The 57,671-nt window shown below is 28.8% G+C and carries 54 protein-coding genes and 1 riboswitch (2 of these 55 running past the window's edge); of the genes, 17 read left to right on the forward strand and 37 right to left on the reverse strand.

The annotated features are described in order from the left end of the window. On the reverse strand, window positions 1-1,240 hold the start of the coding sequence (locus HMPREF9709_RS05295) for a beta-N-acetylglucosaminidase domain-containing protein (protein WP_005398528.1). Its footprint begins 1,967 nt before the window's first position; only the first 1,240 of its 3,207 coding nucleotides appear in the window; the start codon lies at window positions 1,238-1,240; its stop codon lies beyond the left edge, outside the window. Further along, window positions 1,233-5,099 (reverse strand): glycoside hydrolase family 2 TIM barrel-domain containing protein, encoded by a 3,867-nt coding sequence (locus HMPREF9709_RS05300; RefSeq protein ID WP_005398530.1) that lies wholly within the window; start codon window positions 5,097-5,099, stop codon window positions 1,233-1,235. Before HMPREF9709_RS05300 ends, HMPREF9709_RS05295 begins: the two co-directional genes overlap by 8 nt. Before the next feature lie 255 nt (window positions 5,100-5,354). Here HMPREF9709_RS05300 and HMPREF9709_RS05305 point away from each other — a divergent pair, with 255 nt between their 5' ends. The 3 genes from HMPREF9709_RS05305 to HMPREF9709_RS05315 all read left to right on the forward strand — a co-directional run bounded on the left by HMPREF9709_RS05305 (window position 5,355) and on the right by HMPREF9709_RS05315 (window position 6,942). Then, window positions 5,355-5,753 (forward strand): DUF1622 domain-containing protein, encoded by a 399-nt coding sequence (locus HMPREF9709_RS05305; protein WP_005398531.1) that lies wholly within the window; start codon window positions 5,355-5,357, stop codon window positions 5,751-5,753. 82 nt (window positions 5,754-5,835) lie between these two features. Further along, the gene (locus HMPREF9709_RS05310) at window positions 5,836-6,186 is read left to right on the forward strand and encodes an FMN-binding protein (RefSeq protein ID WP_005398532.1); all 351 of its coding nucleotides are present in this window, start codon (window positions 5,836-5,838) and stop codon (window positions 6,184-6,186) included. Window positions 6,187-6,300: 114 nt separating this feature from the next. After that, complete coding sequence (locus tag HMPREF9709_RS05315; protein ID WP_005398534.1) at window positions 6,301-6,942, forward strand: deoxynucleoside kinase; 642 nt, start codon at window positions 6,301-6,303, stop codon at window positions 6,940-6,942. A gap of 105 nt (window positions 6,943-7,047) precedes the next feature. Here the strand turns inward: HMPREF9709_RS05315 and HMPREF9709_RS05320 are convergent, their stop codons facing one another. Continuing rightward, window positions 7,048-8,127: a S66 family peptidase gene (locus tag HMPREF9709_RS05320; protein ID WP_005398535.1), complete on the reverse strand. Its 1,080-nt coding sequence runs from the start codon at window positions 8,125-8,127 to the stop codon at window positions 7,048-7,050. A gap of 135 nt (window positions 8,128-8,262) precedes the next feature. Between HMPREF9709_RS05320 and HMPREF9709_RS05325 the strand changes: the two genes are divergently transcribed. Further along, window positions 8,263-9,117: a DegV family protein gene (locus tag HMPREF9709_RS05325; protein WP_005398536.1), complete on the forward strand. Its 855-nt coding sequence runs from the start codon at window positions 8,263-8,265 to the stop codon at window positions 9,115-9,117. 87 nt (window positions 9,118-9,204) lie between these two features. Here the strand turns inward: HMPREF9709_RS05325 and HMPREF9709_RS05330 are convergent, their stop codons facing one another. Then, complete coding sequence (locus HMPREF9709_RS05330) at window positions 9,205-9,999, reverse strand: formate/nitrite transporter family protein (RefSeq protein ID WP_005398537.1); 795 nt, start codon at window positions 9,997-9,999, stop codon at window positions 9,205-9,207. Window positions 10,000-10,149: 150 nt separating this feature from the next. Here HMPREF9709_RS05330 and HMPREF9709_RS05335 point away from each other — a divergent pair, with 150 nt between their 5' ends. The 5 genes from HMPREF9709_RS05335 (at window position 10,150) to HMPREF9709_RS10360 (ending at window position 13,534) form a co-directional block, all read left to right on the forward strand. Next, on the forward strand, window positions 10,150-11,094 hold the full coding sequence (locus HMPREF9709_RS05335; RefSeq protein ID WP_005398538.1) for an FAD:protein FMN transferase: 945 nt from the start codon (window positions 10,150-10,152) through the stop codon (window positions 11,092-11,094). Continuing rightward, a complete protein-coding gene (locus tag HMPREF9709_RS05340; protein ID WP_005398539.1) occupies window positions 11,091-11,711 on the forward strand; it encodes an NADPH-dependent FMN reductase in 621 nt (206 codons plus the stop codon). Before HMPREF9709_RS05335 ends, HMPREF9709_RS05340 begins: the two co-directional genes overlap by 4 nt. Then, window positions 11,708-12,361 carry an NADPH-dependent FMN reductase gene (locus HMPREF9709_RS05345; protein WP_005398540.1) on the forward strand — a complete coding sequence of 218 codons (654 nt, stop codon included), beginning with the start codon at window positions 11,708-11,710 and terminating at the stop codon, window positions 12,359-12,361. Before HMPREF9709_RS05340 ends, HMPREF9709_RS05345 begins: the two co-directional genes overlap by 4 nt. A gap of 174 nt (window positions 12,362-12,535) precedes the next feature. Further along, window positions 12,536-12,820, forward strand: coding sequence for a VOC family protein (locus tag HMPREF9709_RS10355; protein ID WP_005398541.1), 285 nt, complete (start codon window positions 12,536-12,538; stop codon window positions 12,818-12,820). A gap of 228 nt (window positions 12,821-13,048) precedes the next feature. Beyond that, complete coding sequence (locus HMPREF9709_RS10360; protein ID WP_005398542.1) at window positions 13,049-13,534, forward strand: VOC family protein; 486 nt, start codon at window positions 13,049-13,051, stop codon at window positions 13,532-13,534. Between the two features lie 1,396 nt (window positions 13,535-14,930). Here HMPREF9709_RS10360 and HMPREF9709_RS05355 read toward each other — a convergent pair. Both HMPREF9709_RS05355 and HMPREF9709_RS05360 read right to left on the reverse strand, forming a co-directional pair. Then, window positions 14,931-15,776: a VOC family protein gene (locus HMPREF9709_RS05355; protein WP_005398544.1), complete on the reverse strand. Its 846-nt coding sequence runs from the start codon at window positions 15,774-15,776 to the stop codon at window positions 14,931-14,933. 104 nt (window positions 15,777-15,880) lie between these two features. Continuing rightward, complete coding sequence (locus HMPREF9709_RS05360) at window positions 15,881-17,206, reverse strand: hemolysin family protein (protein ID WP_005398547.1); 1,326 nt, start codon at window positions 17,204-17,206, stop codon at window positions 15,881-15,883. Window positions 17,207-17,285: 79 nt separating this feature from the next. Between HMPREF9709_RS05360 and HMPREF9709_RS05365 the strand changes: the two genes are divergently transcribed. The 4 genes from HMPREF9709_RS05365 (at window position 17,286) to HMPREF9709_RS05380 (ending at window position 20,325) form a co-directional block, all read left to right on the forward strand. Continuing rightward, a complete protein-coding gene (locus HMPREF9709_RS05365) occupies window positions 17,286-18,119 on the forward strand; it encodes a thymidylate synthase (protein ID WP_005398548.1) in 834 nt (277 codons plus the stop codon). 9 nt (window positions 18,120-18,128) lie between these two features. Continuing rightward, window positions 18,129-18,638, forward strand: a complete 510-nt coding sequence (locus tag HMPREF9709_RS05370; RefSeq protein WP_005398549.1) for a dihydrofolate reductase — start codon at window positions 18,129-18,131, stop codon at window positions 18,636-18,638. 675 nt (window positions 18,639-19,313) lie between these two features. Further along, window positions 19,314-19,655 carry a PadR family transcriptional regulator gene (locus tag HMPREF9709_RS05375; RefSeq protein WP_005398550.1) on the forward strand — a complete coding sequence of 114 codons (342 nt, stop codon included), beginning with the start codon at window positions 19,314-19,316 and terminating at the stop codon, window positions 19,653-19,655. Continuing rightward, window positions 19,648-20,325, forward strand: a complete 678-nt coding sequence (locus HMPREF9709_RS05380) for a hypothetical protein (protein ID WP_005398551.1) — start codon at window positions 19,648-19,650, stop codon at window positions 20,323-20,325. Before HMPREF9709_RS05375 ends, HMPREF9709_RS05380 begins: the two co-directional genes overlap by 8 nt. A gap of 508 nt (window positions 20,326-20,833) precedes the next feature. On the opposite strand, the gene HMPREF9709_RS05385 is transcribed toward HMPREF9709_RS05380, so the two are convergent. From HMPREF9709_RS05385 to rlmD, 5 genes are all read right to left on the reverse strand, one after another. Further along, window positions 20,834-21,817, reverse strand: a complete 984-nt coding sequence (locus HMPREF9709_RS05385) for an alpha/beta hydrolase fold domain-containing protein (protein WP_005398552.1) — start codon at window positions 21,815-21,817, stop codon at window positions 20,834-20,836. A gap of 28 nt (window positions 21,818-21,845) precedes the next feature. Next, the gene (locus tag HMPREF9709_RS05390; RefSeq protein WP_040463853.1) at window positions 21,846-23,450 is read right to left on the reverse strand and encodes a Na/Pi cotransporter family protein; all 1,605 of its coding nucleotides are present in this window, start codon (window positions 23,448-23,450) and stop codon (window positions 21,846-21,848) included. Between the two features lie 63 nt (window positions 23,451-23,513). Beyond that, window positions 23,514-25,055, reverse strand: a complete 1,542-nt coding sequence (locus tag HMPREF9709_RS05395) for a glycosyltransferase family protein (RefSeq protein ID WP_005398554.1) — start codon at window positions 25,053-25,055, stop codon at window positions 23,514-23,516. Between the two features lie 36 nt (window positions 25,056-25,091). Beyond that, on the reverse strand, window positions 25,092-25,706 hold the full coding sequence (locus HMPREF9709_RS05400) for an SGNH/GDSL hydrolase family protein (protein ID WP_005398556.1): 615 nt from the start codon (window positions 25,704-25,706) through the stop codon (window positions 25,092-25,094). Between the two features lie 94 nt (window positions 25,707-25,800). Beyond that, on the reverse strand, window positions 25,801-27,111 hold the full coding sequence (gene rlmD, locus HMPREF9709_RS05405) for a 23S rRNA (uracil(1939)-C(5))-methyltransferase RlmD (RefSeq protein WP_005398558.1): 1,311 nt from the start codon (window positions 27,109-27,111) through the stop codon (window positions 25,801-25,803). A 225-nt stretch (window positions 27,112-27,336) separates the two neighbouring features. On the opposite strand from rlmD, the gene HMPREF9709_RS05410 reads away from it, so the two are divergent. The 3 genes from HMPREF9709_RS05410 (at window position 27,337) to HMPREF9709_RS05420 (ending at window position 30,205) form a co-directional block, all read left to right on the forward strand. Next, a complete protein-coding gene (locus HMPREF9709_RS05410; RefSeq protein WP_005398560.1) occupies window positions 27,337-27,693 on the forward strand; it encodes a DUF2089 domain-containing protein in 357 nt (118 codons plus the stop codon). A gap of 10 nt (window positions 27,694-27,703) precedes the next feature. Beyond that, window positions 27,704-28,843, forward strand: a complete 1,140-nt coding sequence (locus tag HMPREF9709_RS05415; RefSeq protein WP_005398561.1) for a DUF4097 family beta strand repeat-containing protein — start codon at window positions 27,704-27,706, stop codon at window positions 28,841-28,843. 192 nt (window positions 28,844-29,035) lie between these two features. After that, window positions 29,036-30,205 carry a G5 domain-containing protein gene (locus tag HMPREF9709_RS05420; RefSeq protein WP_005398562.1) on the forward strand — a complete coding sequence of 390 codons (1,170 nt, stop codon included), beginning with the start codon at window positions 29,036-29,038 and terminating at the stop codon, window positions 30,203-30,205. A 486-nt stretch (window positions 30,206-30,691) separates the two neighbouring features. On the opposite strand, the gene fni is transcribed toward HMPREF9709_RS05420, so the two are convergent. Genes fni through HMPREF9709_RS05450 form a run of 6 tightly spaced genes read right to left on the reverse strand, consistent with a single transcriptional unit; the run spans window position 30,692 to window position 36,312 of the window. After that, complete coding sequence (fni, locus tag HMPREF9709_RS05425) at window positions 30,692-31,759, reverse strand: type 2 isopentenyl-diphosphate Delta-isomerase (RefSeq protein ID WP_005398563.1); 1,068 nt, start codon at window positions 31,757-31,759, stop codon at window positions 30,692-30,694. Window positions 31,760-31,762: 3 nt separating this feature from the next. Then, the gene (locus tag HMPREF9709_RS05430; RefSeq protein WP_005398565.1) at window positions 31,763-32,824 is read right to left on the reverse strand and encodes a phosphomevalonate kinase; all 1,062 of its coding nucleotides are present in this window, start codon (window positions 32,822-32,824) and stop codon (window positions 31,763-31,765) included. Beyond that, on the reverse strand, window positions 32,821-33,801 hold the full coding sequence (gene mvaD, locus HMPREF9709_RS05435; protein WP_005398566.1) for a diphosphomevalonate decarboxylase: 981 nt from the start codon (window positions 33,799-33,801) through the stop codon (window positions 32,821-32,823). Before mvaD ends, HMPREF9709_RS05430 begins: the two co-directional genes overlap by 4 nt. An 18-nt stretch (window positions 33,802-33,819) precedes the next feature. Beyond that, window positions 33,820-34,740, reverse strand: coding sequence for a mevalonate kinase (gene mvk / locus HMPREF9709_RS05440; protein ID WP_005398568.1), 921 nt, complete (start codon window positions 34,738-34,740; stop codon window positions 33,820-33,822). Between the two features lies 1 nt (window position 34,741). Continuing rightward, on the reverse strand, window positions 34,742-36,091 hold the full coding sequence (locus HMPREF9709_RS05445; protein ID WP_005398570.1) for a tripartite tricarboxylate transporter permease: 1,350 nt from the start codon (window positions 36,089-36,091) through the stop codon (window positions 34,742-34,744). Further along, window positions 36,091-36,312 carry a hypothetical protein gene (locus HMPREF9709_RS05450; protein WP_005398571.1) on the reverse strand — a complete coding sequence of 74 codons (222 nt, stop codon included), beginning with the start codon at window positions 36,310-36,312 and terminating at the stop codon, window positions 36,091-36,093. Before HMPREF9709_RS05450 ends, HMPREF9709_RS05445 begins: the two co-directional genes overlap by 1 nt. 182 nt (window positions 36,313-36,494) lie before the next feature. On the opposite strand from HMPREF9709_RS05450, the gene asnA reads away from it, so the two are divergent. Further along, on the forward strand, window positions 36,495-37,508 hold the full coding sequence (gene asnA, locus HMPREF9709_RS05455; protein WP_005398572.1) for an aspartate--ammonia ligase: 1,014 nt from the start codon (window positions 36,495-36,497) through the stop codon (window positions 37,506-37,508). A gap of 84 nt (window positions 37,509-37,592) precedes the next feature. Here the strand turns inward: asnA and HMPREF9709_RS05460 are convergent, their stop codons facing one another. The 20 genes from HMPREF9709_RS05460 to HMPREF9709_RS05550 form a co-directional block, all read right to left on the reverse strand. Further along, window positions 37,593-38,492, reverse strand: coding sequence for a diacylglycerol/lipid kinase family protein (locus tag HMPREF9709_RS05460; protein WP_005398573.1), 900 nt, complete (start codon window positions 38,490-38,492; stop codon window positions 37,593-37,595). A 1,360-nt stretch (window positions 38,493-39,852) separates the two neighbouring features. Continuing rightward, a complete protein-coding gene (gene deoD, locus HMPREF9709_RS05465; RefSeq protein ID WP_005398574.1) occupies window positions 39,853-40,563 on the reverse strand; it encodes a purine-nucleoside phosphorylase in 711 nt (236 codons plus the stop codon). An 11-nt stretch (window positions 40,564-40,574) separates the two neighbouring features. Next, a complete protein-coding gene (locus tag HMPREF9709_RS05470) occupies window positions 40,575-41,849 on the reverse strand; it encodes a M18 family aminopeptidase (RefSeq protein ID WP_005398575.1) in 1,275 nt (424 codons plus the stop codon). An 8-nt stretch (window positions 41,850-41,857) separates the two neighbouring features. Then, complete coding sequence (locus HMPREF9709_RS05475; protein ID WP_005398576.1) at window positions 41,858-43,186, reverse strand: CoA-disulfide reductase; 1,329 nt, start codon at window positions 43,184-43,186, stop codon at window positions 41,858-41,860. 57 nt (window positions 43,187-43,243) lie between these two features. Further along, entirely contained in the window at window positions 43,244-45,037 is a 1,794-nt protein-coding gene (locus HMPREF9709_RS09925) for a hypothetical protein (RefSeq protein ID WP_005398578.1), read from the reverse strand. 186 nt (window positions 45,038-45,223) lie between these two features. Then, entirely contained in the window at window positions 45,224-46,315 is a 1,092-nt protein-coding gene (locus HMPREF9709_RS09610) for a hypothetical protein (protein WP_005398579.1), read from the reverse strand. Between the two features lie 121 nt (window positions 46,316-46,436). Next, complete coding sequence (locus HMPREF9709_RS05490; RefSeq protein WP_005398580.1) at window positions 46,437-48,272, reverse strand: heavy metal translocating P-type ATPase; 1,836 nt, start codon at window positions 48,270-48,272, stop codon at window positions 46,437-46,439. A 146-nt stretch (window positions 48,273-48,418) separates the two neighbouring features. Beyond that, window positions 48,419-48,516: riboswitch (NiCo riboswitch) on the reverse strand. Between the two features lie 289 nt (window positions 48,517-48,805). Continuing rightward, entirely contained in the window at window positions 48,806-49,114 is a 309-nt protein-coding gene (locus HMPREF9709_RS05495) for an HlyD family secretion protein (RefSeq protein ID WP_005398581.1), read from the reverse strand. Window positions 49,115-49,305: 191 nt separating this feature from the next. Continuing rightward, window positions 49,306-49,881 (reverse strand): hypothetical protein, encoded by a 576-nt coding sequence (locus tag HMPREF9709_RS05500; RefSeq protein ID WP_005398582.1) that lies wholly within the window; start codon window positions 49,879-49,881, stop codon window positions 49,306-49,308. Beyond that, window positions 49,882-50,136: a hypothetical protein gene (locus HMPREF9709_RS05505; protein ID WP_005398584.1), complete on the reverse strand. Its 255-nt coding sequence runs from the start codon at window positions 50,134-50,136 to the stop codon at window positions 49,882-49,884. It lies immediately after the preceding gene. 686 nt (window positions 50,137-50,822) lie between these two features. Further along, the gene (locus HMPREF9709_RS09930) at window positions 50,823-50,960 is read right to left on the reverse strand and encodes a hypothetical protein (protein WP_005398585.1); all 138 of its coding nucleotides are present in this window, start codon (window positions 50,958-50,960) and stop codon (window positions 50,823-50,825) included. A 327-nt stretch (window positions 50,961-51,287) separates the two neighbouring features. Then, window positions 51,288-51,533, reverse strand: a complete 246-nt coding sequence (locus tag HMPREF9709_RS05510; RefSeq protein WP_005398587.1) for a hypothetical protein — start codon at window positions 51,531-51,533, stop codon at window positions 51,288-51,290. Continuing rightward, window positions 51,511-51,717, reverse strand: a complete 207-nt coding sequence (locus tag HMPREF9709_RS05515) for a hypothetical protein (RefSeq protein WP_005398588.1) — start codon at window positions 51,715-51,717, stop codon at window positions 51,511-51,513. The genes HMPREF9709_RS05510 and HMPREF9709_RS05515 overlap by 23 nt, the downstream gene beginning before the upstream one ends. Before the next feature lie 441 nt (window positions 51,718-52,158). Then, window positions 52,159-52,506, reverse strand: a complete 348-nt coding sequence (locus HMPREF9709_RS10065) for a hypothetical protein (RefSeq protein ID WP_005398589.1) — start codon at window positions 52,504-52,506, stop codon at window positions 52,159-52,161. A 945-nt stretch (window positions 52,507-53,451) separates the two neighbouring features. Continuing rightward, a complete protein-coding gene (gene rpsI / locus HMPREF9709_RS05525) occupies window positions 53,452-53,841 on the reverse strand; it encodes a 30S ribosomal protein S9 (RefSeq protein WP_005398590.1) in 390 nt (129 codons plus the stop codon). A 10-nt stretch (window positions 53,842-53,851) separates the two neighbouring features. Continuing rightward, complete coding sequence (gene rplM / locus HMPREF9709_RS05530; RefSeq protein ID WP_005398591.1) at window positions 53,852-54,280, reverse strand: 50S ribosomal protein L13; 429 nt, start codon at window positions 54,278-54,280, stop codon at window positions 53,852-53,854. A 231-nt stretch (window positions 54,281-54,511) separates the two neighbouring features. Continuing rightward, window positions 54,512-55,240, reverse strand: a complete 729-nt coding sequence (gene truA, locus HMPREF9709_RS05535) for a tRNA pseudouridine(38-40) synthase TruA (protein WP_005398593.1) — start codon at window positions 55,238-55,240, stop codon at window positions 54,512-54,514. Further along, window positions 55,237-56,034: an energy-coupling factor transporter transmembrane component T family protein gene (locus tag HMPREF9709_RS05540; protein WP_005398594.1), complete on the reverse strand. Its 798-nt coding sequence runs from the start codon at window positions 56,032-56,034 to the stop codon at window positions 55,237-55,239. The genes truA and HMPREF9709_RS05540 overlap by 4 nt, the downstream gene beginning before the upstream one ends. After that, window positions 56,027-56,893 (reverse strand): energy-coupling factor transporter ATPase, encoded by an 867-nt coding sequence (locus HMPREF9709_RS05545; RefSeq protein ID WP_005398595.1) that lies wholly within the window; start codon window positions 56,891-56,893, stop codon window positions 56,027-56,029. Before HMPREF9709_RS05545 ends, HMPREF9709_RS05540 begins: the two co-directional genes overlap by 8 nt. Then, window positions 56,890-57,671 carry the 3' portion of an energy-coupling factor transporter ATPase gene (locus HMPREF9709_RS05550; RefSeq protein ID WP_005398596.1) on the reverse strand. It continues 25 nt past the right edge of the window, so the window shows 782 of its 807 coding nt (coding positions 26-807); the start codon falls outside the window, past its right edge; its stop codon occupies window positions 56,890-56,892. Before HMPREF9709_RS05550 ends, HMPREF9709_RS05545 begins: the two co-directional genes overlap by 4 nt.

Genomic DNA, 57,671 nt, shown 5'->3' on the forward strand with positions numbered 1-57,671 from the left:
CAGCCCAAGATTTATCGCAATCAAAAGCTTCCATATTCCATGAATAATCAGACACAGCAAAAATAGCAACTTTAGATGCATTTGCTTGCTGCATTGGATTAGTAACAAGGCCAACAATATTGTCTACACCTTTTTCTAGCATTTCGCCTTTTCCCATATATAATTTTTTATAATCATGATCAATATCATTCACAGGCCAGTTTAACCAGAAAAATGGATCTCTTCTTACCTTATTGTGTCCTGAAAATTCCTCAAATATTTCCTTTGTTTTATATTCATCAACATCTTCTTTTCTCACTGGTGTACAAGTTTCTCTTCCAGTGAAGAATATATGCACATCGTCTGGAAATCCATCAGTATATGCATTAAGTTCTTCTGCATCCCATGCCCATGTCAGCACATAAGATCCTGGGCAGAATAAAAAGTCGTATAAATCGCCTTTTTCTTGCTTCCAATTAGATAATTCTCTCATTACATTAACAACTACTCTATGAGGAAGTTTCCCTACATCATCCGCTAACACACCAAATTGTCTTATACCAATTTCATATAATTGATTTAATTTTTTTATTAAGACTTCTATTGCCTCATTAAAGTTTTCCTCTGTTATTGGTTCAGATTGCACTTTAAAAGGCGCAATAGTGTATACAAAACGATTCTTATATTTTCTACCATATTCCGCCATTATCTTAAGATTTTCTAAATCTTTTTCTGGATATTGCTCTCTCCATTTATCTCTATGATAAGGATCATCTTTTGGTGCATATATAAATAAATTATTTTTAAATTTAGAACCAAATTTTAACAGTTCAATTTTATTTTTCCAAGACCATGGTACTCCATAAAAGCCTTCAATTATCCCTCTATACTTCACATCTGCATAATCATCTATTTCTAAAGACTCTATATTATTATCAGATTGAGTTAAAATAATTTCTAATGTTTCTAAAGCATAAAATAAAGCATCATTATTCTTATATTCAATGGTGATATTGTCACTAGAAATTATCAAAGAGTATTGATCAAACTTATGAAAATCTTCATTTCTACCAATTTTTAACTCTAAATCTGAATCATCTGATATTTCAATAGATTTAGAAGAAAATATTTCTTTGATTTTTGACTTATTTACTTCATCTACATCTTTATCTAATATAACCTTAATATTTTCTTTTAGCTCTAATTTTTCTCCTAAATACCTTATATTATGTGGTATTGGATAAATTTCATAACTAGACATCTTCTCTCCTAACGATAATTTTTATTTCTTTTGATTTATCTTCTGACTTCACAATAAAGTTTATATCATCTTCTTCTGAAATACCATCTATCCTTGTGATGGCAGCATTATTTGTGGCTTTTAGTTCAACGTTTTTTACATCTCTACCAATATAATATACTGATTTTTCTTCTGAGTACTTTTGTACATTATCATCAGCAATTATATCAACTTCGAAATTGTCATGTTCCTTTACAACTTTCCCAAAAGCCTTTATTTCACTGATACCAAGACTTCTATTTTCTTGAGCTATCATATTTACTCTTATTGCGAAAGTTTGAATGTCTCCAAATTCAAAAACTCTTACAAATTCATGCTCTCCAATTTTTTCATTTATTGATGTAATTCTTGTCCAATTTTCATCTTTTGCCATCTCATGCTCTAATTCAGCAATATTTTCATAATTTTTTGGTAATGTTATTTGATCTTTATTGTAAAATTCTAAGAAATATTCTGAAGGCATTGATATATCATCATCTTCAAACGCAAAGAAAACTTCAATTTTATTTAGGTTAAATTTAGTTAACTCTCCTGCACGTCCAAACAATATACCAGCCCAATCTTTTTCTCTAAAATCATCTGAAATATTTGTCCATCTATCTAAAAATGTTTTATCAAATGATGCAATTTCGTTATTTAATAATTTTGTAGAATCTGTGGAATTATGTTTCTTGTTTGTATATGAAGCTATACCTGCTGGTATTTCAGAACCATTCCAAGCTCTGGCATAATTTTCACTATATACAATACTATTATCATCTTCTCCTACAAATCTAATATTCATTATTGGTTCAAATTTAGAATCTGTAATCTTACCAATTAATTTCACATTATCTACATCTATTTTTTCAGCATCAAAAATTTCACCATTTTCGGAATTATACCAATTTTGTATTGGTTTAACTCTAGCTTCTCCAGAGCTATGATAAATATTAGCATTTTGAGGTAAGTATATATTTTTAGAACCTTTAATAAATGCTCCACTGAAATTTTCCACAGCGATAAAATCATTAACTCTAATTTGACCTTCTACTGACAAACCTTCTATTTCACCATGAATATCATATTTACCTATCTCTTTAATATTTTTAATCTTATCAATATCCCAGTTCACTTTTTCAAATTTCTTAAATCTGTTTTCAGTGGTTACTCTAACTTTTTCGGGAAGTACAATATCCTGACCTTTAGAAATTGAGATATTTACATCATCTATTTCAATTATTTCCTTTTCTGATAAGGTCTTTATTTTACTACCTAGTTTATTTTCAAATTCTTCTTCGAATTTTTCTACTCTATTTTCTACACTAAAATTAATCTCATCTGATTTTAATCCTTCTGATGTAGCTTTTAATGAAACCTCTCCAATTTCATGTAATTTTAATATAACAATACCTGAACCACTAAAAGATCTTCTAAACCATTTTCCATTTTTGTCCGCTTTATATCTTTCTTGAGAAGCGGCATTACCATTATCTACCCCAATGATTTCAGCATTTTCACTACAGAAAAATTCAACTAGATTATCTGCAGTCGGCACAATATTTCCATTTTTATCGCAAATATCAAATCTAATATATGCTAGATCATCTAGATTATGGATATTTTCTTCTAATGTAAGATTGATGTTGTTAGCTTCTTCTGATGTTACCACTTTATCAGTTTTAGACACTTCACCTTTTTCATCATACCCAACAGCTACAAGTTCTCCTTTTTCAAATGGTACTAACCATTCTAAAAATAGTTCTCTTTCAGAATTACCTTCAAGATATTCTCTACCGTATTCTGTCATCTTAGTATTAAAGGTCTTTTTACCTAAAGATTTACCATTTAAAAATAGCTCTATTTCTTTAATATTTGAATACACTCTCACTGGTACAATATTGTCATCACGTTTTAAGTCTGTACCTTGTTTTTTTAATAAATCTAGATCTTCAAAGTTCCAATGTGGTAAAATTTTCAAAACTTTTTCTTTTTCATTATTAAGCCATTGAGATTGATATAAGTAGAAATCACTCTTAGGTAAACCTGCACTATCTACAATCCCAAAGAATGAGGAAGTTACTGGAGCTCCAAGATTTTCCTCGTTATGCCAAGGTGTTGGCTCTCCTATATAATCAAATCCAGTCCAAATAAATTGTCCAGCATAATATTTTCTATCTCTATCAAAAATCCAGGAATCTGCCGCAGTTCTTCCCCAGCCTACTCTATCATTACCATAATCAGACATTTGATATGCTCTATTTACTTTATCAGCATTTCCTGTCGCAACACTATCTAATTTTTCTGGTTGATAATAAACTCCTCTACTCTTTACTGCTGATGAAGTTTCCGCTCCATAAAGTTTCCATTCCGGCTTATTTTCATGTAAATAATCAGAATTGGATTCAGCGTAATTTAAACCTACAATATCTAATTCATCAGCAATTTTCGCATTAAACGCTTCTAAGTCTCTACTCCAGCTAAATTTATTTTCTCCAATAGTCACATATCTAGTTTCATCAACTTCTTTTATCCATTTAACTAGATTTTTTGCCTGTTGTAATCCATAAGAATGTTCTGTTTCTGCAATTTCATTTCCAATTGACCACATAAATATTGATGGTGAATTAATATCTCTTCTAACCATCTGTTTTATATCAAACTCTGCCCAAGTTTCATTTTCATCAGCTTGTGGATGAGTTGCCAATTTATTGAAAAATCTATTGTAGTCATAATCTTTTTTTCTATTTCCATGCCATGTATCAAAGGCTTCTTCTTGTACTAATAACCCCAATTCATCACATAATTTTATGAATTCTCTTGATTGAGGATTATGGGAAGTACGGATTGCGTTAACTCCCATTGACTTCATAATCTCTAATTTTCTTCTATCGGCTTGTGGATATAGTTCTGCACCTAATGCTCCATTATCATGATGTAGACATACACCATGTATTTTCACATATTTCCCATTTAATGAAAATCCATCATTACTTGTCCAATCAAAATATCTATATCCGTATTGTTCAAATTCTTCATCAATCAATTTTTCATCTAAGAAAATTTGAATATGAGCATAATATAGATTTGGGTTTTCAATATCCCAAAGTTTAATATTATCTAAAGAAAATTCTGTTTCTATGATTTTTTCATTTTTAGCAAATATATCTTCTGTTTTTTCTATAGATTTAACTATCTGCTCTTTAAAATAGATATCTATTTTATATCTGATTTTTTCATCAAAATCTGATACATTGTTTAACAATAATTTTATCTTTGTATCAGCCCTATTTTCTTGTATTTTAGGCGTTTGTATAATAAGAGAATTTTCTTTAATATGAATCTTTTCAGTAAGTACAATATCTACATTTCTATAAATACCGGATCCTGAATACCATCTTGAGGAAGGCTGTCTATTAACAACTTTAACTGCTATTGTATTTTTTCCATATCTTAAATAATCTGTCAAATCATAAGAAAACGTATTGTAACCAAATGGATAATTGCCCACAAGTGTACCATTTACATAGATAAATGAATCCATATAAATTGCACCAAATCTAATGGAAATATTTTTATTGGCTAATTCATCATTTAGATCAAAACTTTTTACATACCAGGCAATACCACCATCTAATAGCCCACCCTCATTTCTTGATAATGAATTTTGATTGAAATCATTGTAAATACTCCAGTCATGAGGTAAATCTACTTTTTTAAAATCTTTTAATGTTTCTTCATTTATATCTTCTATTTCAAGTTTTTCATTTTCATAAAACAACCATTCTTTATTAAAATTATTATATTTTTTTATTGGATTAAATAACTGATTTTTAGACATTTTCCCTCCTATTATTTTAAAATTATAATAACATATATATACTTGAAAACAAATTCTTAATAACGTCATAAAACAGCAAAATAGTAAACCCTAATTCAATATTTTTTATTTAAAAAAGACAATATATGAATGTTTTTATATGAATTTTGAGATATTTCTAAATTCTTAAACTTTTGTAGATAACGGTATTTACCTTGATAAAAACATATTTTTCTTATATGATATTTGTATTAAGGAAGTTATGTGGAGGGATTAATGGAACATTTTCTTGAGACCGTTTTAGATTCGATTGCACCAGTTATTATAATGGCGCTGGAAATTATAGGGATTTTCATTATTTTGTACGGAAGTCTTGCAGCATTATATAACTTTGTGAAAAATAAATTGGATTTAAGAGAAAATAGAACGAAAATAATTTTAGGTGAGGCTTTATCTCTTGGTTTAGAATTTAAGCTTGGGTCCGAAATTATAAAAACTGTAATTGTTCGTAGTTTAGATGAGCTTATTATACTTGGAATAATTGTAGGATTGAGGGTTGTACTTACTTTACTAATTCATTGGGAAGTAGAACAAGCCGACTTATCTGATGAATTTAGAATCAATAAAGAAAAAGAAGAAGCTAAAAAATTAATAGCAGAAAAAACAGAGGCGTAAATCGAAACTATAATACATATATTAGTTGATTTTTACTAATTTAAATGATATTTTTGTAATATACAATATTAGGAGGATACATATGAAAAAATTATTATCAATGGCATTAGCTGCAGTTTTGGTATTTTCACTAGTTGGATGCGGAAATAACGCAAATGATACTAAAGGTGAAGCAAAAACTGAAGCGAAAGTGTTAAAAGGCGAAGCTGACGGTTACAAAGGTAAAGTAACAGTAGAAGTTACTAAAGATGGTGACAAAATCACTGACTTAAAAATTGAAGGAAAAGATGAAACTCCTGAAATAGGTCAAGAAGCTATTAAAACTTTATCAAAGACAATCACAGAAAAAGGTACTACTGAAGGCATAGAAGCTGTTTCTGGTGCTACAGTAACAAGTGAAGCTGTATTTAAGGCAATTAAAGAAGCTAAATAATAATCTTTATAGGCTATTGCATATTGAGTTAAAGGTTAATATGCAATAGCTTTTTTTTTGTGAATTTTAAAGATATAAAAGATATAAGAGAAATAAAAATAAATGGAGTTAATTATGGAAGGAGAAAAATACGTGATAGTTCTTGCAGGTATGATTGGCGCAGGTAAAACAACATATACAAAGTATATTTCCGAATATTTCAATAGTGAGGCTTTTTATGAAAGTGTAGATGATAATCCAATTTTGGAAAAATTTTATAAAGATAAAAGCCGTTGGGGCTTTGCTTTACAAGTACATTTTCTAAATACAAGATTTAAAAGTATAAAAAGAGCTCTTCAACATAAAAACAATGTGTTAGATAGATCAATTTATGAAGATTCTTTATTTACACAAATAAATTTTGAACAAGGAAATATCACAAAAAAAGAAATGGATATCTACAATAGTTTATTAGATAATATGATGGAAGAAATAGATGGAATGCCAAAGAAATCACCAGATTTATTAATTTATCTTAGAGGAACATTTGAAAAACATTTGGAACACATCACAAAACGTGGTCGTGATTTTGAACAATCCCCAGAACAACTTGAATACTTTAGACATCTACATAGCAAATATGATGAATGGTTCAATAACTACAAAGCAAGTGATACATTAGTTTTTTCAATCGATGAATTAAGTATTGAAGATAAAGATGATAGAGAATATATTTTAAAAACAATAGAAAATAAATTGAAAGAAATAAGACAATAGAAAAATAAATTTTTTATAGAAAAGGAGCCATCAAATCCATAAATACCAGCATTTTGCCAGAAAATACGTATTTATAACAGCTCCTTTATTTATAAAAATTATATTTTATTGAAAAATTGGTTCAACAATCTTTAATGTTTTATTATCAAAATCTATTTCAGCTTCTATTCCATAAGGAACGATGCATCTTGGATAAGCATGTCCAAAGTTTACATTGTAAAGTATTGGAGTATTAATATCTGCAAATACTTTTTCATAAACTTGTTTATATTCATCATAGTATGCTTTATCAGATGGTTTACCGACAATCACCGCTTGGGCATTTTGTAGGAACTTTCTATTTTTAAATTCTAAAAGAATTTTTTCCAATTTTTCTGGGCTCATCTTTTCGCCACTTGTTTCAACGAAAAATATTTTTTCTTTCCATTCTTCTTCAGATGGGAAAATTTCATACTTATCAGCTATATCTTTTACCCCACGATCAATAAAGTCAAATAGAGCATCACCAATACTATCTAAACAACCACCATATAGCTTTCCTCTAACTTTACCTTTACCATCATTTAGAACTTCATAGCCGTGTTCTTCTTTTCTTCTTTCTCTAGGAACACCTACTTGACTTTCAGAGTATTCTTCCCTATCTATATACCAAACATCTGATGATTTGATTTCAAATTCATCTTTATCTTCAAAATATAAATCAAAATATTCTTTTGTATATGGAAGCATTTCATTTTCTAATTCTGCAATATCAACTAAGAAAGCTGGTCCGTAAAAAGTATTAAGACCTAATTTTTGAAACATTAGATGATTCATTGTTGTATCAGAAAATCCTGTAAATAACTTTGGTTTTTCTGTTACTAATTTTTTAAATTCTTCATCTTCAAATAGATATTCGTATGTTCTAAAAGTATCTAACCCACCAATTGCACACATGATAGCATCGATACTATCATCCTTAAATGCCATCTTCAAATCTTCGGCTCTTGCTTCAGGATGTTCATCAAGATATTTTATACCTTTTTTAGAATTTGGCATATAAACAACTTCAAGACCATAATCTTCTGTAAGTCTTTTTTCTGCTATTTCTCTTTGGTGACTTGTGAAATCTTCTCCAAGTATACCTAAAGATAAGCTGACGATTGCAATTTTATCACCTTTTTTTAATTTTCTTGGTTTAATCATTTTCTCCCCCCTTTTTTCTTTTATCTATAAATTAAGTATAACAAATAAATTTTATTATAGAAAAAATAATTATCTACATTTATTATACATAATTCTGTGGTATCATAATAATGAAATAATATAATTGGAGGAAAAATGAAAAAGATAATTCTAAGTAGCGATTCAACAAGTGATCTTTCTAAGGAATTAATGTCTAAATATCAAATTTTTACTTTGCCATTATATATACATTTAGACAATAAAGAATATAAAGACATGATTGATATAGATGCTAACTTTATCTATAAATACTTTGACGAACACAAAGTATTACCAAAAACTTCAGCTCCAAGCGTTGGTGATTATTTAAGACATTTTGGTAATTGGAATTATGATGAATACGAAATAATACATGTGAGTATAGGCTCTAGTCTATCCTCATCATATCAAAACGCAGTTATAGCAGCGGAAGAACTTGGAAATGTACATGTTATAGATTCTAAATCACTTTCTACAGGGTCTGGACTTTTATTATTAATAGCAAGAGACATGATTGAAGATGGAAAAAACACAGATGAAATAGTCGAAGAAATAACACGTCTAACAGATAAATTAAATGTTTCATTTGTAATTGATTCTATTACTTATCTAAGAGAAGGTGGAAGATTATCAGCATTAAGAGCTTTTGGCGCAAATGTTTTAAACATTAAACCTTCCATCTCTGTTTCTAATAAAGATCATGGTAAGATGAATGTTGGAAAAAAATATAGAGGAAAAATTGATGTTGTTGTAAATAAATACATCACAGATACACTATCAAACGATGAAAATATTGATAAAAGAATTGTTTCTTTGACACATTCCGGAGCAACAGAAGAACAAATTCAAAACTGTATTAATGCAATTAAAGAAAATTGTGACTTTGAAGAAATATTAGTAAATAAAGCAAGCTCAACAATTGCTTCACATTGTGGATATAATACCTTTGGACTGATATTTTTTAATAAATAATTTATTTTCAATTTTATATTAAATTAGGCTATAATTAAGAAAATCATAGCAAAATGATTTTCTTAATTATAGCCTTTTTCTTTATTTCTAATCTTTGTATATACTATCTGTTTTATTTAACCAAGCATATCCTAATCCTAAAATTAAACCTCCACCAACGAAGTTTCCAATAAATGCAAAAAGCCATTGTCTTAAAACATTTAATATATCTAATCCTTCTACTTGGCTACCGATATTGGTGAAATATGCAATTAAAAATGAACCAAAGTTTGCAATAACGTGGTTTAATCCCAAATATACAAACATAAATACTGCAGAAAGTGCAATTGTCACCTTAGAGGATTCTTCTTTTAATAATAAGTATGAAATGATTGCTATGTTAACAAAAATATTAGCAACAATACCGCTGAAAAATATTTCCAAACTGTCTTGAGCTAATTTGCCTTCAACCATATGAATTAGCAGTCCATCCCCCATAATACTTTTAAGTAACCCTGTTTGGTTGATTAACCATCCTGTAACAATAGATCCTACTAAATTAAATAGTGTACAAATAAATAATATATAAATGACCTTTTTAACGTTTATCTTTTCTAAAAACGCACCAGCACTTAAATACATCATATTAGAAGTTGCTAACTCCATATGCATAAACAAAATATATACTAATCCAAATGCAAATAGAAATGCATATAAAAATTTACCTAATCCCGGGATAACTTTATCTACTTGGTCTCCTGAATAAGTACCAGCAAAAGTAGTTAGTGTCAAAGCAGCTCCGGCAAGCATTGATCTATACGCATATCTTCCAATACTTTTACTTATCAAATTTTCTTTCTTTTGACAGTTTTTTTCAATAATATTTACAAATGATGATTCCATATTACCTCTTTTATATATATTTTAGATATTTTAAAATAATAAAATATCAAATTAACCTCATTTAGAATATCATTAATTATGCAAAAAGTAAATTGTTGAATATGATATTTTATTTTTTTGTACTATAATTAAGTATAGATTGGAGTAAGTATGAAATATAACGACTTAAATATTGAATTAATGGGAACAAAAATACATATTCGATTATTACATGAAAATCCCACAAAAATATTAAATGAATGTAAAGATTTATTATATAAATATAATGATGTTTTTAGCATATATCATAAGACATCTGAATTATATAAATTAAATCTTCAAGCTTCTAAAGAGCCATTTCAAACAAGTACGGAATTGTTTGAACTAATTAAATTAGGCAAGAAATACAGTTTATTAGAAAATAGTACACTTAATATCTGTATCGGTCCTCTTGTAAAATTATGGAATATCGGATTTGACAGTGCAAGTGTGCCGTCAAAAGAAAAAATTCAAAACACTTTATCCCTTGTAAATCCTAAAGATTTAATTTTAAATGAAAAAAATAGTACCGTGTTTTTCAATAAAAATGGTATGGTTATTGATTTAGGAGCTATCGCTAAGGGATATATCGCTGACAAAATTATGGAATTTATTATCTCAAATGGTGTAAAATCTGCATTGGTTGATTTGGGTGGAAATATCTTAACACATGGTTTTAACTTTAATAGCGAAGATCTAAATTGGAGAATTGGATTACAAGATCCAAAAAGTCCTCGAGGTACACATCTAATGTTACTTGAAATAAATGATTTATCTATAGTTACATCGGGAGTTTATGAAAGAAAGCTAAATTATAATGGTAAACTATATCATCATATTTTCGACTCCAAGACAGGTTATCCTGTGGACACAGATATGCAAAGCATTAGTATTATTTCAAGGAAATCCGTAGATTGTGATATATTTACATCTGTATTATTTGGAAAAAATTTTAATGAAATAAATGACTTTATTAGTAAAAATAATGAAATTGAAGCCATTGCAATATATAATAGTGATATAATAAAATATACAAAGGGTATAGAAAAATACATATTATGGAAGGATAGAAAATGACAAAATTAGTTGGAATAGTTGGTACAAATTCTAAAGAATCAACAAATAGAAAATTATTAGAATACATTCAAGCTGCGTTTTTCTACAAATCAGATTTAGATTTGATAGAGATTAAAGATGTGCCTTTAATCGATTATAGAGAAGGAAATGACGTACCAGAAGTCGTTCAAAAAATCGCAGATCAAATAGAAGAGGCTGATGGGGTTATCATAGCAACACCTGAATATGATCATTCCCCTACAGCAAGTTTAATAAATTTACTTGCATGGTTTTCATATAGGATTCATCCACTATCACATAAACCTGTGATGATAGTTGGTGCATCTCATGGTTCATTAGGATCTTCAAGAGCACAACAAGTCTTAAGACAAATGCTTAAAGCACCAGAAGTCAATGCTCAAGTTTTGGGGTCTGAATTTCTACTAGGAAATTCAAAAAATGCTTTTGATGATATGGGCGATTTAAAAAACAGAGATAAAATTCGTGAAATGGAAAATATTTTTGATGAATTTTTAATTTTTACAAAAATGATTAACGAAATGAATAAGGACAATTTAATCAGTATTCATGAGTTTGATAATTTTAGATGGGATGAAATTAATTGGGAGGAAAAATGAAATTTATCGGTATAGCAGGATCAATATCAGAAAAATCTTACAATAGAAAATTACTACATTTTGCAAAGTATTTATTTGTAGATGAGGTTGAAATAGAAATAGTCGATATAAATGATATTCCCCTATTTAATCAAGATTTAAATGAAGATGATTATCCAAAAATCAAAGAAATAAATGATAAAATCGTTGAATCTGATGGTGTGATATTTGTCACACCAGAGCATAATAGAACAGTTCCAGCTATTTTAAAGAGTTTACTTGAATGGCTGTCATATAACTACCACCCATTAAAAAGCAAACCGGTAATGATACTTGGCGCTTCACGTACAGAATTAGGTACTTCTCGTGCCCAACTACATCTAAGACAAATCTTAAACGCGCCAGGCGTAGAAGCTTTCGTAATGCCTGGAAATGAGTTCTTACTTTCAAAGGCAGATACACGTTTTGATGAAGATGGCATGATTACAGATGAAATAACTGTAGATTATCTTGAACATGTAATACACAGATTTGTTAAATTTGCAGAACTTATGAATCAAGTAGATATCAACTCAATTGAAACAAAATATACCATGACTCTTGCTGCTGGTGGATATGTAAATCTTGATGATCCAGAATCAGATGGTACTGCAGGCGCATCAGAATACTAAAAAGAATCTTTAACTGTTGTGAAATAATAATCTTTCACAGCAGTTTTTATTTTAAATTTATAATGTGATTCTTGTCACACAAATGTTAACAAATTTTCATTTTTGTTTAATAATACTCCCCGGGGGTATATTAATGAATGTAAAATGATAACAAAAATTTTTAAGGGAGACATTATGGATACACAAATAAGAGGAATGCATCACGTATCTGCTATGACAAGTGATGCGAAAAGAAATTATGAATTTTTTACAAATATTATGGGAATGAGATTGGTTAAAAAGACTGTAAATCAAGATGATGTACAAGCATATCACCTATTCTATGCTGATGATAAAGGAAATGCCGGTACAGATATGACATTCTTCCATTTTGGATTAGATAATAAAAAAGTTGATGGTACTGATGCTATTCACAGAGCTTCATTTAGAGTACCAAGTGATGAGGCGCTAGAATATTGAAAAAAAAGATTTGAACACTATGATGTTAAACATTCAGAAATAAAAGAAAGATTTGGTGTAAAATATATCGAATTTTATGATTTTGATGATCAAAATTATCAATTAGTTTCTGATGAAAATGACCACGGAATAGCTCCTGGTGAACCTTGGCATAAAGGTCCAGTACCTGATGAATATGGTATTTACGGACTTGGACCAATAGTACTTAAAGTTTCAAAATTTGAAGCTATGAAGACTATTTTAGAAGAAGTTTATGGATATAAAGAAACTCAAACTGAAGATAAATTCCATTTATTTGAAATTGATAAGGGTGGAAATGGTGCAAGTATTTATGTAGAAGATGATACTGAATCACCAAGACAACGTCCAGGATATGGCGCAATTCACCACTTCGCAATGAGAGTTGATGACCAAGATGCTTTAAACTACTGGTTTGAATTCTATAATAAACATGGATTTAGAAGTTCTGGTTTAGTAGATAGATTTTACTTCGGTGCACTTTACGCAAGAATCTATCCTCAAATTTTAATTGAACTTTCAACAGAAGGTCCAGGATTTATAGATTATCAAGAAAGCAATGAAATACTTGGAGAAAAATTAGCATTACCTCCAAAATTTGAACCATATAGAGAACAAATTGAACAAATGATTGAACCAATTGACACTGTTAGAAGTGATAAAGTATTTGAAAAAGAATATTTAGATTTCAAATAATAGTTTTTAATCTTTATATAACATAGTAAAATGGAGCTGTTGCAATATTTTTAGTTTTGCAATAGCTCTATTTTTTATTTTAAATGTTTAAGAATTATATTCCTGGTTATATATGTTATGAAAGATGATAACGATATACTAAATATTATATTTAGATATCATTTGAAACTTAAGGAGGAACAACCGATGAAAACTGAGATAATATCAAGTATTGAAACCATCGGATAGTAGATTAAATTTAAGTCAGACACAGATTATGTAAGTGTTAGAATTTTATATTTAGTTAGGGGTAAAAAATTTTTATTGATAGTATACTTTTATTGATAGTATACAATAAATGTTAATAGATATTTCAGAACACAATTAAAGAATAATTAATAAATCAACAATTAAATATATTTTGTAAGTTTCGAGTAGTTAAAGTAATTGTGGGAAATATCCCATGATGAAAAAGAAAGATTTATTAAACTTTAGCAGTCAAAGAGTTATCTTTAATTGAAAGTCTCTGGTAAAATTTGAGAGCACATTTAGGAATTCAAATATTATCCGATGGTGGATATACAAATTTTGACACTATTTGGTAAGTTATAGAAAATGCTATATTAATAGCAAATAAAATTGAAAAAATTTATAGATGGTGTAACAGATGAGTTTATCTCGTCTGTGCATCATCTTTTTTTTAATTAGAATGTTGTTGATTTTCTAATATGTTGGAGTGATTTCTTCAATATTTGTTGGGTCACCTATGGGTGGCTTTCAATACCTGTTGGGTAACCTACGGGTGGCAAAAAAATGCACCTTGGATCAATAGTTTGCTGTTGGATAGATTGCTCGCAATCAATAAGCTTATTAAGTTTTTAAGAGGATTTCCTGATTATTTTGGATTTTTAGTTTTAGTCAGGAAATTATTTTGTCGGTTTTTCCTGATTATTTTGGATTTCTCGATTTAATCAGGAAATGTTTTTGTCGGTTTTTCCTGATTATTTTAGGATTTTCGATTTAGTCAGGAAAATTACTCAATATTTTTTCCTGACTTTTTCTAGATTTTCATTTTAATCAGGAAATGTGCTCGATAGTTGTACCTGTTTATTTTGAGAATTTCGATTTAGTCAGGAAATTTGTTTAAAATTTTTTCCTGTTTATTTCAGATTTCTCGATTTAATCAGGAAAATCCCTTATAACATCATTTTTACATGTGTATTTTCCATTTCTCCGTTTAGACATGTAGATTTTTTAAAGCTCTACATGTGTAATTGACATTTCCCCATTCACACATGTAATTATTGCAAATTTTCTACATGTGGATTTGCCAATTTTCCATTTAGACATGTAAAGCGTACATTTTTACTTCGTCTCATGAAAATCTAAAATATATTTTAATATTTATTGATGAATCTTATTTTAGTATAATTTTTATTTTTATATTTTGATTATCTTTTAGCACTATCTTGCTTTCAGAAGTTGTTATGATATTTTCTTTTACATTAGATAAATTATTTTTTAAACCTTCGAAATCTTCCCTATTATTTATTTCAATCACGTAATGGTCTAATCCTAATTGGTTATCTTTTCTTAATTCCATTCCTTTTGAATTCCAAATATTTAGTGCGATATCATGATGGTATAGATTAGCCGCTAAAAATACTGCTTGATCTGTAAATTCGTATTTATTATCAAAGCCTAAAATGTCTGTGTAAAATTTTTTAGTTTCTTGATAATCTTTTATTAATAAATGTATATGACCTATTTTTGTCCCGCTTGGAAGTTGTACTGGTTTATCTGTATCTCTTTGAGCTAATAGTTCGTCTGCATATAATGGTTCTGTGACACCTTTAATTTGTCCATATTCGTTTATATCCCATTCTTCAATATTTTTATCTCGATATATTTCAATGCCATTTCCTTCGGGATCTGTTAAATAGATGGCTTCACTATATCCATGATCGGCTGCACCTTGTATTTCAGTGTCTTTCACAAGTAAAGAAAATAGCACATTTGCTAAATCTTTTCTAGAAGGGACCAAGTATGCGACATGATATAGTCCTGTTGTTTTTTCTGTAAGTGTTGAATCTATTTCTTTTAGATTTAACAACACATTCTCCCTTACTCCTAAACTTACAGTTTTATCTGTTTTATTGATTAATTCTAAGCCAATAGTTTTATAGTAATCTATCATCTGATTTAGATTTTTAACATTTAATGTCACTTCTTTTATTTTTATTCTATCTTTTAATTTATACATATCTCCCTCTCTATTAATTTTACTGTGAAAAGATATATACCCATTTACAAATTAAAAAGAACCCTAATTTTTCATTCAAAGGGTTCTTCTAGACGTTTTTAATTTTACTTATTTAAATATTTTATCTTTATAGTCTCAATTCTATTACTTTTTACTTTATTAATTGTAAATTTGTAGTTTTCAAAAATAAAGGAATCGCCAAATCTAGGCATTTTATCTAACATTTCGACAGCGAATCCCCCAATACTATTAGCATTGTAATCATCTGAATGTTCAATACCTAAAAATGTAAAGATTTTTTCAAGTGAGGCTTTACCGCTTACTTCTATCAGCTTGTCTCTTTCTATTATTTTAATTTCTTGTTCGACTTCATCTGATTCGTCCCAAATTTCACCAACAAGTTGTTCTAAGATATCTTCCATAGTAACTATACCTTCAAGACCACCGTGTTCATCTATTATGGCAGCCATATGTTTCTTTTCTCTTTGCATCAAATGAAGCAAATCAGAGAGTGAAACCATGCCCGGTATATATAAAAGCTCTGAGATTATTGATCGAATATCAATATTACTATTTTGAATTCTCTTTTGTCTTAAATATCTATGAAAATCTTTCTCATGAATGATGCCAAGCACCTTATCCACGGTATCTTCATAAACCACAAGTCTTGAATAATAGTGTTCATCAAACACTTCTTCAATCTCTTCATCGCTATCATTTACTTCTATTGACACGATATCTCTTCTTGGAATAAGTATCTCTTCAACATTTACATCATCAAATTCTATAGCTGCTTTTACAAGTTTATGCTCATCATTTTCAATACTTCCTCCCTCTCTCGCTTCTTCAACATAATGCAGAAGCTCTTCTTCACTGATGGATTCAGTATTATCAATATGAAATTGCTTTTTAACTATGCTATTTATAAACTGCACTAACCAAACTAATGGAGCAAGTACAATCATAAAGAATTTAATGAAATTCGTATTAAAAATCGCAACTTCTTCTGGAATGTTTTTCGCTACAAATTTAGGTATAATTTCTGAAATCAAAAATATGATGAAAAAGGAAAATATACCTGCTATGAGTGCAGCATATGATTTAACTGTTCTCATAAAAAATGCTGTCGCGATCACTGTTGCAATTATATTTATCAAGACATTTCCTATTAATATTGTCAAAATGATATGCTCATATTTTTCTGTTAACTTAAGTGTTTTCTCCGCTTTTTCATCCCCTTCTCTAATTTTCATTTTTAATCTTGTTTCTCTCACGCCTAAAAAAGCTTCTTCTGAAGATGAAAACAAAGCCGAAATTATTAAACAAATTATAAAAAATATTATATTGTATATCTGATGCGAATCCATTGATTCAAACTCCTTACTAATTAATACATTAAAAATATTTCCTTGATTATTATAGTATAACATAATATTATCCAAAATATATAAGTTTAACCATAAATATAATTTATATGGTAAAATAATAAAAAGATATGGAGGAGTAAAAATGAATCTAGCAGATAAAAATTTTAAAAATTTATGTAAAGAAATATTAGAAAATGGATATTCTACAAAAGGAGAGAAAGTAAGACCAAAATACGCAGATGGCACGCCCTCTCATACTTTTTATATAAATCAAGTGTTTGAAAAATATGACTTATCAAAGGGTGAATTTCCTATACTAACCATTCGTCCTATACCTTGGAAATCAAGTATAAAAGAAATACTTTGGATTTATCAAGATCAAAGCAATGAATTATCTCTTTTAAAAGAAAAATATAATATTCACTGGTGGGATGATTGGAATGTTGGCGACGGTACTATTGGACAACGTTATGGTGCAACGGTAAAAAAACACGATTTAATCAATAAATTATTAAACAATTTAAAAGATGCACCATTAGGAAGAAGACATATTATCAATCTTTATCAAGAAGATGATTTAGAATCTACACCTGGTCTATATCCTTGCGCTATGGAAACTCAATGGAGTGTAAGAGACAAATATCTAGATATGACACTTATACAAAGATCTTCCGATCTACCTGTTGCAAATTCTATAAATAAAGTGCAATATGTAGCGCTTCAAATGATGGTTGCAAGACATGTCGGACTTGAACCAGGCACATTTTGTCATTACGTAAATAACGCTCATATTTATGATAGACATCTAACACAAATTGAAGAATTATTGAGTCGTGAAGGACAAACAGATGCCGAAAACATTCGTTTAATATTAAATCCAGAAAAAACTAATTTCTATGACTTTACTATTGACGATTTTACTTTAGAAAACTATAAACCACAGAAACCAAACTTAAAATTTGAACTAGCTATTTAAGGAAATATTATGATTGAAAACATTTATATGATTGCTGCAATTACCGAAAACACTCATGCTATTGGGAAAAACGGGGATATGATATACCATTTAAAAAATGATTTAAGATATTTTAAGGAAACCACACTTGGTCACACAATAGTATGCGGAAAAAAAACTTATTTCAGTTTTCCAAAAAGACCACTTCCAAATAGAAAAAATATTATATTAACCAGATCAAACGATGAATTTGATGGAGCATATACATTGCATTCAAAAGAAGAAGTCATACAATATGCTAATAATAATCCTGAAGAAACAATCTTCATTGTCGGAGGCGACAGTGTATATCATCAATTTATTGATGTAGCTTCAAAACTTTATATAACTGAAGTGGAAGAAATAAAAGAGGACACAGCTGATGCAGATAGCTTCTTCCCTACATTTGATAAGGATGAATGGGAATTAGAATCCTTATCAGACTTCTCTAATAGAGAAAATGAACCTAAATATAGATATGAGATATATCGCAGAAAATAATATATTTAAAAAAGAACAAATTTCAAAAGTGAAATTTGTTCTCTTTTTTTGAGGAAGTTTTTAGTTTATTTAATAAGGAGAATATTGATTTATACTGTATAACTTTAGGTGGATATAATTTTATATATGAGCATAATTTGTTGGGGTTTATAGTTATATATTTATTAGCTTATATCATGTATTCTATGGTCCCAATATACCCCACCCCTGTATTTTTTAGACCATAGTTTCTTTTTTTATGGTCCTGATATACCCCTGGTAGGTATATTTGGGGCTATATTTTTAAGAGACGTATTAGTAGTCATGGTCTCAATATACCACCCTACCGTATATTTAGGACCATTTATAGCAGATATTCTTATTACATTTTAGCTATTTAAATTTCATTCATTAAATCTTATGGTCCTGAGCATACCCCCCACAGGTATATACGGACCATATTTTTTTATTTTATGGTCTTTTTATATACCCCCAGGGGGTATTGTAGGACCATGCATTCCAAGATTTATAATTCAAAAGTTGTTTTAAGACAAAGCAACCTCGCAATAAACCTCAAAAATTAAAAAATACTACTATAAGACCTATCATATATTCATTAAATTTTTTTGACAATTTATGTATCTTGCATTACAATATAGCTAGTAACTTGTAATACAAGATAGACAGGAGGAATGTATGATTCCATCACAAATGTTAAAAGGTGTTTTAGAAGCAGCTATTCTCAAGATTATTGATAATGAAGAAACATATGCCTATTTAATTTCTCAAAAACTTGAAGAATATGGATTCGGTCAGATTTCAGAAGGAACAATTTACCCAATAATATTAAGACTTCAAAAAAACAAATATATTATTGGTAAATCGCGCCCTTCCCCTTCAGGACCAAAAAGAAAATATTATAATTTAACAGATGAAGGTAAAATTTATCTCAATGAATTTAAAGAAAATTGGTCGAAATTAAATGAAGCCTTTTATAAACTATTTACAGAAAATGATAAAGAGGAAAACAATGAGTAAATTAACAAAAATAAGAAAAGAAAATTTCAAATTATCAAAATTAATAAATAAGGAAAATAAAACTGCATATTCTAATATGATAACTTATCTTAAATTATCAAATCTAAATGAATATAATCAAGAATTAATCACACAAGATATTTCCAATATGATTATTGATGCCCAAAGTAGAAATCAAAATATTGATGACATCTTTGGTACAGATCTAAAATCTTTTATTGATGATGTTATAGATAATGCGCCTAAGAAAGTCAGAGTCGAAAAAATACTTGATATATTTTCTTATATAATGTTATTCGTAAATACAATATTAATTTTAAATTTATTTTTGACTTTTCTTGACTACATTATTGGTAAAAAAGATTATAAAATAATAGAAATAAATCTATTAGTTTCAATAATAACTTTAGCAATTCCATTATTAATTCTATTTTTCATGAAAAATAGAACAAATAAAACTTTAGAAATGACAGGTAAAACCAACACCATCTTATTTATTACAGGTTTTTTATTTGCTATATTCTCTAGTTTAATATTTGATTATTTCAAATTTATAACTATAATTAGAATCAATATTTTATATTATGTTTTAATATTAGTGTTTGGTTTAATTGTGCAAATTGTATTAAACAGATATATTTCAAGGAAGTTTTATAATAAGGTGATTTAAATATTGACATAGCATATGTTCAAACATATTCTGTAGAAATTTGTATATTATTACGTATTTGCGAGTTTATATTCTATATTCTATGGTCCCAATTATACCCCCTTCAGGTATATACGGACCATGTTTTTTATTTGATGGTCTTTTTATATACCCCTAGGAGGTATTCCCGGACCATGTATTCCAAGAATTATATCTAAAAAGGTATTCCCAGATCATGTATCCCAAGAATTATATCTCAAAAGTCATTCCCAGACCATGTATCCCAAGAATTATAACCCATATGGTATTTCAACCCCACGAAAACTCCAAGCATTACACCCCCAAAAGTATTTTTACGACTAAAAACCGAAAAATGTAACATACACACACTTCTATCTAAAGAGACACTTGCAAATAAAAAAATTTAGGGGCTCATCAATATCTGATGTTGGTTACCATTAAAATATATACAAATCAAAAAAGACTGCTTCAAAATGACTTTCAATCATTTTCAACAGTCTTTAATTTATTATTGTTCTTTTAACCATTCTACATAATCATCTATATACAAATCATCAGAGTATCCGTGGTCTTGATTGTCAATAAATTTTACTTTGACTTCGCCCATGTTTAGTTGAAGTGCTTGGATGTAATCTTCTGTTCCATTGTAGTTGATTGTTTGATCTCCGTCGCTATAGGAGATAAATTGTGGAATGTTTTCGGAATTAAGGTTATTTTTTAATTCTAGTTTTTTTAATAGTTTTTCTCTTTGTTCTGGGTCGGTGACTTGTTCGTATGGATGGACTGCGTGAAGCATTGGGACATTGTATCTAAATGTCAACGGTGCATAAATCATTGCAGCTGAGACAATGTCGTCTTTAATTTTGTCTATGTCATCTTCTCTGTAGTTTTCAGGGAAAAAGTCTTTTCCAATGTATTGATTAATATATGATGCTATGATATATCCCCCTGATGAAAATCCCATTATGGAGATTCTGCTGGGATTGATATCAAATTTGGTAGCATTTTTTCTAATATATCGTATTGATCTTTGTAAGTCTAGAATTGGAATGGGAAATTTGTATGGATTTGATCTATAGTGTAGTAAAAAGCAATTTACACCTCTAGCATTTAGCCTTTCCGCTACTCTCTTTCCTCCGCTCGTACTTCCGTCTATTGTCTTATATGCAAAGCCTCCACCAGAGAGTACAATCACAGAATCACGGGCATCATCGACTAAATATGAAATGATATATGGTATATCTTCATATGTTTCTTTCTCATATTCACCTTTGATTTCGTGAAGATATGTAAAGGTGTCCACTAAATCTTGAATATCTTTGTACTTCGTGCCTATTATTGCTTTGGCATAGGAAACTGTGGCATCAAATCTATTAACTCCATCTTTTATCTGCATATCATCTAGTTTTGATTTTGAATGGTTTCCTGCGGCATTTTCCCAAATGTCTATTTTTTTATCGTAATCTTCAACTTTCACAAAATTTATTGGCAAAATAATCTCCTTAATCTTTCAATTCATACTACTCATATATTGTAGCATATTGATTTGAAACATTAATTAAATGATCTCTAGTTCTTAAAATATAAGTATAGAATTTGTCATAAACTAAGCCTGTTTCCGCATCATCAGAACCATTTCTTAATCTATGTAGTGAGTTTTCCCTATTTCTTTCAACCATATCCTGAACGATAAATGATTTTGTTCTGATTTCTTTCATATCAAAATCATTTTCTTTAAGGCTTTCAAACACATCATCATAAAGTTTTTCTAAAACGTGTGATACTGCTATTATTTCTAATTTTGTTTCACTTGAAAATTTTATCTCTGAAACATACATTCTTGAAGCTAATTTGCTTATGTTATAAGCATAATCCCCAAGTCTTTCTATATTTGAAGCAATCTTCAAATAATATGAAAGTTGTTTATATTGGTATTTATTTAAATCATTTGTCATTGTTTTTACGGAAACTTTTGTAATTTCCTTATTAAGATAATCTATAATTTCTTCATTAAATGCTATATTCGCTGTTGTGTCATCTTCATGATTTAATAAGTCTTGTATGGATAGTTTCAAATTTTCTTGCGTGTATTTTAGCATTCTTAATGATTCTTGTCTTATACCAGCTATTGTAGGAATGGTGTCGTGATAGCCTTCTGGATTGAGATACATCAATGACAATCCTTTTTCCTTCTCATCACTTCCTTTAATTACATTCTTAGAAATATCAACTAATAAATCTGTAAATGGTATTAAAAGAATGGTTGTAACTAAATTAAATATTGTATGCAAATACGCGATTTGTTCAGCCGTTCTATGTGATAGAGCCTCTATCCAATTAACTACTGGTAATGATAATGAAGCCGCTGTGAAAATTATAGTTCCTATTACATTAAAAGTAATATGAGCTACAGCAACTCTTTTTGCATTTTTGTTTGCGCCTATACTAGATAAAACAGAGGTAATACATGTACCTATATTTGTACCTAAAATAAGATAAAAGGCTGATTCAAATGTAATGATGCCTGTATTTGCAAAAGTAATTAAAATACCTGTTGTAGCAGATGAACTTTGCACCACCGCGGTGAAAATTGCTCCGACTACGATCCCTATAAGAGGGTTACTTGATTTAGCTAAAAGTGATGTAAATTCACGATTGGCTGCAAGTGGCTTAACCGCTGCCCCCATCATATTCATTCCCATAAATAAAACACCAAAACCAAATATTATGGTACCAGAATATTTGTATTTTCTCTTTTTAGTAAATAGCATCATTATCATTCCAATAAAAGTAAAGAATGGAGCTATTAAATCTATATCTAACGTTAATATTAAACCTGTTATGGTTGTACCAATATTAGCTCCCATTATTACATAAATCGCTTGTGATAATGATAATATCCTTGAATTAACAAATCCAACTGTCATTACAGTGGTTGCAGATGAGGATTGTATTATAGATGTGACTAGCGCACCTACTAATATCCCTATATATTTATTACTAGTTAATTTTTCTAACACTTCCTGAAGTTTATTTCCAGCTAGTAGTTCTAAGCCTTTCCCCATTTCGTTCATACCGTAAAGAAATAAAGCTAGCCCACCTAATAGCATCGATATATGCTCCATATTACCCCCTATAAAAGCTGCTAAAAAAATTATACCATAAGTAAAATATATGTTAAATCATTATTAAATTTTTGTTAAATAATATTTTCTATATCCATAAATAGATAATATATAAATATAGAAAATATATTGAATTAGATATCTAGATCTTCCACTTTCAAACAGCATTAAAAATGTGAAGGCTCCTAATAAGCTGAGTTTAAATATTTGTATTATAAGTTCATCTTCGTTTGAATGTCTAAGAGATAAAAATACTCCAATCCATACAAAAATATAAATAATTTGATAAACAAAATCCATAACTGGCCTATTTTTCGCATTTGTAAAATAAAAACTCTTAAAGAAGTCATTGTTAATTTGTTTATACTTTTCTCTTGATTCAATTGAGTTTTTATTTCTTCCTGAAAGGATGTATTCATCTTCAACATCTATTACAGCACCTCTTTGCTCCCAATAAGGTGAATAACTGCCAAATGTTGTAGTCGCAAATAATTTAGTAAATAAAAATGGAGCATACCCAATATATTTCATGTCTCGTATTCTTTTAACTATTTTCCTATTGTTGTACTTAATTTTTGCTCTTTTACCTTTTTGTGCGGCAGTATCTAAAACATCACGATGATTATAAGCGCCAAAATTACTTAATCCCATAGCAATAAAATGATTTGGTGGAAACTCCTCACTCCTCTTAAATTTAATTAAATTTTGATTGCTACAATAAAAAGAAAATATTTTTATTACAAAAATTAAAGAAATGAATGTTGCTAACGAATAGATTAATTTTTTCTTTCTATTTTTACCTTCTTTATCAATTAATAACAATACCATTAAAATAAAAATGGCGAATAAATATATAATTGATGAAGGTTTCATTAAATATGCCAATGCAGAAGATACTCCAAGCATCATATATTTTGGAATGCCATCTTTTAGAGTAAACAAAAATATTGATATAGCAATAAAAGGTAAAACCATATAGTCGGTATATGGGAAAAATATATAAACTGAAAACATCAAAGGTATTGAAAGCAAAAGAAATTTAAAAGAAAAATCTTTATCAAATATATTATATAGGGAAAATGCAGTTAAATATATTGAAAAATCTAGAAAAATAATGTTAATTAATTGAAAGAAATGTCTTGAAATGGCAAATTCCCCAATTAATGGTCTAAACAAATTAGCTAAGTGATAAAACATAAACATTATAAATCTATTATTTGGATATCTAGATATATAGGTATGAAATAACTCACTTAAATCTTCTTTATAAAATAATGTTTTTACTATAGCATATACATTATCCACATCCCATGTAGCATATAGATTAACCCTAAATATAAGAAATATTTGTAACGCAAAAATTATTATAAATGATGTTATAAATGTTATTTTCAAATTATCTTTCATCATCTTAATAAAAGGTAAAAATTTCTCCCTATAATTAAACATTGTGGCTAAAGTTACTAAAATAATAATATATTTAAGCGTAGTATTAAAACTCGCCTTAAAAAGATAATAAATTAATCCTGATAACGCCGAAAAAGACGAACAGATTACAATGAAAAATAGTATATAGTTCACAAACTTATTAAATTTTTTTATCATAAACTCTCCTAAAACAACAATATATCTACATAATGTTTATATGCCAAAATATTTTCTTAATTTTTTCGCAATCACTCTATGCCCTTCAGAATTCGGGTGCACATCATCAACCAAACCCGTATCTCCAAGCTCTTCATTGTCAGATGTAAAGTATAAAAGTCTATTTTCCCATTCCCAAGGTCTTAAATCTTTATCTTCATAATACATTTCAGTGTAAAAATCTATATTTTTTCTTTGACATACTTGTTCAACCTTTGAAATATATTCATCACTTCTACTCTTTCCTGGTCTATACATGCTCCAAACATTTTGAACATAAAAAATTATCTTTTTGTCTGAATGGATCTCCAATAGTTTTGCAACAAATCTATTAAGATATCCCATTAGAGACTTTTCTTCAAAATCATCAATTTCTCCAATTGGTAATTCTATATTTAAATCGTTAAAAGAAACGGCAACACCAATTAATTCAACATCACCATTTATTAATCCAATTCTATTGATATATGGGTCTTTTTTGGCGAATCCCGTCCCGCTAATACCTAAATTTTGAATTTTTGTATCATTAATATCATCAAGATACATCACCCAATTCTTTTTTGCTCTATAATTGTATTCTGTAATACTATCTCCTATAACAGTAATTTTCAAAACTAGCCCCCATTCATTATTAATAAGCAATAATATATATTATAACTAAAAACTATAATAATTATCAATATATAATTAATTATATTAGAATAAATTATCTACTAAGTAAAACAATAACTTCCGATTCAACAGTGTTAACAAATTGATCATATCCTGTAACTTCCTCTAATTTATAGCCATATTGTTTAAATCTTTTTATATCTCTGGCTAAAGTTGACGGATTACAAGAAATGTACACTATATTATCTATTTTGGATTTTCCAATTTTCTCTATAATCACATTGTCTAGTCCTGCTCTAGGCGGATCAAATAACGCCATACCATTATCAAATTCTAAATTAATCTCCTCTATCGCCTTTTCTGCAGGTTTACTCATCCATTCGATATTATCTACACCATTTAATAAAGCATTCTCTTTCGCATCAAAAACGGCATCTTTATTTATCTCTACCGAAATTATCTTTTTGCAAATATCAGACAAAATAATCGATGTTGTGGATACGCCACTATATAAATCTACTAATATTGAGGGCTGTATTTTTTTAACATATTCTCTAGCCTTTTGATAAATTTGAAATGCAATATCTTTATTAACTTGAAAGAAAGCTTTAGGTGAAATGTTAAAATTATAATCCCCTAATTTTTCTTGGATTTTCTTCTTTCCAAAAATATGTTGTAATTTTTGAATTTTATAATCATTCTTTTTACTATTGATGCTAATATAAAAACTGCTTATAATTTTTTCGTTTTGAATGGCTTTATAAAAATCATTCATGTTTCTTTCTTTATTTAATACAAAAATACACATAGTATCACCTAGTGATGTTGATCTTATAATAATATTTTTGACTAACCCTTTATTTGTCTTTGGATCATATCCTTGAATACCATAATCTAAAATTAAATTTTGAAGTTTCTGCACTATAGTATTTATCTCATTTGTTACCATTACACATTCATCAACTTCAACAAATGAATTTGATTTTCTAGAGAAATGAGCTAATTTACCTGTAGGTGTTAGTTTTAATTCTAATTTATTTCTATAGTGGTATTGATTTTCAGCAGATATAAAATTAATATCATTTAGATTTTCTCCAGCAATTCTATTAATTGTGTTTAATATATTATTCCTCTTAAAACTAATTTGATGTTTATAGGAAATATCATAAAGATCAAATACTCCACATAATTTATTCTCTTCTACACTATTTTCATTTAGATAAGGAGATGGTGTAATAGTTTTTATTTTTTCAGCGATAATAAATGATTTCTTTTTTTGAACTGTTCTAGCTTCTACCGTTTCACCAAGTTTAGCATTGTTTACAAAATATATAATATTATCTTTTCTTGCTATTCCTCTTCCATTATCGTCTAAATCTATAATCTCTAGTTTTATATTTTCCATAAATCATCCTTTATTTTTTTATTTTTATTATATCACATTTATTATATAGAAAATAAAAGTTTAAATTAAAAATATTAATATTAAAATTAAATATTTTAATTAATTTGATAAAATTATTTAAATATGTTGATTTAAAACTAATTTAGATATATAATCAAATTAAATAGAATAAAGAATTAATAATACGGACTGATTTCATATATAAATATCATTTAGGAGGTTTTTATGAAAGAAAATTTGTCAATTTGCCCTGTATGTGAGCACGAACTATCCATTACAAGATATAAATGCAATAAGTGCAAAACGGAAATCAATGGAAATTTTAAACAAGATAATTTTTCCAAATTAACTAAAGAACAAAAAGACTTTGTAGAAATATTTGTTCTTAAAAGAGGTAGTATAAAGGAAATCGAAAAGGAATTAGGTATCTCCTATCCTACAGTGAGAAATAAGCTAGATAATGTAATCTCAGCCTTAGGTCATAAAGTTGAGAGTGATACTTCAAAAATAGAAATATTAAATATGTTAAACAATGGAGAAATAACATCAGAAGAAGCTACAAAGATGTTATCCGAAATATAAGGAGGTTAAAATGTCAGAAGAAAAGAAATTAATCTTAAATATGTTAAAAGAAGGAAAAATCACTGAAGATGAGGCATTAAAATTATTAGATGCTATCGGAGAAAAAGAGAAAAAAGAAGAAGAAAAGACAAATTTTGCTGAAAAAGAGGCTTCTTTTGAAAACTCAGTAAATAATTTTGTAAACAAAATATTATCAGGTGTTGAAACAGCAATAAATAAAGCTGGTGATGTGATAAATAATATGGATTTTGATATTTCCAATATTAACATTGCAGGATCAAAATTTAATGCTAATACAACTAAAACATATAAAATAGAAGATATTGAAGAACCAATAAATTTCTTTGTTAATAATTTACAAGGTGCAATACAAATTCAAAGTCACAATCAAGACTATATTGAATGTATAGCTATTATAAATTATGACAATAAATATCATGATGAAAATGACGAATTTTTAATTCATAAAATTGAAGATAATAACCACTACTTTGGAATTGATTTAAATAAAAATAATTGGAATTTTAAATCCCAACTTATTATCAATTTACCAAAAGATAAACTAAATAGTATTAAAGTAAGAAATTCAAATAGTAAGATTCAAGCTAATAATTTTGATATAGATAATGTGATATTTGAAACTACAAACGCTAGAATAGAATTTTCTAATATTACTTCAAAATCAATAAATGCAACCACAACAAATGCTAAAATTGAAGCTATCAATGTAGGTACTGATAAAATTGTTACAAACACTACCAATAGTAAGATTTCTTTAAGTGAAATTAAATCTGATGAGCTAGAAGCTTATACTACAAATGGTAAAATTAATTTAACAAAACTTAATGTAGTAGATGTAATTGCTCAAAATACAAATGGATCATTATATGTGTCTAATATATTTGATGATACAAATAAATTGGATCTATCTTCTACAAATGGAGGCATATATATTGAAGGACTAAATTTTGAAAGATCTATTAAAGCTTCTCTATCAGCAAGAAATAGTGATGTTATTTCACCAAAATTCTCTAAAATCTATAGAGATAAGCATTCAACAAAAGCCTATACTGAAAATTATGACGAAAATGCTGAAAATACTTTAGATATTACAGCTGTTACAACTAATGGAAAGATTTCAATTCTATAATAATTTGAAATAGAAAACTATATATAGTCCAGATTAAGGAAAGTACACGTTTATATTGTGTATTTTCCTTTTTTTTATATTTCATTCCGTTACATTTTTGTAATATTTAGCTAATTATTACAAATTAATTACAAAAAACTTGACAATAAGTTACAGTAATTATAATATAAAGGAGTTCGAAACGGAGGAAATATGAATTTTATAAAAAAGAATATTAAAGTATTAGCAAGTACTTTGGTTCTTGTTTCAGTCGTATCAGTTGGTGGCTATGTAATAGCATCTTTACCAAAAACTGTTAAAATGACTATAAATGGCGAAAAAAAACAAATCGAAACTTCCGCTAAAACAGTAGAAGAGCTATTAAATGAGCAAGGATACAAAGTATCTGATGTGAAAATAGAAAACTTAAAATTAGAAGATAAAGTAGTAAATAATTTAGAATTAGATTTTAACACAAAGAAAAATATTATTTTTAGTAACGAAGGAAAAGAATTATCAGTATCTACATATACTAATAATGTTTCTGAATTCTTAAAAGAAAATGACGTTAACCCTGATGAAGATGATGTTGTATCCCCTTCTTCAGAAACAAAATTAAATGATAACACACATATTACATATAATAATGTAGTTATTGAAAATTATAAAACAAAAGAAAAAATTGCTTTTAAGAAAACTCAAAAATATGATTTCAATCTAAATGTTGGTACAAATAAAGTATCTGTTAAAGGTGTAAATGGTGAAAAAGAACATTCACATGAAAAAGTTACAGTTAACGGAAAAGTTGTATCAGATAAAGTAAAAGATACAAAAATTACTAAAAAACCAGTAAATCAAGTTAGTTTAATCGGTTCAAAACAAGTAGTTAATGAAAGCTTATATTTTGACGTTATCGAAAAAGACAATTCTTCTATGTATGTTGGGGAAAGTTCAACTGTACAAAAAGGACACGAAGGATTAAAAAGATATATTTATAAAGTTGAAGGCGATAAAAAAGAATTAGTTAGCGAAAAAGTTATTTCAGAACCTGTTAATAAAATTGTAGAAAATGGTACAAAAAGAAAAGCCGTAGTTGCAAGTTCTTCTTCAATTTATTCACTTAGAGATTTAAGATTCCAAGGTGTTATAAATTGGGGTGGAAAGAGATTTACTTATTATTCTCAAAGCGTACTACCTGGAGGCGGATTAAGAATCCCTGGTAGACATATCAACGCTGGTGGCTTTGTTGCTGACAGCGATGGTTATATCGTTTTAGCAAATGATGGTCCTCTTGGATCTGTAGTATCAACACCATTTGGTTATATGGGTAAAATCTACGACAGAGGTACTTACGGTAACCACTACGATGTTTATACAAGATAATAAAAGAAAAAATCTGTTAGAGAATTTCTCTAGCAGATTTTTTTATATTGAAAAACTTCCATTGACTATTGATGAAATATTTTTAACCTTTTATGATGAAGTTTTTCAGCCTTTATATCTAAATTTAATTTTATACTGAATGAAATTTTGTATTGTCAGCTTAAATCAATAAAATGTCGTTCTGTACTAAGTTTTTAGCGGAAAACCTCAGCTTTTTTCTAAGATTCTTGATTTATACTGATGTTTTTATTCAAAGTGACAACTTTATTTAGCAACATCTTATTCTATACTGAACTTTTAACGAAAATCCTCAGCTTTTTTATGAGATTCTTGATTTATACTGATGCTGTTTTCAAAGTGACAGCTTTATCTAGCAATTAGAGATTCTATACTGAAGTTTCCCTCTATTTTTTAAAAAGTTACCTACCCTGCATATCCATTAGTTACCACACAAAAAAGAGGTAGCTTTTACACCACCCCGTTTATTTATATATTTCTTCTATTCGCTAATTTTTTATAATCGATATTTCTTATTTCACACCAATTTTTTACTTCATTTTTAACTATAATGTCTACTTTTCTTAGTTCATCTAAGTTTTTTGCTCCTAATAAGGTCATAATTGACTTTATTTGGCTTTTCCAATTATTTACCTTATCAATAGCCTCTTCCATAGGTAAATCGTTCACTAATTTCAAAAATCTTCCTGCCATGGCAACTGATTTTGCTCCTAAGGAAAGAGATTTAACAATATCATAGCTATTTCTTATACCGCTTGAAGAAATAATTTCGATATCGTCCATATATTGTTGTGATTCTAATAAAGAAACGACAGTTGAATTTCCATAATCATTTAAGAAACTTAGCTTGTCATCTTCATCTCTTCTTGAATTTTCTATCATAGCAAAGCTTGTACCACCTTTACCGGAAATATCAACAGTCTTTGCTCCAACTTCTTTTAACTGCCTTATTGCATTTCTAGACATCCCAAATCCTACTTCTTTGATGATAACTGGAAGTCCTAAATTATCAACTATATCGGAAATATTGTCCAACCATTTAGAAAATTCTCTCTCACCTTCAGTCATTATTATTTCTTGTGCAGCATTGACATGAATTTGTATACCATCTGCACCAATAATCTCACACGCTTTCTTTGCATCTTCAAGAGTTTTATCAGCCCCTAAATTGGCAAATATTATCCCATGAGGGTTTTGCTTTCTAGCAATTTTAAAACTATCATGTGTGGACTTATCTTTTAACGCCACAGAAAGTGATCCAACCGCCATAAAAGTATTTGTCTCTCTAGCTAAAATAGCAAATTTCTCATTATATGATTTAGTTAATTCAGATCCTCCGGTCATCCCATTCATATGAAATGGATGATCTAGTTTAAAACCTGCAATACTCGTTGAAATATCAACATCTTTCATATCAATATTAGGAAATACATCATGAATAAAATCCATATTATCAAAATCAGATTGTCTTTTGATCTTTTGAAATTCCAAAGCTAAATTTAGGTGTTCATCTTTTCTATTAATATCAATATTCATAATTTACCCCTCATGTATGCTTAAATCCAATTTTGTAATTTTGTTTTCTTTCCATTCTTTTTCAAGCGATTTAACATCAAAACCTTTATAGGAAATTGCTATACCACAATCTCCCCCACCTGCGCCCGAAGTCTTTGATGCAAGTCCAAATTTTTTCGCTATTTCGACTAAATCAAATAAATTATCTCTTTCGATTAATACATTGTAGTTTTCAGCATATTGTCTTAACAATTCTCTGTTTTTTTCAAGTGAATGTTTTACAGTTTCAAAACTTGATTTTATATATCCCTTTACAAATTCATCTACACATTTATTACTTTCATGTAGAAAATCTTTATAGAATTTGATATTTTTACTTATATTGTTTTTTGCTTTGTTAACCAGATTTATACTAGAAGCTGGAGATTTTGTCCAACCTATAATAAAATCATATTCATTATTAAGAGAAATATTTTCAATCTCTAAACTATCCCAATCACTTTCAACTATATCTTTTAATGTCTCGGTCTTTAATCTCTTTAATATTTTTTCTCTATCAAATGAAGTATATTTAATTAAACCATTGTAAACAGCAGATGCAATATCACCACATGAACCGTTTGGATTTAATTTTATGCTTGCTATAGCAGATAATTTGAACAGATCCATCTTGCTATATTCTACTTTATAATATTCTAAAATTGATTTTATAACTGCAACAACAATTGCAGCACTTGAACCAAGTCCATATTTTATACCATCTTGGGATTCTAAATCACTGGTCACCTCTATATCGTAGAAATCTAAACTATATCCTTTTTGTAAAATGTATTTTTCCGCAATGTCCATAGCAGAAAAAATATATTCAAATCTATCATCTTTCTGATCTACAACAATTTGATCGTCCTGTCTTGACCAAATCATTCTAATATTTGAATATGATTTTACCGATCCCTTATGTTTGGATTTTTTTAATTTAATTGTGATGAATTTGTCTACCGATATTAATACCGCTTTATTGCCAGGATTTACTACTGCATATTCTCCTGCAATATATAATTTACCGGGAACTTTAACCTCTATCATTCTATCTCCTTTACAGTAGCATCGCCACCAATATCTGAAATAATAATTTTACTTTCATCAAATTCTTTTTTTAATTCTTCAACAATACATTGTATTTCTGATTTCCTACATAAAATTTTAACATTTGGGCCTGCATCCATTGTGTAATAAATCTCATGCCCCTTGGCACGCATAGATTTTACTTTTTCAATTGCTCTTATGCTATCTTCTTTAAAATATATTATAGGGGGGTTAGAAGATAGCATAGTAGCATGCATTTTCATAGCATTATGTTCGGCAATTTTACCTAGAGTGATAAAATCTCGATTTTTTATAGCCTGTTTGATATTTTCTAAATCTTCCTCACAACTTTCAACATGAGCATTATATAGCGGTGAAGTTTCAATGGTTTGTTTCATTGCAACTCTGCTTGAAATTTCTTTCTTTTCATTTTTTAACACTAGGATAATCATAGCAATATCCCATTGAGCATCATCAATTTTTCTTGCATAGGAGTTTTCATGTTTATCTCCCTTAACCCATTCGACAAAACCACCAAATATACTTCTTGAAGCAGACCCGGAACCTCTTCTAGCAAGTTTTGTAATCTCTTCATTTGAATAATTTAGATTAAATAATTTGTTTAATGCCATTGCTAAAGCAGCAAACCCTGACGCTGATGATGCAAGTCCCGCTGCAGTTGGTACATGATTATATGAATTAACAAGTACAGATTTTTTTACGCCTGATAATTCTCGAAAAATATCTATGTATTTTGATAGCTTTTTATGTTGTCCTTCGTCTTGCAATTCACCATCCAAATAGAAAATATCACCATCATTTTCATCTTCAATAAATGATACCTCTGTTTCTGTATAAAGAGCATCAAGAGTTAATGACAATGAACTATTTTTTGGGATAATAAATTCTTCATTTTCCTTACCCCAATATTTAATTAAAGCAATATTTGAATGCGCCTTAGCCCTAAATTTTTTCATATTTCTCCTATTTTCTAATTATCTTTTTAATTTAGATATCCAAACATCTTTACCAATTTCTTTATATGCTGTTTCAATCTTTTTAGCTATTTGTTCATTTTTAGCTAGCGCAATAACGCAACCGCCTCTTCCACCACCGGTTAGCTTAGACCCTAATGCTCCATTTTCTAAAGCTATATTGACTAATTCTTCGATTGATTCATCAGAAACTGTTAATTTCCTTAAATTATCTTGAGCTCTATTTAATATTTCTCCCAACTCTTCAACATCATTATTATTCATTGCATCACGCGCTTTATTAGTTAAAACTCCTAAATTGCCTATATATCTATGATATGTTTTATCTTTTTCCAACAGATCATGGACATCCTTAACGGATTCTTTTGTTTTTCCCTTTTTACCCGAATCAACTATAATTAAATACGCATCCAAATTGATAGGAAAAGGTTCAAGTGTCTTATCTTTTATAAAATAGATACTTTGATTATGTAATACAGTATTAATATCTAAACCGCTTGGATTTCCGTGAATAATTTTTTCTGAAATATTAGCCCATTCACTAATTTTATCATTATTATATTCAATGTCAAAGTATTTAAATAGCGCTCTAGCCACACCCAAAGATGCGGCAGCACTAGACCCCATTCCTCTTTCATTAGGAATGTTGGAATCAATATATATTTTTATTTTTTCTTCTATTTTGTATTTATCTAGAAATTCTTCAACTAGTTTTTTTATACCATCCAAATCTTCTGAAGTATTGGAAAGCAAACCATCATAGAATTTACATACAATTTTATTTTCATCTGATTTTTCAATTTTTACTTCAAGCTTTGTACCATTAAATGGAATGGCAATAGCTGGCTTTCCATAAACAACTGAATGTTCTCCAATTAAAATAATTTTCCCATATGTTGTTGATAATACATTTTCTTTCATACTAACCTACTAATTGACTTATTATCCAAGGTGCAGCATATAGAGACATAAATTGAACTCCATAATTTACTCCTTGTTTATTTAGATACCCGCTTACGATTCCTATTAATATAACACCAAATACATTTACTATACCAGCATCGATATATGATAAAAGTACTATAAATGCTATGAATAGTGCCAAAATTGCTTCATGTGGGATTTTTTCTAAAACAAATCTTGTAATAACTGAAGCAAACTTATTTGTCAAAATATATGATAACACACCAGCAATGGCTGCTGCCATGATAACCGGCACCAAGATTTCTCCAAATGAAAGTATATGGTGAATATTGTGGCTATTTGTAAATACAGGATCTGCTTCAAATAAAGCTATCCCTGGTCCAATGGACGCTGGTGAAAGTGGTATGCCTAGAGCAATAAGTGGTATAAGTATACCTGAAATATAAGTAGCCTGTATAACTGATGACATAACCGTTATTGTAGTGTAGGCTTTTTCAGTTTTATCCCTTGCACCTTTTCCAAAACTTTCTCCGAACAATATTGTCAATCCCACTGGTGATAAAACAAATAAAAATGTAGAAATAAATGATGCTATTGCAGATTTTTTTATTTGCTCTTTTGTAACAATTTTAAGTGGATTTAGACTTTCATCTTCTATCTTTGGAATGCTAATATTTTTGAATTTATCTGTTATCATTTTTGCTTTTTCGTCTTTATTAAGTAAACCTAATAGTGATATTATAAGTGGACCAATTGTAATCCCTAAGAAAAATGAAATAGATACATTTTTCTCTTGTGGAACGATACCCATTCCCCAGTACAAATGTCTTAATCCCATAAACAATATTGATAATGGAATGATACTCACTAATGATAATATTTTTGCTTTACTTAATAAGGATAAAAATATTGCTCCAAATACGAATAATATCGAGGAATATTGTTTTAACATTTCTCCATATGGTGCAATCAATTTTGCAATGATTAATGTAGTTGGCAATGCAACAACTATACCAATTAGTGACCCTACCGCCATTTTCTTTATAACCACAGCAGATAATCCTTTGTCTTTAAGATAAAGACTATGCTCCATCATTGGCGATGACATAACTCCACCAGGTAATCCTACTAAAGCTGTTGGAATGGCATTTGTTAGGGATAAAGTAATAATAGCAGCGATAAAAAATCCTAATACAGCAGCAGGATGTGCTCCTGATAATGCCAATACCAAAGTTATAGGAGCTAAAACAGAGGTTTCATCCGTACCTGGTATAAATCCTATAATTGTATATATAACAATTGAAGCAATAATTGCTAAAACTATTTGTAAAATAATATTAAAGTCCATTATTCAGCCTCCACTACTCGTTTTGGTGAAAAAATAAATGAGCTAATAATAAACCCAATAACAGCACCACCTAAACCAAAAAATAACACATATGATGGTTGAAATGCTTTCGCGTAAAAATACAGTCCCATAGTTGTAACAAGTGTAATAAATATGCTCAATAATAGATCTTTTATGGAGACAACATCTCCCCAAATATTAATTTTCTCTTTGTTGTCCATTATTTCCTCCTCATAGCATTTTCTATATTAGCATATTTTTTATTGTTTTACAATAAATTTTTATGTTTTTAAGACAAATATTGATTATAAGTTAAAAAATATTAAAAAAGTATTTTAAAAAAATTCATTTTAAAAATACCATATTTGTGTTAGAATATATAAACAGAATGGAGTTAAAAATTATGAGTAAATTATATATACCAAAAGGCTATCAATCTAGCCTTGATTTAGCGCAAACGCAATATTTTATTAAGGAGATAAAAGAAGTATTTCAATATACTTTAGCCAGAAGTTTAGATTTATTGAGAGTTTCTGCACCTATGTTTGTCAGAACTACAACTGGTATAAATGATAATTTATCCGGTGTGGAAAAACCTGTTTCGTTTAAAGTTAAAGAAAATAATTCAGAAGCAAATGTTGAAATTGTGCATTCTCTTGCTAAATGGAAGAGATTTGCATTGGGAAGATATAAAATACCTACATATAAAGGTATTTATGCCGATATGAATGCCATCCGTGCTTTTGAAGAATTTGATAATACCCATTCTATTTATGTGGATCAATGGGATTGGGAAAGAGTAATTTTAGAAAAGGATAGAACAGAAGACTATCTAAAAGAAACAGTAAATACTATTTATGAAGCATTGTTGCATCTAGAAGAACATTTAAGAATAAAAATTAATGACTATAAAAAATTGTTACCAGAAAGAATTTCATTTATTAAATCACAAGAACTTGAAGATATGTATCCAAATCTTTCCCCAGAAGAAAGAGAAAAAGCATACGCAAAAGAAAAAGGCGCAATATTTGTAATGCAAATTGGTGACACTCTTAAATCTGGTACACGCCATGGAGATAGATCTCCCGACTATGATGATTGGAAATTAAACGGCGACTTAATCGTATGGAATCCAATCTTAGATGATGCACTAGAATTATCAAGCATGGGTATTCGTGTAACACCAGAAATATTAATGGAACAATTAACAAAATCAAATTCACTAGATAGAGTTCATCAAGATTATCACAAAAAACTATTAAACAACGAACTTCCGCTAACAATCGGTGGCGGTATCGGACAATCACGCTTATGCATGTTTTTCTTACAAAAAGCCCATATAGGCGAAGTACAAGTATCCATTTGGCCACAAGAAGTTATGGATGAATGCGAAGAAAATGGAATAATATTATTATAAAAAAATAAGTCGAACTGCTGATGAATCGGGCAAAACCCTGCACATTCATCGTTGCATCGACTTATTTTTTATGTTATATAATCTTTATTTTAAAGTATATACCTTTATCGCTTTTTCTATTATCTCTAGCTCCACAGGTAAGTTATGTGATATGTCCCCGTCTACTCCTGTTTTTACTTTTTCATCATCTAATGTTTCTATTTTAATTTTTTTCGCCTTCATATAATCTATCTCTTCATTGTTGTCTACATCTCCTTTTATCATATCTCCTATCAAAGATAATTTGGATATAAAGTTGCTATCCTTAAATAATAATAGATGCAAATTACCATCTGTTCGTTTAACGTCTTCTTCCACGAAATCAAATTCATCCAAAGTAGAACTTGTTGTTACAACTAGGTGACTAAATTTTCCTTCCAATACTCTATCATCATCCAATGTAATTCTAAGATTATGATGGGTATTTTTTGTACTTTGCTTTATTGCATTTACTACATAAGATAAAACAGCAAAATTTGTTTTATCTTCAATAGAAACGCTCTGTAATGATTCAGGAATATCTCCAATATTGAAATTTAATGTAAAAATATCACCATTTGTAGATGCAACATCTAATACTTCATATTTTGAAAAATCAAGTTCATCTATTGCGGTATATACATTTTGAGGAATTTTTAACACCCTTGCTAAGCCGTTAAAAGTGCCGCCTGGTATAACCCCTAAAATTGGCTTATCTTTGGTATCAGACTTAACTAATCCATTTACTATTTCATTTACCGTTCCATCTCCCCCAATAGAAAATACTGAATCAAAAGATTTCTCACATGCTTCAATTGCAAAGTTTGTAGCATCTTTTTCTTTCTTAGTTTCCTTCATTTCAACATTTTCATAATAATCTATCAATCTTTCCCTTAATTTATTTGCATAATCCTCACCGGATTCATTGCCAGATGTTGGATTGTAAATAATCATTGCTTTTTTCATAATATACCTCACTTTTGTTAAATATTAATATTCCTTATAATCATACCCATTTATTAAATTTTTATAATACCTTTTAAAATGGAAAGTGAACTTGACATTAAAGTTATAATTGGAATTATTTTGATAAGTGGTATTATATCATGGATTTATAACTTATATTTAAGAAAAGTAGAATAGATAACTAAAATAATATTTGTTAGAAAACAGTAAATAGAAAAAGTTTACTGTTTTTCTCTGTCTAAAAACAAAAAAGTATACACATAGAGGAATAAATTTTGTTTAACTCCTTGCAAAATCTTCCCTGCAGGGTTGAAAATATAGAAACTGCAATGATCAATTTTGATGCTTACACCCTAGCAAATTGAGAAAAAACAAAATAGCTAGGGGCAATTTTGACGCTTACACCCTAGCAGATTGAGAAATATCAAAATTGCTAGGGTCAATTTTGACGTTTAAACCCTAGCAGTTTGAGAAATATCAAAATTGCTAGGGGCAATTTTTACGTTTAAACCCTAGCAGTTTCAGAAATATCAAAATTGCTAGGGTAAATTTTGGATTTTTAACCCTAGCAAAATGAAAAATATCGAATTCACTAGGGTTACAGACGCTTTTTTGACCCTAGCAAATTGAGAAATATCAAATTCACTAGGGTTATAGTCTTTTTTTCTGCCCTAGTGAATTTTGGAATATCTAAAACGCTAGGGTCATAATCATTCTTTTCCCCTAGCGACTAATAAATTAAAAAGAACCAGCAACCACTGGTCCTTCATTTTCCTTGCTAACAAAACATTTTGATAATTTTTATAAAACTTTTGCAGCGAGGAATGCGCAAGGCGTAACTTAATCCACTTGGCCATTGTTTCTTTAAAATTTACATTTTTTAACTATATTTCTAATTACTTCCAAATTAATTTTATATTCTACAGATTATATAAATCAAAAAGAACCAGCAACCACTGGTCCTTCATTTTCCTTGCTAACAAAATATTTTGATAATTTTTATAAAACTTTTGCAGCGAGAAATGCGCAGGGCGTAATTTAAGCCACTTGGCCATTGTCTCTTTAAAATTTACATTTTTTAACTATATTTCTATTTACTTCTAAATTAATTTTATATTCTACAGATTATATAAATTAAAAAGAACCAGCAACCACTGGTCCTTCATTTTCTTTGCTAACAAAACATTTTGATAATTTTTATAAAACTTTTGCAGCGAGGAATGTACTATATTTTCCATGAAGAATTATATCTCATAGACTTATCATATCCTGCGCTATATCTACAATGATAATTTTTATATTTTCGCGTCGCGAGGAATTTCGTGCGGAGCACGAACCGCAGCAGCGAAATATATAAAAATTACTTTGGCGCTACTTCCAACGCTAATTTCATCATATCTGTATATGCTTTTTCTCTTGTTTCTGCTGATTCTTCTTCTTCAGCATTATCTGAGACTGTACAAATACATAATGCTTGTTTTCCATTTTCAAGTGCTGACATAAATAGTCCAGCAGCTTCCATTTCTACTCCTAATGTATTGTATTTGATTAGATTGTCAATTTCTCCATTTGTCCATTTTCTATAAAATTCATCAGAAGAGAAAACTGGTCCGAAGTGAGCTTTAATTCCAAGTTCTTCTGCTTTTTCGTGTGTTTTTAATAAAAGTTCAAATGTAGGTGTTGGAGAAAATTGAATTTCACCAAATTTTCCTTTTACAACTGATGAAGCTGTATTTGCTGCAGTTGCAACAATTACATCTCTAACCTTTAGATGTGGTTGCAATCCACCAGCTGTACCAACTCTAATGATTGTTTTTACATCATAGAAAGCAAATAATTCATGATAATAAATCATTGCAGAAGGTATTCCCATTCCAGAACCCATTACTGAAACTCTTTTGCCTTTATATGTGCCTGTAAAGCCAAGCATTCCTCTTACATCTGTGAATTGTTCTACATTTTCTAAAAAATTATCAGCAATAAATTTTGCTCTTTTTGGATCTCCCGGCATTAAAACTGTATTTGCTATTTGGTCTTTACTTGTCGCGCCAATATGTGGTGTTGGTATCATATAATCTCCTTTTATTTTGATTCAAAAAATTCTCTCATTAAATCTATCATATATTCTTGGTCTTTTACACCAGCCATTTCTCTGGAAGAATGCATTGCAAGCATCGGATTTCCGATGTCAATATTTCTTATACCAGTGTTTGTTTCAATAATCGCTCCTATTGTTGAACCACCTCTTAAATCTGATCTATTGTGGAACATTTGCAGCGGTATATTATGTTGATTTGCGATATCTATCAATACCGCTCTACCAAATGAATCTGTTGCATATGACTTTCTTGCAGAGTCTTTTATAACTGGTCCTTTATTTAATCTTGGTTGATTTGTTGGATCTGCCTTAGCTGTGTAGTTTGGATGAATGGCATGTGCTTGATCTGCAGAAATCATATATGAATCGTAAATTTGATTGATAAAATCTACTTCATCATTTCCTAACGCAAATGATATTTTTTTCAATACATCTCTAAACATTGCACTTGCAGCACCTTGTAAAGTAGATGAACCAATTTCTTCATTATCAAATGCTACAAATATTTGAGTATTTTCTGAAGAGCTTGCATCTAGAAGTGCTTGTAATCCAGCGTGTACCATTCCTAAATTGTCTATTTTCCCTGATTGGAAAAATTCATTATTTAATCCAAATGTATATGATTTTTCTCTATTATATAGGAATAAATCATGACTTAATATGTTTTCTTTTTTAACGTTTAATTCTTCGGCAATTAAATTATCTAAGTCGAAATCTTCACCCAATCCGATAATTGGCAATGTTTCTTTTTGAGGATTTGGTAATTTTCCTCTTTCATCTTGTGATTGCATATGAATTGCTAATGAAGGTATTGTAAGTAAATCTCTATCAATATTTAATAGTTCAACATTTGGTTTATGTGCAGATTCACCTTTTAGAAATACTCTCCCAGCTATGGATAATGGTCTATCAAACCATGTATGCAGTAATGGTCCTCCATATACTTCAGTATTTAATTGTAAATATCCTTCTTTTTTTATTAAAGGATTAGATTTTATCTTAAATCCAGGTGAATCTGTATGAGCTCCAACAATTCTAAATCCACTCTTTTCATTTTCACCAATTACAAAAGCTATCACTGTTGAATTGTTAACAACTAGATAATATTTTCCATTTTTTTCTAATTTCCATTTTTCTGTTAAATGTAATTCTTCAAAACCTGCATTGTTAAATTTATCCGCTGCAAATTTTGCTGAATGGTACATTGAAACAGAATCATCTAAGTAATTTAATAAATCTTTAATAATTTCTTTTGACATTTTTTCTCCTATTTTGATGCATTTCCTGCGATATTTAACACATCCCATGTTGGTGCATATGGTGGTGAATATGCAAAATCGACAAATCCAAGTTCATCAACAGTTAGTCCCTTATAAACTGCTACTGATAAGGCGGATAGTCTTTCGACAGCTCCAGATTTTCCGAAAATTTGCCCACCTAATATTTTTCTTGTATCTTTATCATATACTAATTTTACATGAATGTCACTTTGTCCTGGATAATATGATGTATGGTTTTTAGCTATTACATATGAACTGGAATAGTTTAAGTTTAAGCTCTTTGCAGTTTCCTCTGATATACCAGTTATTGCAACACCATAATCTCCTACCATTAATGAACCTGATCCAAAAGCTCCGATGAATGGTTTTTGTTCTTCTGAAACAATATTTTCTCCTACTAAACGTCCCATCTTATTTGCATATGTTGCAAGAGGAGAATAGAAGTTATCCATTTGTGGATTATACACAGATGCACAATCACCTAAAGCATATACATCTTCAATATTTGTCTTGCCATATTTATCAGAAATTATCGCACCATTTTGAAGCATCTCTATTTCTGTATCCTTTAGGAATGCTGTATTTGGTCTAAATCCAATAGCGATTATAGCCATGTCGCATTCAAACTCACCTTTATCAGTAATGACTTTAGTTGCGATACCATTCTCAGTTTCAAATCTTTCGTAAGAATGTTCCAGCATAAATTCCACACCTTTTTCCTCTAAAGCCATAGTGATAAGTTCTGAGAATTCTTTATCAAATACTTTATTCATAGGATAGGATTCTTTTTGAATGATTTTAACTTTTTTACCTAATTCTACAATTTGATCAGCTACCTCAAGCCCAATAAATCCACTTCCAATTATTACTATCTCTTCACTTTTATCTAAATATTGTTTTAATTTTTCCACTTCATATAGCTTGGTAACTGTAAATACATTTTCAGAATCAGCACCTTCACCTATGATAATTGGCGTAGCTCCTGTACAAATAGCTAGCTTATCGTATCGTTTTTCAAGTTGTTCATTCTTTTCTAAATTTTTAATTTTTAATACTTTATTATCAAAATCCACTGCTACAACTTCATGTTTTAGAAGTAGATTTATCCCACTTTCTTTTGTCTTTTCAACAGACCTAGCAAACATTTGATTGCTATCAGTAAACTTTTCTCCAATATAATATGGTAGCCCGCAAGCTCCAAAAGACACATAATCTTCTTTTTCTATAATAGTCACATTTGCTTCTGGATTTGTACGTTTGGCCTTTGCAGCCACTGAAGCTCCTGCCGCTATTCCACCAATAATTAAAACTTCCATAAACTCTCCTTTGATAAAAATTGGGTGATAATTTATCACCCAATTTAGTTTATTTAATTAATTTAAGTTAACCCAGATACCTGGTTGACTTGAATCTTTTGAAAGATTTATCACTCCTGACTCCACTTTATAAATAAAATAATCACCCGGAGCAAGTTTAGTTGCAACATTTTGCTCATTTATCGCATCAGTTGCTCTATTATATCCATCAACCTCTTCTATTAATTGATAAGATTCTCCCTCTTTTATCTTTTCGTCAGATTTTGATTCAACAAATAATTTTTGAGGATTAATCCAAAGTCCTGGTTTTCCTTTAATTGTTGTGATATTTATCATTGAATTATCTTCTTGGTAAATGAAATAAACACCTTCAGATAAAACATTTATACTATTTTGTGTTGATATTGCATCATCAATTGATAAATACCCATTTGCTTTTTCTTTTAACTCAAAAGTTTTACTAAAAATAGAATCTTCATTTTCAGAATCATCTTCTTTTTCAGTTTCTTTAACAGTTTCATCAGAAGTTTCTTTTTCTTTAACTTCTTCTATAGTCTCTTCTCTAGTATTTGGTTCTTTATCAATCTCTTCAGAAGTTTCTGTTTCTGTCTCCTTAATTGTTTCTTTAGGAACTTCTTTTACTGTAGTATTTTCTTTTATATCTTCTTCAGTTTCTTTTTCTTTAACTGTTTCCATTTCAGCTACTTTGACTTTAACAAGATCTAATTTTGAAGATTTTGCGATTTTATCTATTGCAGATTTTGTAATTTCTTCCTTATTATAATCAAGTTTTTCAAGATCATCTTCTGAAATTTCATTGTCGATAAACTTATCTACCGCTTTGTTAAATGATAAATCTTCTTTAATACTACTTTCATTTTTTGTCATTTGTTGCTTTTGTGTATAGTTAAAATTATCAGAAGGGTTAATCCAGATACCTGCTTCATAAGCTTCTTTTGTAATATTTAACATGCTGTTATATGATTTGAAGATATAATAATTACCTTTTTCTACATTTCTTATAGAATTCACTTTTTCTTTAGCATCTATAGAATTTACATATCCTTTTGTATCAGTTTTAAGTCTATAAGTTAAAATCTCACGCTTATTATCATTTGTAAGTTTTGTAGAATTTTCAATTCGATTATTTAAATTATTTGGATTTATCCACACTCCAGCAATGGATTCATCTTTAGTAATATTTAACATACCATTATATTTCTTATAAATAAAATAATTTCCCTTAGACACATTCATAATTCTATTTTTTTCATCCTTAGCATCAAAAGAATCCATATATCCTTTTGTATCTTCGGACAATATAAATTTATCTTGTGTTTCCAAATCATCAGAAACCATATTTTTAGAAGGATTTATCCATCCGCCAGCTTGTCCTTCTACCTTAGTAATGTTTAACATACCATTATAAGATTTGTAAACATAGTATTCACCTGATTCATATACAGTTATAGGATTTTTACCTGATTTTGCATCATCAGAATCCATAAACGCTTGTACAGCATTTTCCAACACATACAAATTAGAATCATCTTGTTTATCAGTAGATTTAGACAAAGAAATATTGTCTACTGGATTTATCCATCCACCAGCTTCTCCCTCAACTTTGGTAATATTTAACATACCATCATGTTTTTTATAAATATGATACATCCCTTTTGGTAATGTTTTATTAGTCTTTGCTCTATTTTTTGCTTCTTGTGCTTCTTTATATACTTGCACACTATTATTCAATTGATAATCTTTAGCTAATGCTACACCAACATTAGACAATAAATATGAAGCAGAAAATATTATTAATCCACCTTTTTTAATATAATCTTTTCTTTTCATTTTATATCCCCACAAAATTTAAATAATACACTTAATCATAGTATATAACAATCTTTTAATAAGTGCAAAATAAATATCCATATTTATTATTTCTTTTTAATAGCATTGGCTAAGTCTAACTCAACTGATATTAGGGAAACCATAAAAAAAGAAGGCTTCCGCCTTCTTTACTAATTAACTATTTAATTATCTTGTATATACGTCAAAGTGATTTCCGTAAGTTCCTCTGTCATAAACTTTACCTTTGAATCCAAATGGTGTATTTATAACTGTTCCCTTAGGAGCACTGTTTGCTAATACAATGTATCCATCTTTGTCTGCAACATATCCAGCTGAGTTAACGTGTCTTCCAGGAATTCTTAGTCCTCTACCAGGTAAAACTCTTTGTGAATAGTAAGTGAATTTATAACCACTCCAGTTAACAATACCATTAAATTGTAATTGTCTTAGAGAATAAATCAATGGTGAACCATTAGTAATATCTCTAATTATTGTGCTTGAACCAGATGAAACTTTTGATTTAACCACTGATTTAGCATTTGGGTTTATCCATGATCCTGGTACACCTTTTTTCTTTGATAAGTTTAACATACCATTGTATGATTTATAAATATAGTATGTACCTGCTGATACTGTTGAATTACTTCCAGAATTAGCTTTTGCTAATGCTGCATTTGTATATCCATTTACTGTGTATTTTAATGAATAAGTACCTGATGCTGGTTTTGTACTTTTTGTTGAAGTTGTATTATTTTTTGTTGTATTTGATACTTTTGCTGCACTTACAGTATTTGGGTTTACCCATGATCCTGGTGTGCCTTTTGTTCTAGTCAGATTTAACATACCATTGTATGTTTTGTAGATATAGTATGTGCCTTTTGATAAAGTTGTTTTTTGATTAACTTTATTTCTAGCATCTGCTGCATTGCTATATCCTTTAGCTGTTGATTTTAATGTGTATGATCCAGCTTTTGGAGCTGAAACTGTAGTTGTTTTACTATTTGTTTTCGCTTGGTTTGGATTTATCCATGCTCCAGGTTGACCTGCAACTCTAGATACATTGATCATTCCATTGAATTTTTTATATATATAGTAATTTCCTGCTGAATAAGTTCCTAAAGAAGATACTCCTCTTTTAGCGTTATCTGCATTCATATAAATCTTAACGTTGTTATCTAATTTATACTGACTAGCTGCGTCTACGTTTGCTATTGGTCCAAAAACCAAAGCAGCTGATAAAGTAACTAAACTTCCTAGTCTAATATGTTTTTTGTTCATTTTTTCCTCCGTTTCGATACTTAATATCATATACAAATCGTAAAGAAAAATCAACAAAATAGTGACAAAAAAGTTACAAAGTTACAAATTGTTAACAATTATATTTTATTCATTTTACTGTTTATTCGTCTTTAAAGTTCAATAATCTTAGACCATTCATTATAACCAAGATGGTTGAACCTTCGTGAAATACAACACCTGAAGGTAAATCTAATTTTCCTAAAATATTTAATATTATTAAAATTATGATCACACTTATGGAAAAAATAATATTTTGCATTACAATTGATTGTAACTTTTTACTTAAATTGTAACTATGAGAAATCTTATTTATATCATTTTTTACAATTACCATATCAGATGATTCCATAGCAATTGAACTACCACTTCCCATTGCAATACCAATATCTGCTCTTGCTAATGCTGGTGCATCATTTATACCATCGCCAATCATCGCAATCATATTGTATTCTTTATTCTTTTCTTCTAAATATTTTAACTTATCCTCTGGGAAACAATTCGCTTTATATTTTGGTATTTCTAGTTTTTCAGCGACATAATTTGCAACAGCTTCCCCATCACCTGTAAGCATTTCTACGTCTACATTATGATTTTGTAAACTTTTAACTGCTGGGTGCGCTTCTTCTCTTATCTTATCTGAGAAAATGAAATAACCAACAACTTCATTTCCTTTAGCGACGATAGATAAAGTTCTACCACTTTCTTTTTTTGAAAGGAAATTATTAGGATCGCTATATTCTATAAAATCTGAAGCTTTACCGATTCTGATATCTCCCATTTTAAGACCAGATCCTGCCATTTCCTCAATTTCCACATTTGTGTCTATACCACTTAGATCAATATCCTTAAATTTATTTACTATGCTCTTGGCAATCGGATGATTTGAATTTTGCTCTATGTACACTACTTTTTTCAATATATCTTCGTCAGCAAAATATTCTTCTATTTCAAAATCTCCTGTTGTTAAAGTACCTGTTTTGTCGGTCAATAGTAAATCTAATTTTTGTAAACTCTCTATAGATTTTGCTTTTCTAAATAAAACACCATGTTTTGCACTATTACTTATAGCACTTAATGTCGCTGGTGTAGCTGAAGCAACTAAAGCACATGGACTTGCTACTGTAAGAAGTACCATTCCTCTATAGAATGCATCTTGAAAACTCATCTTTGCAATCCATTGAAGAGCAAAAATGAATAACGGAACTGCTATCAATACAACCACAACATATACAGATTCAATCTTATCAATTATTTGTTCTTTTCTAGATGGTTTTGATTGCGCCTCTTCAACCATTTTAATTATTCCAGAGAATACTGTATCTTTTTTAAGCTTACTTACTCTTAAAGTAAATGAATTTCCTTCGTTAATAGTACCAGCAAAAACTTCCTCTCCTGCATCTTTTTTCACAGGAATGGATTCCCCAGTCAATGACGCTTCATTTACTAAAACTTCTGATTCTGCATATCCATCAATAGGTATTTGATCACCTTTACTTACAGAAATCTTATCATCAATTTTTAATTCATCAGTTTTTACTTCAACAATGCTACCATCTTCTTTTATTAATTTAGCAACATCCGGTACATGTTTCAAAAGCTCACTAATTGCGTTACTAGATTTGCTGGAAACGAAACTCTCCAAAACTCCAGATGCGGCAAAAATGAATAAAAGCATTGCCCCTTCAGAATAATAATCTATTAAAACAGCTCCAATCGCTGCAAGTAACATCAACAAATCAACATTTAGTTTTTTCTCGCTTATAGTACTCTTTACAGCATCAATAGTAATATAAAATCCGAGTACAAACATTGATGATACAAATACAATTTTGGAAAGAAGTTCATTACTACCTTCTAAAATAAAGCCCATTATCATCAAAAATGTACCTACAAGTAACGCTCGCCCTTTCTTCTCTCGAACCAAATAATTTAACATATTTATCCTCCCTTAAATAAATGTTATTTTGTAAATATATTTGTAACTAATAAATAAATTCTAAGTAACAAAAATTTCATTAGTCTGGTATACCCTGCCCCATTAACAAGCTTTCCCTAATAAAAAAACGCACCATAAGACAGTAGTACTGTCTCACAGTGCGTTGTTAATTACGCTTCTGCTGCTATATTTACTATAGCCGGGCTGCATGGAAAATTTCCACCGCTTGCTCAGATAAAATTCTATAAAATAGAAAGTATTTATTTGTTAATTTAATCATATAATAAAAAATTTAAAATGTCAATTTTAGGAATGTATACTGTAGAAAAATAAATCAATTTGCTTACCAAAATAATATACACTTATTAATTCTACTTAAAACTCAGCTTTTCTAATATATAGTCTAGATAGGTTTCTTTATCATAAATTATTCTTGCTTCTACAGGCATCGATAGAACTAAAGGAATAACCTCTCCATCTTTTTTTAATTCTTTTTCTTCTATTTCAATAATAGCTTTATAAAAAATATTGTTTCATTCAGGAGTTTGTGAAGTAAATACGCCTTTTTCTATACTAAAAATCTTCCCTTTTAATGTCCCATATCTATAAGCATTTTCTCCTATAATGGCTACATCAACATCCTGCTTTTCTCTAATTTTTGAAATATCTGATATGTTTATATAAGATTCAACATAATAAGTATTTTTTTCAAGCTCAGAAATTTCAGCTAATGTTTGATTTAATTGTACATTAACACCTTCTTTTATAGTATTAATATAATGTACAAATCCTGACTTTAAAAAATCTATAGAAAAAATAATTATCTTAATTTTATTTCTCATTAATAGAATAACCTATTATTCCACAAAGCCCATAAAAATATACTAGATAGTTCTACAGAAACACCTATTACAATAGGATTACCTGCTAATGAAGATGTTTTTGCAGTAAATGTCAGAAAAATATAGCTGTTAGTGCTTTCTATACATAATTTTGTGGATATATTAATTTCGTTTTTTCCTTACTTATTATATTAATTGTAAATAGGCATAATTTTTTTCTTAAATTTACCTACATAACCTCTAGAATAACAGTTTTCTTCAACATCAACTTCAATTAAATCTATATCTTTTATTTCATAATTATTTAATATAATTAAGCTGTATTCAACTATATGGTTTTCATCATCATAAACAAAAAATCCTATATTTTTCCTATGATTAATTTGAATCTTTTCTCTAACTAGCTTAATAAATGTCTCTATTTCTTTTTTTTCAAATTCTGTTGTATCTCCAATATTTGAAATCCAAAAATTATTGTATGGTTTTTTTTGTAAAATTTTATATATAAGCTGATTTTTTTTCTCTTGATTTAAGATTAAATAAGTTGCTACAATTATTATTTGATTTATCCCAAATATTAATAGTGTACCTAAATCTAAAACATTATTATTTTTAAAATATTTTATTATTATTGTTAATAAGACTATTTCAATAATAATAAAATAATTACCTAATTCAAATTTTATACTTCTTAAAAAGATTATAATAAAAAAAATCGCATAAAAAACTATGTAGCTTAATATAAAATCTATTATTATATCTATCACTTAAAAACCTATTGTAAAAGATGTATTGGTTGCATATACTATTGCTAAAGTTCCTGCTACAGCAACTAATACACCCGATAATGTAAAACCTAATGATGCAACAGCCCAAGATCCTAAAGTCCCTTTTGCTAAAATTCCTTTTGCTAAAGCTTGGTTAATAGATCTTCTATTTACTGTTACTGACCATCCTCCATCTAAATACATCATCTCATTTTGTTCTATCTCAACATAATTATTTGGTAATACTAATTGCATTTTTTCCTCCTTGGTTAGTATTATTCTTTATGATATTTTTCATAAAAATGGTGACTTTCTTACATGTATTTTATTATTTCAAAATCATTTTCTAAAATATCTAAAATATTTATTTAGAAGAAATTTTTTTTTAATTATTTTAAACATAGATATTACTATTTTTTTATTGTATTTATACCTAACCGATAAATTATCTATTTGACAATCTTTATTAACTTAAAAATTTTTAAAAAAAATACACTAAATAATGCACCGATAAATGTTAGAAGTGTATACTTCAAAATATAATTATCTTTAACATAAAAAGTATTCACAAATATATATCCTAGTAATAGAAAAATAGGCATGCAGAATAAGACGAAAAAAGGAATAAAGTGTTTTTTTTTTACATACTCATTACATATATATTGAACACCTTCACTAATATATATGTCTTTTATAATTTTAATTTCTATTTTATCAACTGTTTCTAAATTAATGAATTTTATTTGTGTAGATTTTATACCTTCAAATATATTCTCATCACTTATTCCAGTTAAAAATATTAATATAAAATTTAAATAATAAATAATTTTGTTTATTAGATTTTTTCATAATATGGCAATAATTCAATAGTTAATTTATCTATTTTATCAATATTGATAATATTTTTAGATTTAAGTTCTTCAAAAGCATATGTTTTTTTATCAGGTTAATTTATCTATTTTATCAATATTGATAATATTTTTAGATTTAAGTTCTTCAAAAGCATATGTTTTTTTATCAGAAGTAATTTTAAGATATTTTGAAATTGTAACATTTTTATACTCAATAAATATATCCATATTATCTCCTAATAAATCCACCCATTTAAATCTCCATCTGCATAATCAGATAAAAATGCTATGGACCCTCCTAAACTTAAAAAAACTTACCGCATTGCCAATTAATAGCTTTGTCATTACTGATGTAGATAAATTTATTGTTCCTCCAATTGCTTTGTTAAAGCCCATTTTGCTACTCCAGCTATTTTAGGAGCATATTTTTTTACTATGCTTTTTGCAGCTTCTTTACCTAACCATTTTAGTGGAGCTTTTGATATTCCTATTGGTGTTGCTAATAATACGGCATCTATAGCAAATGAAACTGTTTTTTTATATTAATCACAAGAATTAATTTACTCTATTATTATTTTGGGTTACGTCATCAAATAAAGTAATTAATGTTGCACCAAAAATTGAGCCAATTATTATTTGAACTATTTCATTTAATTCTAAAAGTATTGTAATACTAATCAATATTAATATAATCGCAAAACTAATAATTACTTTTTTCTTTTTAAATAACCCTAATATATAATATGTTAAAATAAGTGTAATTAGTCCAATGACTAAATTAGAATACTTTAATCCATCCATCTTGCTTTCCGTCCCTTTTATCTAGCTTATTTGCAAAACTACTAGCAAATCCTGAAATTCCTCCACTTACTATAGTACGTAGCCATGATGCAGCTAATGAATTTCCTATTTTTATTCCTACTACACCTAAAGCCTTGACAATACTTGCAGCTAGAGCGTTTCTCAATCCCATAGATCCAAGCACTATTTTTAGTCCACCACTTGCAACGGCGCCTCCACTTGCTGCTAAAAAAGCATAAGTTACAGCAGTGATCGTACCTGTTACAGACCATGTCGGTATACTTAATCCTCTGAAGGCTGTATATAATTCCTAACCAAAATACTATATTGAGAAAATCCCATCATAATAAAGTAAATGAATAATGTAATGTCCTAAAAATACTAAAACAACTTCTATTATCACAAATATACTAATCATTTTTTGTTTCTTATCCATTCTATCTAAAAATTTTACAAATTCACCTAAAGAAACTAGCTATATCTAAATCAATTCAACTAATAAGAATTTATACTAAATAATTTCTTTCAAATTAATTTTATGATTAAGAGTCCACTATTAATAAATAATAAGCGACTCTTAATCATATTAAAACATTATTATCTGATTAATCATATGTTTAATTTTCTAATTAATTATTCCATCTTTCTCAACTCCCCACAAAATAAACCTAAATAAAATTATAATCAGCAGAATGGTTAATAGGATTTCAAAAACATTTAAACTAAATAAATTTCTTCCGTAATAATATACTACTATGAGCACTACAGAAAAAAATGTAGATAAAGTACTTTTGACTCCATATTTTATAAATAGTTGTTTAGTAGATTCTAAATTGAATAATTCTTTAATATCTGTAGAAATTAAGCCTTTATATATTCCCAAGAACAATATATATATTAATATATAATCATTTGGAATTATATTAAATTTATAATCTATTACTAGATATAATAACGTAATTATTAATATCATCTTATCCTCATCTTATGCCAAATAAACGTTTTTAGTCTATGTAAGAAGCGGGACGCTCGTACCAACAAATACTGATTTTAGACCATTTTCAATAGCCCACTTAACAGAATATACAACAGCCCCTGAAATAAGCGCTGCAGCACAATCCGATTACTCATGTTGTAAAGTTGATGGGTATCTTTTAAATATCATTAATCTTCTCACATAATTTAATTATTTTTTTTAATAATAACATAATTATTTTTAAAAAAACAATATGTTTTTATTCATAATTTCTGATTTATTGAAATTTCAACATTTTTACATATTTATATCATTTTAGTAGTAATTAGTGGTAATTACCTTATTTTTAAAGAGGTTATTATCACTTAATTTTGATAATAAACCAATAAACATTATATTGCTCATATAACCATAATAGCTAATATAACTTTTATCACTATAAATCATGCATATTAATATAACTTAACTCACCTGTAATTTTATATAATTACTCATAAAAAAAACTGCCATATTGGCAGTTTTCATTTTTAAATTATTATCTTCTACATAGAACCTTAATTATACTTTATTTAATTCTTCCTATATTGCTATATCCGTTATCATTTTCATTCATTACTTGGTTATTTTAGAAAATGTATTTTACAAAGTATAAAATTTTTCAAATTTACTTGGTTATTATTGAATATAAGATTTACCAAGTAAATTGATATCAATACCGATGGAAGTGCTTCATACATATATAAAGGTTCATAAATATCTGATAGAAGTTACCCAACAGGTATCGATGAACTTTATAAAGATGAACTTTATAAAATTGGTCCACCAATATCTACTAGAAAACTCACCCCGAATGAAATTGATGAACCATAAATATTGATGTACCAAAAAAGCACTTGATGGCGTGAACCAAAAAGTGCTTGAAGTGTTGATATATACTTGTTTTTATCTCTTGCTGAATTGTGAAGATTTTCTTGCCTTTTTGAACCCTGGTTTCTTTCTTTCTTTTCTTCTTGAATCTCTTGTTAAGAAACCTGCTCTTTTTAATACTGGTTTTAAGTTTTCATCAACTTCTAATAAAGCTCTTGAAACTCCGTGTCTAATTGCACCAGCTTGGCCAGTAAATCCACCACCTTTAACATTAACATTTACATCAAATTGATCTAATTTTTCTGTTAATTTTAAAGGAGATTTTGCCAATTCTTTTAATGTTTCATATCCGAAGTATTCTTCGATATCTGTACCATTAATTAAAAATGTACCTTGACCAGGTAATAATCTTACTCTAGCTACAGCTGTTTTTCTTCTTCCTGTACCGTAAAATTGTTCGCTCATGATCCCTCCCTTAAATTTCTAACGCTTCAGGTTGTTGACCTTCATGTTTGTGGTCTGGTCCTGCGTATACGTGTAATTTTCTGAACATATTTCTACCTAAAGAATTTTTTGGCAACATACCTTTAATTGCATGTTCTAAAATTCTTTCTGGATGTCTTTCTAAAACTTGTTCGTAAGGGATTTCTCTTAAACCACCAGCATAACCTGTGTAATGTTTATAAACTTTTTGAGTTGCTTTATTACCAGTTACTCTGATTTTTTCTGCGTTAACTATGATAACATAGTCACCTGTGTCTACATGTGGTGTAAAAATTGGTTTGTTTTTTCCTCTTAGGATTGAAGCTACTTTAGATGCTACATCACCAAGCACTTTATCAGTTGCGTCAATAACATACCATTTACGCTCAACTTCGTTGTGTTTTGCTAAAAATGTACTCATTTTTCCTCCTGTTTTCTCTTCTATATCTAGCCTAGCTATATTTTGACCCCGCCTAGATAGGTGGCGGATTTTGTTTCTTCGACGATTTCTTTTTCGCACATCGACGCTGCGAAGATGGATCGTAGATACTCAAAAAGAATACAAGATCCTTTTTAAATACTAAATAATTATATCGGGTTTATCCCGTTTTGTCAAATTTAAATGCAGTTTATCTTGTAAAATTAAATGTTTTTAATACTTTACATCAATTAAATATAATCCTTGAGGACCATAAGTTTTAGCTGCTCTTTTTATCTTTTTTTCAAATATTTCATTTACATAATTTACTTCTCTAAACCCCCTACCTATATCAATTAGTAAACCTACCATGATACGTATTTGATTGTGTAGAAAACTCTTAGCTGTAAATTCTAAATATATTTCCTTATCTACTTTGTAAATATCAATTTTATCTATTTTTCTAACGGGGTTTTTATCTTGTCCCAATTTCATAAAGGCTGAAAAATCATGCCTTCCTATTAAAAGTTTTGAAGCCTCAATCATTTTATCTATGTCTAATTTGTGTTTGATGTGAAGCTTATAGTCATTGAAATATGGATAAAACTTTCTATCATTATATATAATGTATCGATAAGTTTTAGATTTCGCATCATATCTGGCATTAAAATCTAAATCAACTTCAGTTGAATTTTGCACGATAATATCATCACTTAAAAATAGTCTCAGTTTATATTTGTACGACATTGCAGGCATGTCATTTTTAGTGATAAAATTTGAAACATGCGACTTAGCATGTACTCCAGTATCTGTCCTACCCGCTGAAATAATTGTAATATCTTCCCCAGTAACTTTTTTTATCGCTTCTTCTAATTCTCCTTGCACAGTCCTAACATCTGGCTGTATCTGAAAGCCAAAAAATTTAGAACCATCATATGAAATTTCCAATTTTATATTTTTCATAACACTCTACTCAATATTACTAAAAAAATGAAGAATATAGTCACTGCTACAAAAATAATTATATCTTTTCTATCATATTTTAGCGGATTTAATCTCGTTCTACCTTCTGAACCTCTATATCCTCTAGCTTCCATTGCGATGGCCAGCTCTGTAGCTCTTCTGAATGAATTAATAAATAATGGAACTAGTAATGGCACTAAACTTTTTGCCTTTTTTAACATATTTCCTGACTCAAAATCCGCACCTCTAGCTAATTGAGCTTTCCTAATTTTGTTGGCTTCATCAAATAATGTAGGAATGAATCTCAATGCAATTGAAATCATCATAGCAAGTTCATGTGCTGGGAATTTTATTATTTTTAATGGACTCATCAATGATTCCAAACCATCCGTTAACTTTGTTGTACTTGTAGTAAGTGTCAAATATGTCGTACCGATCACTAATAAAATCAATCTAACTGCGATATATAGCGCATTGTGAACACCTTCATAAGAAATGGATAATCCTAAAATATTAACTAATTCCTTACCTGATGTAGTCAACAAATGAATTATGGTTGTAAATATTAATATAAAGATGATAGATTTTAATGACTTTAGAATTTTTCTAAAACTTAAACCCGCAATCTTTATTGTTGCATAAACAAATATAAACATAGGAATGTATAGCAATATATTATTTATCATAAATAGAGCTATCATATAAAATAATACTAAAATTATTTTCACTCTAGGATCTAATCTATGAATAATGCTATCCCCTGGAACATATTGTCCTAAAGTCATGTTATTCATTTTTGCCTCCTAACTGTTTTATCAAAACTTCGAAGGCTTCTTCTACAGTGATGACCGTCTTATCAAATTTATAGCCTTTTTCTTTTAATAAAGTCATTGCACTTGTAATTTGTGGGACATCTAAGCCAATGGATTCCAGTTCCTCTTCTTTACTATAAATAATCTCTGGAATATCATCACCAATTATTTTTCCTTTGTTCATTACAATAACTCTATCTGCAATTTTGGCGATATCTTCCATTGAATGTGATACCACAATGACAGTAAGATCGTCTCTATTGTCATATATATGTCTTAATTCTCCTAAAATCTCATCTCTTCCTAAAGGATCAAGTCCAGCTGTCGGCTCGTCTAAGACAAGATATTTTGGCTCCATAGCTAAAATAGAAGCAATGGCTACACGTCTCTTTTGACCTCCAGATAGTTCGAATGGAGACTGATCTTTATATTTTTCATAGTCCAAACCAACAAGTTCCATTGATTCTTTTACTCTTTTTTCAACTTCACTCTCATCTAAATCTAGATTTTTAGGACCATAAGCTATATCAAGCGCAACCGTTTCTTCAAACAGTTGGTATTCAGGGTATTGAAATACCAAACCAACCTTCTGTCTTACCTTTTTTAACTCACTTTTTGTCTCTTCTGAGATAATTTGTCCATCAACAGAAACTTCCCCAGAAGTAGCATACAGTAAACCATTAAATAATTGAGTTAATGTTGACTTTCCTGAACCAGTGTGACCAATAATCCCAATAAATTCATTGCTATTTATCTGTAAATTAATATTGTCAAGCGCGGAAGAATTGCTTCCTCCTGCTTGACCGTAATTAAAACTGACATTTTTTAATATTATACTCATAATGCTTTAACCAATTCATCAATAGTTAATATTTCACTATTAATGTTAACCCCGTTATTTTTTAACATAAATGCTAATTCAGTAACTTGTGGTACATCTAGTCCATATTTTCTAATCAAATCTACATGTGAAAATACTTCTTTAGGAGTACCATCTAAAACAATCTTTCCTTCATTTATTACCACTACTCTATCAGAAATGACAGCTTCATTCATATAATGGGTAATATTAATAATCGTTTTATTTTCTTCTTTGTTTAACTTTACCGCCTGCTCCATAACATCTTTTCTACCTGTTGGATCAAGCATGGCTGTGGGTTCGTCAAAAACGATAATATCTGGCTTCATTGCTAAAACTCCCGCAATTGCCACTCTTTGCTTTTGACCTCCTGATAACATATGTGGAGCATCTAATCTATGCTCATACATCCCCACCGCTTTAAGTGATTCATCAACTCTATTTCTAAGCTCTGGATTTGGAATACCTAAATTTTCCGGTCCAAATGCTACATCCTCTTCAACAATTGTGGCAACAATTTGATTATCTGGATTTTGAAAAACCATTCCTACTTTTTCTCTCACCTCGAAAACATCAGCATCCTTAGTATCTTTTCCAAATACCTTAACCGAACCTTCAGTAGGAATAATCTGTGCATTTAGCAATTTGGCTAAAGTTGATTTTCCAGAACCATTCCTACCTAAAATAGAAACAAATTGTCCAGAAGGAATGTTTAAGTTTATATCATCTAAAACTAATTTCTCATCTTCTTCATATTTAA

Source organism: Helcococcus kunzii ATCC 51366 (assembly GCF_000245755.1).
GTDB classification, from domain to species: Bacteria; Bacillota; Clostridia; order Tissierellales; family Peptoniphilaceae; genus Helcococcus; species Helcococcus kunzii.

What these genes read in the sequence shown, in the direction of transcription:
- HMPREF9709_RS05430 (WP_005398565.1), bottom strand. Translation starts at nt 32,824, where the DNA reads ATGATAGAGGTTAAAGTTCCCGGTAAATTATATATTGCAGGAGAATAT.
- HMPREF9709_RS05420 (WP_005398562.1), top strand. Translation starts at nt 29,036, where the DNA reads ATGAATTTTATAAAAAAGAATATTAAAGTATTAGCAAGTACTTTGGTT.
- truA (WP_005398593.1), bottom strand. Translation starts at nt 55,240, where the DNA reads ATGAAAAATATAAAATTGGAAATTTCATATGATGGTTCTAAATTTTTT.
- HMPREF9709_RS05495 (WP_005398581.1), bottom strand. Translation starts at nt 49,114, where the DNA reads ATGAGAAATAAAATTAAGATAATTATTTTTTCTATAGATTTTTTAAAG.
- HMPREF9709_RS05325 (WP_005398536.1), top strand. Translation starts at nt 8,263, where the DNA reads ATGAAAAAGATAATTCTAAGTAGCGATTCAACAAGTGATCTTTCTAAG.
- HMPREF9709_RS05340 (WP_005398539.1), top strand. Translation starts at nt 11,091, where the DNA reads ATGACAAAATTAGTTGGAATAGTTGGTACAAATTCTAAAGAATCAACA.
- HMPREF9709_RS05375 (WP_005398550.1), top strand. Translation starts at nt 19,314, where the DNA reads ATGATTCCATCACAAATGTTAAAAGGTGTTTTAGAAGCAGCTATTCTC.
- rpsI (WP_005398590.1), bottom strand. Translation starts at nt 53,841, where the DNA reads ATGAGCGAACAATTTTACGGTACAGGAAGAAGAAAAACAGCTGTAGCT.
- HMPREF9709_RS05505 (WP_005398584.1), bottom strand. Translation starts at nt 50,136, where the DNA reads ATGCAATTAGTATTACCAAATAATTATGTTGAGATAGAACAAAATGAG.
- asnA (WP_005398572.1), top strand. Translation starts at nt 36,495, where the DNA reads ATGAGTAAATTATATATACCAAAAGGCTATCAATCTAGCCTTGATTTA.
- HMPREF9709_RS05390 (WP_040463853.1), bottom strand. Translation starts at nt 23,450, where the DNA reads ATGGAGCATATATCGATGCTATTAGGTGGGCTAGCTTTATTTCTTTAC.
- fni (WP_005398563.1), bottom strand. Translation starts at nt 31,759, where the DNA reads ATGAATATTGATATTAATAGAAAAGATGAACACCTAAATTTAGCTTTG.
- rlmD (WP_005398558.1), bottom strand. Translation starts at nt 27,111, where the DNA reads ATGGAAAATATAAAACTAGAGATTATAGATTTAGACGATAATGGAAGA.
- HMPREF9709_RS05335 (WP_005398538.1), top strand. Translation starts at nt 10,150, where the DNA reads ATGAAATATAACGACTTAAATATTGAATTAATGGGAACAAAAATACAT.
- HMPREF9709_RS10065 (WP_005398589.1), bottom strand. Translation starts at nt 52,506, where the DNA reads ATGATATTAATAATTACGTTATTATATCTAGTAATAGATTATAAATTT.
- HMPREF9709_RS05365 (WP_005398548.1), top strand. Translation starts at nt 17,286, where the DNA reads ATGAATCTAGCAGATAAAAATTTTAAAAATTTATGTAAAGAAATATTA.
- HMPREF9709_RS05490 (WP_005398580.1), bottom strand. Translation starts at nt 48,272, where the DNA reads ATGTTAAATTATTTGGTTCGAGAGAAGAAAGGGCGAGCGTTACTTGTA.
- HMPREF9709_RS05330 (WP_005398537.1), bottom strand. Translation starts at nt 9,999, where the DNA reads ATGGAATCATCATTTGTAAATATTATTGAAAAAAACTGTCAAAAGAAA.
- HMPREF9709_RS05460 (WP_005398573.1), bottom strand. Translation starts at nt 38,492, where the DNA reads ATGAAAAAAGCAATGATTATTTACAATCCAACATCTGGCAATGAATCC.
- HMPREF9709_RS05360 (WP_005398547.1), bottom strand. Translation starts at nt 17,206, where the DNA reads ATGTTATACTATAATAATCAAGGAAATATTTTTAATGTATTAATTAGT.
- deoD (WP_005398574.1), bottom strand. Translation starts at nt 40,563, where the DNA reads ATGATACCAACACCACATATTGGCGCGACAAGTAAAGACCAAATAGCA.
- HMPREF9709_RS05470 (WP_005398575.1), bottom strand. Translation starts at nt 41,849, where the DNA reads ATGTCAAAAGAAATTATTAAAGATTTATTAAATTACTTAGATGATTCT.
- HMPREF9709_RS05305 (WP_005398531.1), top strand. Translation starts at nt 5,355, where the DNA reads ATGGAACATTTTCTTGAGACCGTTTTAGATTCGATTGCACCAGTTATT.
- rplM (WP_005398591.1), bottom strand. Translation starts at nt 54,280, where the DNA reads ATGAGTACATTTTTAGCAAAACACAACGAAGTTGAGCGTAAATGGTAT.
- HMPREF9709_RS10355 (WP_005398541.1), top strand. Translation starts at nt 12,536, where the DNA reads ATGGATACACAAATAAGAGGAATGCATCACGTATCTGCTATGACAAGT.
- HMPREF9709_RS05475 (WP_005398576.1), bottom strand. Translation starts at nt 43,186, where the DNA reads ATGGAAGTTTTAATTATTGGTGGAATAGCGGCAGGAGCTTCAGTGGCT.
- HMPREF9709_RS09930 (WP_005398585.1), bottom strand. Translation starts at nt 50,960, where the DNA reads ATGGATATATTTATTGAGTATAAAAATGTTACAATTTCAAAATATCTT.
- HMPREF9709_RS05410 (WP_005398560.1), top strand. Translation starts at nt 27,337, where the DNA reads ATGAAAGAAAATTTGTCAATTTGCCCTGTATGTGAGCACGAACTATCC.
- HMPREF9709_RS05450 (WP_005398571.1), bottom strand. Translation starts at nt 36,312, where the DNA reads ATGGACAACAAAGAGAAAATTAATATTTGGGGAGATGTTGTCTCCATA.
- HMPREF9709_RS05415 (WP_005398561.1), top strand. Translation starts at nt 27,704, where the DNA reads ATGTCAGAAGAAAAGAAATTAATCTTAAATATGTTAAAAGAAGGAAAA.
- HMPREF9709_RS05545 (WP_005398595.1), bottom strand. Translation starts at nt 56,893, where the DNA reads ATGAGTATAATATTAAAAAATGTCAGTTTTAATTACGGTCAAGCAGGA.
- HMPREF9709_RS05445 (WP_005398570.1), bottom strand. Translation starts at nt 36,091, where the DNA reads ATGGACTTTAATATTATTTTACAAATAGTTTTAGCAATTATTGCTTCA.
- HMPREF9709_RS05315 (WP_005398534.1), top strand. Translation starts at nt 6,301, where the DNA reads ATGGAAGGAGAAAAATACGTGATAGTTCTTGCAGGTATGATTGGCGCA.
- HMPREF9709_RS05510 (WP_005398587.1), bottom strand. Translation starts at nt 51,533, where the DNA reads ATGGATGGATTAAAGTATTCTAATTTAGTCATTGGACTAATTACACTT.
- HMPREF9709_RS10360 (WP_005398542.1), top strand. Translation starts at nt 13,049, where the DNA reads ATGAAGACTATTTTAGAAGAAGTTTATGGATATAAAGAAACTCAAACT.
- HMPREF9709_RS05355 (WP_005398544.1), bottom strand. Translation starts at nt 15,776, where the DNA reads ATGTATAAATTAAAAGATAGAATAAAAATAAAAGAAGTGACATTAAAT.
- HMPREF9709_RS05370 (WP_005398549.1), top strand. Translation starts at nt 18,129, where the DNA reads ATGATTGAAAACATTTATATGATTGCTGCAATTACCGAAAACACTCAT.
- HMPREF9709_RS05345 (WP_005398540.1), top strand. Translation starts at nt 11,708, where the DNA reads ATGAAATTTATCGGTATAGCAGGATCAATATCAGAAAAATCTTACAAT.
- HMPREF9709_RS05395 (WP_005398554.1), bottom strand. Translation starts at nt 25,055, where the DNA reads ATGATAAAAAAATTTAATAAGTTTGTGAACTATATACTATTTTTCATT.
- mvaD (WP_005398566.1), bottom strand. Translation starts at nt 33,801, where the DNA reads ATGAAAAAATTTAGGGCTAAGGCGCATTCAAATATTGCTTTAATTAAA.
- HMPREF9709_RS05310 (WP_005398532.1), top strand. Translation starts at nt 5,836, where the DNA reads ATGAAAAAATTATTATCAATGGCATTAGCTGCAGTTTTGGTATTTTCA.
- HMPREF9709_RS05540 (WP_005398594.1), bottom strand. Translation starts at nt 56,034, where the DNA reads ATGAATAACATGACTTTAGGACAATATGTTCCAGGGGATAGCATTATT.
- mvk (WP_005398568.1), bottom strand. Translation starts at nt 34,740, where the DNA reads ATGAAAGAAAATGTATTATCAACAACATATGGGAAAATTATTTTAATT.
- HMPREF9709_RS05380 (WP_005398551.1), top strand. Translation starts at nt 19,648, where the DNA reads ATGAGTAAATTAACAAAAATAAGAAAAGAAAATTTCAAATTATCAAAA.
- HMPREF9709_RS09610 (WP_005398579.1), bottom strand. Translation starts at nt 46,315, where the DNA reads ATGAACAAAAAACATATTAGACTAGGAAGTTTAGTTACTTTATCAGCT.
- HMPREF9709_RS05320 (WP_005398535.1), bottom strand. Translation starts at nt 8,127, where the DNA reads ATGATTAAACCAAGAAAATTAAAAAAAGGTGATAAAATTGCAATCGTC.
- HMPREF9709_RS05300 (WP_005398530.1), bottom strand. Translation starts at nt 5,099, where the DNA reads ATGTCTAAAAATCAGTTATTTAATCCAATAAAAAAATATAATAATTTT.
- HMPREF9709_RS09925 (WP_005398578.1), bottom strand. Translation starts at nt 45,037, where the DNA reads ATGAAAAGAAAAGATTATATTAAAAAAGGTGGATTAATAATATTTTCT.